This is a genomic window from Curtobacterium sp. UCD-KPL2560 (genome assembly GCF_001705035.1).
Classification (GTDB): Bacteria; Actinomycetota; Actinomycetes; order Actinomycetales; family Microbacteriaceae; genus Curtobacterium.
The window spans coordinates 1-43239 of the sequence record NZ_MCIG01000019.1 but is presented as its reverse complement, the minus strand read 5'-3'; the positions used below and the strand labels follow the sequence as shown (position 1 = coordinate 43239).

The 43239-nt window shown below is 72.5% G+C and carries 43 protein-coding genes, 3 tRNA genes and 1 pseudogene; 18 read left to right on the top strand and 29 right to left on the bottom strand.

The features are described 5' to 3' along the window. Positions 1 to 60: 60 nt before the first annotated feature. Together BEP24_RS07030 and BEP24_RS07025 are read right to left on the bottom strand one after the other, a co-directional pair. Positions 61 to 735, bottom strand: a complete 675-nt coding sequence (locus BEP24_RS07030) for a hypothetical protein (RefSeq protein ID WP_065961752.1) — start codon at positions 733 to 735, stop codon at positions 61 to 63. A gap of 63 nt (positions 736 to 798) precedes the next feature. After that, positions 799 to 1341: an amino-acid N-acetyltransferase gene (locus tag BEP24_RS07025; RefSeq protein ID WP_065961751.1), complete on the bottom strand. Its 543-nt coding sequence runs from the start codon at positions 1339 to 1341 to the stop codon at positions 799 to 801. A 172-nt stretch (positions 1342 to 1513) separates the two neighbouring features. Here BEP24_RS07025 and BEP24_RS07020 point away from each other — a divergent pair, with 172 nt between their 5' ends. Next, positions 1514 to 1966, top strand: a complete 453-nt coding sequence (locus BEP24_RS07020; protein ID WP_065961749.1) for an SRPBCC family protein — start codon at positions 1514 to 1516, stop codon at positions 1964 to 1966. Positions 1967 to 2104: 138 nt separating this feature from the next. Beyond that, on the top strand, positions 2105 to 2914 hold the full coding sequence (locus BEP24_RS16980) for a hypothetical protein (protein WP_139197400.1): 810 nt from the start codon (positions 2105 to 2107) through the stop codon (positions 2912 to 2914). Between the two features lie 390 nt (positions 2915 to 3304). Here BEP24_RS16980 and BEP24_RS07010 read toward each other — a convergent pair whose 3' ends face one another. Continuing rightward, positions 3305 to 5824 (bottom strand): ATP-dependent Clp protease ATP-binding subunit, encoded by a 2520-nt coding sequence (locus BEP24_RS07010; RefSeq protein ID WP_065961743.1) that lies wholly within the window; start codon positions 5822 to 5824, stop codon positions 3305 to 3307. Positions 5825 to 5979: 155 nt separating this feature from the next. On the opposite strand from BEP24_RS07010, the gene BEP24_RS07005 reads away from it, so the two are divergent. Then, complete coding sequence (locus BEP24_RS07005) at positions 5980 to 6912, top strand: NAD(+)/NADH kinase (protein WP_065961741.1); 933 nt, start codon at positions 5980 to 5982, stop codon at positions 6910 to 6912. Between the two features lie 211 nt (positions 6913 to 7123). Here the strand turns inward: BEP24_RS07005 and BEP24_RS07000 are convergent, their stop codons facing one another. The 15 genes from BEP24_RS07000 to tilS form a co-directional block, all read right to left on the bottom strand. Continuing rightward, the gene (locus BEP24_RS07000; RefSeq protein ID WP_065961736.1) at positions 7124 to 8194 is read right to left on the bottom strand and encodes a sigma-70 family RNA polymerase sigma factor; all 1071 of its coding nucleotides are present in this window, start codon (positions 8192 to 8194) and stop codon (positions 7124 to 7126) included. Positions 8195 to 8541: 347 nt separating this feature from the next. Continuing rightward, positions 8542 to 8673 (bottom strand): hypothetical protein, encoded by a 132-nt coding sequence (locus tag BEP24_RS18140; protein WP_290439177.1) that lies wholly within the window; start codon positions 8671 to 8673, stop codon positions 8542 to 8544. A 74-nt stretch (positions 8674 to 8747) separates the two neighbouring features. Continuing rightward, a complete protein-coding gene (locus BEP24_RS18135; RefSeq protein ID WP_290439176.1) occupies positions 8748 to 8879 on the bottom strand; it encodes a hypothetical protein in 132 nt (43 codons plus the stop codon). Between the two features lie 65 nt (positions 8880 to 8944). Then, complete coding sequence (locus BEP24_RS06995) at positions 8945 to 9148, bottom strand: hypothetical protein (RefSeq protein WP_065961734.1); 204 nt, start codon at positions 9146 to 9148, stop codon at positions 8945 to 8947. 136 nt (positions 9149 to 9284) lie between these two features. Further along, complete coding sequence (lysS, locus tag BEP24_RS06990) at positions 9285 to 10805, bottom strand: lysine--tRNA ligase (protein ID WP_065961732.1); 1521 nt, start codon at positions 10803 to 10805, stop codon at positions 9285 to 9287. 88 nt (positions 10806 to 10893) lie between these two features. Continuing rightward, positions 10894 to 11586: a Rossmann-like and DUF2520 domain-containing protein gene (locus BEP24_RS06985; RefSeq protein WP_253181619.1), complete on the bottom strand. Its 693-nt coding sequence runs from the start codon at positions 11584 to 11586 to the stop codon at positions 10894 to 10896. Next, complete coding sequence (locus tag BEP24_RS06980; protein ID WP_065961725.1) at positions 11583 to 13475, bottom strand: PH domain-containing protein; 1893 nt, start codon at positions 13473 to 13475, stop codon at positions 11583 to 11585. The genes BEP24_RS06985 and BEP24_RS06980 overlap by 4 nt, the downstream gene beginning before the upstream one ends. Before the next feature lie 9 nt (positions 13476 to 13484). After that, on the bottom strand, positions 13485 to 14006 hold the full coding sequence (locus BEP24_RS06975; RefSeq protein ID WP_065961724.1) for a PH domain-containing protein: 522 nt from the start codon (positions 14004 to 14006) through the stop codon (positions 13485 to 13487). A gap of 22 nt (positions 14007 to 14028) precedes the next feature. After that, the gene (locus BEP24_RS06970; RefSeq protein WP_065961722.1) at positions 14029 to 14517 is read right to left on the bottom strand and encodes a DUF3180 domain-containing protein; all 489 of its coding nucleotides are present in this window, start codon (positions 14515 to 14517) and stop codon (positions 14029 to 14031) included. After that, positions 14514 to 15212, bottom strand: a complete 699-nt coding sequence (gene folK / locus BEP24_RS06965; protein WP_083230166.1) for a 2-amino-4-hydroxy-6-hydroxymethyldihydropteridine diphosphokinase — start codon at positions 15210 to 15212, stop codon at positions 14514 to 14516. Before folK ends, BEP24_RS06970 begins: the two co-directional genes overlap by 4 nt. Beyond that, complete coding sequence (folB, locus tag BEP24_RS06960) at positions 15209 to 15598, bottom strand: dihydroneopterin aldolase (RefSeq protein WP_065961720.1); 390 nt, start codon at positions 15596 to 15598, stop codon at positions 15209 to 15211. Before folB ends, folK begins: the two co-directional genes overlap by 4 nt. After that, positions 15595 to 16593: a dihydropteroate synthase gene (folP, locus tag BEP24_RS06955; protein WP_253181618.1), complete on the bottom strand. Its 999-nt coding sequence runs from the start codon at positions 16591 to 16593 to the stop codon at positions 15595 to 15597. The genes folB and folP overlap by 4 nt, the downstream gene beginning before the upstream one ends. A 6-nt stretch (positions 16594 to 16599) precedes the next feature. After that, positions 16600 to 18588, bottom strand: a complete 1989-nt coding sequence (ftsH, locus tag BEP24_RS06950) for an ATP-dependent zinc metalloprotease FtsH (protein ID WP_065961719.1) — start codon at positions 18586 to 18588, stop codon at positions 16600 to 16602. 160 nt (positions 18589 to 18748) lie between these two features. Then, entirely contained in the window at positions 18749 to 19300 is a 552-nt protein-coding gene (gene hpt, locus BEP24_RS06945) for a hypoxanthine phosphoribosyltransferase (RefSeq protein WP_065961717.1), read from the bottom strand. Between the two features lie 16 nt (positions 19301 to 19316). Next, positions 19317 to 20339, bottom strand: a complete 1023-nt coding sequence (gene tilS / locus BEP24_RS06940; RefSeq protein WP_065961715.1) for a tRNA lysidine(34) synthetase TilS — start codon at positions 20337 to 20339, stop codon at positions 19317 to 19319. Between the two features lie 64 nt (positions 20340 to 20403). Here tilS and BEP24_RS06935 point away from each other — a divergent pair, with 64 nt between their 5' ends. Further along, on the top strand, positions 20404 to 20895 hold the full coding sequence (locus BEP24_RS06935) for an inorganic diphosphatase (RefSeq protein ID WP_065961713.1): 492 nt from the start codon (positions 20404 to 20406) through the stop codon (positions 20893 to 20895). Positions 20896 to 21001: 106 nt separating this feature from the next. Here BEP24_RS06935 and BEP24_RS06930 read toward each other — a convergent pair whose 3' ends face one another. Together BEP24_RS06930 and BEP24_RS06925 are read right to left on the bottom strand one after the other, a co-directional pair. Further along, complete coding sequence (locus BEP24_RS06930; RefSeq protein ID WP_065961711.1) at positions 21002 to 22489, bottom strand: NlpC/P60 family protein; 1488 nt, start codon at positions 22487 to 22489, stop codon at positions 21002 to 21004. 32 nt (positions 22490 to 22521) lie between these two features. Continuing rightward, positions 22522 to 23820, bottom strand: a complete 1299-nt coding sequence (locus BEP24_RS06925; protein ID WP_083230165.1) for a M23 family metallopeptidase — start codon at positions 23818 to 23820, stop codon at positions 22522 to 22524. Between the two features lie 287 nt (positions 23821 to 24107). Between BEP24_RS06925 and BEP24_RS06920 the strand changes: the two genes are divergently transcribed. The 3 genes from BEP24_RS06920 to BEP24_RS06910 all read left to right on the top strand — a co-directional run bounded on the left by BEP24_RS06920 (position 24108) and on the right by BEP24_RS06910 (position 24392). Continuing rightward, positions 24108 to 24180: transfer RNA gene (locus BEP24_RS06920), tRNA-Glu, on the top strand. Between the two features lie 61 nt (positions 24181 to 24241). Beyond that, positions 24242 to 24318 (top strand) — tRNA-Asp (locus tag BEP24_RS06915). A 1-nt stretch (position 24319) separates the two neighbouring features. Then, positions 24320 to 24392: transfer RNA gene (locus BEP24_RS06910), tRNA-Phe, on the top strand. Between the two features lie 249 nt (positions 24393 to 24641). On the opposite strand, the gene BEP24_RS06905 is transcribed toward BEP24_RS06910, so the two are convergent. Further along, on the bottom strand, positions 24642 to 25652 hold the full coding sequence (locus BEP24_RS06905; protein WP_065961709.1) for an aldo/keto reductase family protein: 1011 nt from the start codon (positions 25650 to 25652) through the stop codon (positions 24642 to 24644). Between the two features lie 113 nt (positions 25653 to 25765). Between BEP24_RS06905 and aroQ the strand changes: the two genes are divergently transcribed. Together aroQ and BEP24_RS06895 are read left to right on the top strand one after the other, a co-directional pair. Beyond that, positions 25766 to 26449 (top strand): gamma subclass chorismate mutase AroQ, encoded by a 684-nt coding sequence (aroQ, locus tag BEP24_RS06900; RefSeq protein ID WP_083230164.1) that lies wholly within the window; start codon positions 25766 to 25768, stop codon positions 26447 to 26449. A gap of 144 nt (positions 26450 to 26593) precedes the next feature. Next, positions 26594 to 27589 (top strand): SDR family oxidoreductase, encoded by a 996-nt coding sequence (locus tag BEP24_RS06895; RefSeq protein ID WP_065961707.1) that lies wholly within the window; start codon positions 26594 to 26596, stop codon positions 27587 to 27589. Between the two features lie 313 nt (positions 27590 to 27902). Here BEP24_RS06895 and rocD read toward each other — a convergent pair whose 3' ends face one another. Continuing rightward, a complete protein-coding gene (rocD, locus tag BEP24_RS06890) occupies positions 27903 to 29156 on the bottom strand; it encodes an ornithine--oxo-acid transaminase (RefSeq protein WP_065961757.1) in 1254 nt (417 codons plus the stop codon). Further along, positions 29156 to 30046, bottom strand: a complete 891-nt coding sequence (gene ddaH / locus BEP24_RS06885) for a dimethylargininase (protein WP_065961705.1) — start codon at positions 30044 to 30046, stop codon at positions 29156 to 29158. Before ddaH ends, rocD begins: the two co-directional genes overlap by 1 nt. 343 nt (positions 30047 to 30389) lie before the next feature. Between ddaH and BEP24_RS06880 the strand changes: the two genes are divergently transcribed. From BEP24_RS06880 to BEP24_RS06845, 8 genes are all read left to right on the top strand, one after another. After that, entirely contained in the window at positions 30390 to 30827 is a 438-nt protein-coding gene (locus BEP24_RS06880) for an Lrp/AsnC family transcriptional regulator (protein ID WP_065961704.1), read from the top strand. 40 nt (positions 30828 to 30867) lie between these two features. After that, positions 30868 to 31221, top strand: coding sequence for a hypothetical protein (locus tag BEP24_RS06875; RefSeq protein ID WP_065961702.1), 354 nt, complete (start codon positions 30868 to 30870; stop codon positions 31219 to 31221). A gap of 3 nt (positions 31222 to 31224) precedes the next feature. Then, positions 31225 to 32055: a nitroreductase family protein gene (locus BEP24_RS06870; RefSeq protein ID WP_065961700.1), complete on the top strand. Its 831-nt coding sequence runs from the start codon at positions 31225 to 31227 to the stop codon at positions 32053 to 32055. Beyond that, positions 32052 to 32834 carry a DUF2071 domain-containing protein gene (locus BEP24_RS06865; protein WP_065961698.1) on the top strand — a complete coding sequence of 261 codons (783 nt, stop codon included), beginning with the start codon at positions 32052 to 32054 and terminating at the stop codon, positions 32832 to 32834. Before BEP24_RS06870 ends, BEP24_RS06865 begins: the two co-directional genes overlap by 4 nt. 110 nt (positions 32835 to 32944) lie before the next feature. Then, complete coding sequence (locus tag BEP24_RS06860; RefSeq protein ID WP_065961696.1) at positions 32945 to 34240, top strand: phosphatidylserine decarboxylase family protein; 1296 nt, start codon at positions 32945 to 32947, stop codon at positions 34238 to 34240. Between the two features lie 31 nt (positions 34241 to 34271). Next, entirely contained in the window at positions 34272 to 35267 is a 996-nt protein-coding gene (locus BEP24_RS06855) for an SDR family oxidoreductase (RefSeq protein ID WP_065961693.1), read from the top strand. Then, positions 35264 to 35602, top strand: a complete 339-nt coding sequence (locus BEP24_RS06850) for a hypothetical protein (RefSeq protein WP_065961691.1) — start codon at positions 35264 to 35266, stop codon at positions 35600 to 35602. Before BEP24_RS06855 ends, BEP24_RS06850 begins: the two co-directional genes overlap by 4 nt. A 62-nt stretch (positions 35603 to 35664) precedes the next feature. Beyond that, entirely contained in the window at positions 35665 to 35871 is a 207-nt protein-coding gene (locus BEP24_RS06845) for a hypothetical protein (protein ID WP_065961690.1), read from the top strand. Positions 35872 to 35898: 27 nt separating this feature from the next. Here BEP24_RS06845 and BEP24_RS06840 read toward each other — a convergent pair whose 3' ends face one another. Together BEP24_RS06840 and BEP24_RS06835 are read right to left on the bottom strand one after the other, a co-directional pair. Further along, positions 35899 to 36660 (bottom strand): tyrosine-protein phosphatase, encoded by a 762-nt coding sequence (locus BEP24_RS06840; RefSeq protein WP_141693385.1) that lies wholly within the window; start codon positions 36658 to 36660, stop codon positions 35899 to 35901. Between the two features lies 1 nt (position 36661). Beyond that, the gene (locus tag BEP24_RS06835; RefSeq protein ID WP_065961688.1) at positions 36662 to 40201 is read right to left on the bottom strand and encodes a proline dehydrogenase family protein; all 3540 of its coding nucleotides are present in this window, start codon (positions 40199 to 40201) and stop codon (positions 36662 to 36664) included. Positions 40202 to 40320: 119 nt separating this feature from the next. On the opposite strand from BEP24_RS06835, the gene BEP24_RS06830 reads away from it, so the two are divergent. Then, entirely contained in the window at positions 40321 to 40794 is a 474-nt protein-coding gene (locus BEP24_RS06830; protein ID WP_065961754.1) for a MarR family winged helix-turn-helix transcriptional regulator, read from the top strand. Between the two features lie 109 nt (positions 40795 to 40903). On the opposite strand, the gene BEP24_RS06825 is transcribed toward BEP24_RS06830, so the two are convergent. From BEP24_RS06825 to BEP24_RS06810, 4 genes and pseudogenes are all read right to left on the bottom strand, one after another. After that, a complete protein-coding gene (locus BEP24_RS06825; protein WP_083230161.1) occupies positions 40904 to 41629 on the bottom strand; it encodes a zf-HC2 domain-containing protein in 726 nt (241 codons plus the stop codon). Further along, a complete protein-coding gene (locus BEP24_RS06820) occupies positions 41626 to 42135 on the bottom strand; it encodes a sigma-70 family RNA polymerase sigma factor (RefSeq protein WP_065961683.1) in 510 nt (169 codons plus the stop codon). The genes BEP24_RS06825 and BEP24_RS06820 overlap by 4 nt, the downstream gene beginning before the upstream one ends. Before the next feature lie 2 nt (positions 42136 to 42137). Further along, a complete protein-coding gene (locus BEP24_RS06815; protein ID WP_065961682.1) occupies positions 42138 to 42836 on the bottom strand; it encodes a YceI family protein in 699 nt (232 codons plus the stop codon). A 185-nt stretch (positions 42837 to 43021) separates the two neighbouring features. After that, positions 43022 to 43239: pseudogene (locus BEP24_RS06810) on the bottom strand (hypothetical protein); the annotation flags it as partial.

The following is a 43239-nucleotide window of genomic DNA, read 5'->3' as shown; positions in this document are numbered from 1 at the left end:
GCGTCGCTCCCCGGGGTGCGGTGTGTTCGCCCTACCCTGTGCGCATGTCCTCCCCGCGCCCTAGTTCAGGACGAACTGCGCCGCCTTCGCCGACTGCAGCTCCCCCACCGCCACGGTCAGGTGGTAGCTCGCCCCGCCACCGGTGACCGCCGGCCGCGAGCTGTCGCACGTGGTCGTCGACGAGCGCGTCCGGTCCCAGGTGATCGACGGCGTCGTGAGGGTCTGCCCCGCCTTGATCGTCACGTCCTGGCTGGTGCCGTTCGTCTGGCAGTCCTTCGACGACCAGTACTGCTCGTCGCCGGAGCTGATCGTGAGCACCTGCTGCGCCGACCCGAGGTCCATGTGGCACGTGGCCGAGCCGGTGTTCGTGATCGACATGGCGATCTTCGGGTCCTCGGTGGGGCCGTACGAGCTCTTGTCGAGGACCGGCTTCAGTGCGATGTCGTCCTTCGTGCAGGTGTCCCCGTCGCCGGCGGCCGCGGCCGATGCCGACGGGGACGGCGACGCTGCGTCAGCAGCGCCGGCTGCGTCGGACTTCGCCGATGACGCGGCCGGCGACGCGGATGCCGACGGTGACGCCGACGGACCGGTCGCCGACGTCGCTCCGCTCCCCCGGCCCACGACGATCAGCACGACCACCACGACCACGAGGAGCAGGACCCCGAGCACGAGCGCCCGGCGGCGCCAGTAGACACGGGAGGACTCGGGTCCGACGGGGTGGCGCAGGGAGGACATGCGCACAGGGTAGGGCGAACACACCGCACCCCGGGGAGCGACGCCGGGGCACCGCGGAAAGCGTCAGAGGATCTTCAGCATGCGGGTGTTGCCGAGGGTGTTCGGCTTGACCCGGGCGAGGTCGAGGAACTCCGCGACCCCCTCGTCGGACGACCGCACGAGCTCGGCGTAGACGTCGGGGTCGACGACCTGCTCGCCGATCTCGAGGTAGCCGTGCTTCGTGAAGAAGTCGACCTCGAAGGTCAGGCAGAAGATCCGGGCGACCCCGAGCTCGCGGGCGTCGTGCTCGAGCGCCTCGAGCATGCGGTGGCCGACGCGCTTGTGGATCCACGCCTCGTCGAGGGCGAGTGTGCGCACCTCGGCGATGTCGTCCCAGAACACCGCGAGCGCACCGCAGCCGATCGGGACGCCGTCGGGCCCCTCGGCGATCCGGAACTGCTGGATCGAGCCGTACAGGGCGACGTTCTCCTTGCCGAGCAGGATCCGCCGGTCGACGTACGGGGCGATGAGCCGCTGGATGTGCGGCACGTCCGACGCGAGTGCGGGTCGCACGCGGATGCCGTGTTCGTCCCGCTCGTCGAACGCGTGCTTCCCGTGTGCAGTCATCCTCCCGAGCATAGGACGGCGGAGCGTGCACCGCCGCGACGCGCCAGCACCCATGCTCCGCGCCGCCCGAGGGGGACACCGCCCTGGACCCCGTCCAGCCACACCCGCCTACCGTCCCAGGTGCAGGCAACACGCCACGAACACCCCAGTACGACGAAACGAAGGAGCGGCCGTGCCCCAGATCATCGAGACCGTCGACGTCAACGTCCCCGTCCGCCAGGCCTACGACCAGTGGACCCGGTTCGAGGAGTTCCCGCACTTCCTCGACGAGGTCGAGAAGATCGTCCAGGTCGACGACACCACCACCGACTGGACCGTGAAGGTGGCCGGCCAGGAGCGTCAGTTCCGTGCCGTCATCACCGAGCAGCACCCGGACGAGCGTGTCGCGTGGACCGTCAAGGACGGCGACACCGACCACGCGGGCGTCGTCACGTTCCACAAGCTCGCGGACGCCGAGACCCGCGTCACCGTGCAGATCGACTGGGAGCCCTCCGGCATCCTCGAGAAGCTCGGTTCCGCCGTCGGCGTCGGCGGCCACGCCGTCAAGAAGGACCTCCAGAACTACAAGGAGCGCGTCGAGAACGCCCCGACCGAGCCGGGTTGGCGCGGCGACGTCCAGGCCTGACGCCCGGGCGTCCTGAAGCAAGGACCCACAGACGGGAGGCGCGGTGCCAGCTGGCACCGCGCCTCCCGTCCGTCGTGTGGTCGCGGCAGACCGCCGACCGCACCGCCGCGCACATCGCACGCTGGCAGAGTGGCTGGCATGAAGCTCCTGCGCACCGCACTCACCGGCACCGCGATCGCCACCGCGGGGAGCGTCGCGCTCGGCGCCGCTGCCGCGCGACGCCTGCTCCACCCCGCGCCGTTCACGCCGCCGGAGTCCGAGCTCGTGTGGACGACGGCCGACGAGGTCCCGGGCACCGAACCGGACGGCATCGCCGAGACGCACGTCGTGCACGTCCACGGGCAGTCGATCGGGCCGCAGCAGGTCCTCCGCGGGCTGCGGGTGTGGCGGGAGCTCGGCGCCTCGAACCAGGTCGTGGACACGTCGGGGCTGCCGCTGCGGTCCCTCGACCCGACCGCGGTCGACCGGATCGCCGCCGCCGCACACGCTGCCCGGGCACGGGGCGCCCGCCGGGTCGTGCTGCAGGGCTGGTCCGCCGGGGCCCTCGCGGCGTCCGCAGCCGCCGCACGGACGCCCGTGGACGGCATCGTCGGTGTCGCGCCGTTGCTCGACGTCCGGTCGGCCCTCCGCGGCGCCGTGACCGCGTCCCGGTTCCCCGCGGCCGTCGGGACCGTGGCGGTGCGTGTGGCGACCACCTCGGGCCTGAGCCGGCTCGCCGGTGTGCCGTACCCGCTCAGCGTCACCCGGTGGCAGGACGAGGGCACACCGACCCTGCTGCTGCACTCGGCGGCCGACCCGCTCGTCGACCCGGACGACGTCGCCACCCGGCGTGCGCACGGGGCCGAGGTCGTGACGTTCGCCACGGCGCGGCACACGCTCGAGTGGAACGAGGACCCGGAGCGCTGGGAGCAGGCCGTCCGCACGTTCGCCGCTGCCCTGCCCGCCTGAGCCCGCCTGGACGGGACCGGGCCGGGCCGCTGGGCCGGGCCCGCGCACGGATGGAGCAGACAACGTCGCCCGGACCGGGCCGACCCGACGTCTGCTGCTCCATCCCGGAGCGTGCATGACGGCGGGGGACCCCCGAACGCGTAAGTGGCCCCGATCCGAAGGGACCGGGGCCACTGACGTCCAGCCAGTTGGGGGGAACAGCCGGACATCGTGCACGAGGCGTTGGGGGGAACCCCTCGCACAGGGACAACGGTACCCCCGGACGAGGGTCAGGTCCGGCTCCGACGCGAAGTCATCCCGTATCCGCACTCCGGACGGACGGAAGGCGCAGCACCCGGGGGTGCTGCGCCTTCCGTGCCGGACCCGGGGGTCGGCCTGGGCCGGAGGGGCCTAGGACTCGATCTCGCCCTGCGGGGTCTCGGGTGCCTTCTCGAGCGACGGGGCCCCGGCGAGGACCTCCTCGCGACCCGGCTGACGCCCGGTCTCGAACTGGAACGCACCGTCGGCGAAGTCGACCTTCACGTGGTCGCCGGCCGTGAGCTCACCCTGCAGGATGTGCTCGGACAGCTGGTCCTCGACCTCGTGCTGCATCGCGCGACGCAGCGGGCGTGCACCGAGTGCCGGGTCGAACCCGACCTTGATGAGCTGCTCCTTGGCCGGGAGCGTGAGCTCGACGGTCATGTCGCGGTCGAGCAGACGGTCGGCCAGACGCTTCACGAACAGGTCCACGATCTGCAGCAGCTCGGACTGCGACAGCTGCGGGAACACGATCGTGTCGTCGACGCGGTTCAGGAACTCGGGCTTGAAGTGCTTCTTGAGCTCCTCGTTCACCTTCGAGCGCATGCGGTCGTAGCCGACGGCCGAGTCGCCCTCGACCTGGAAGCCCACCGGGCCACCGGCGATGCCCTGCGAACCGAGGTTCGTGGTCATGATGATGACGGTGTTCTTGAAGTCGACCACGCGGCCCTGACCATCGGTCAGACGACCCTCTTCGAGGACCTGCAGCAGCGAGTTGAAGATGTCCGGGTGGGCCTTCTCGATCTCGTCGAACAGGACCACGGAGAACGGCTTGCGGCGCACCTTCTCGGTGAGCTGGCCGCCCTCCTCGAACCCGACGAACCCGGGAGGGGCACCGAACAGGCGCGAGACCGTGTGCTTCTCGCCGAACTCCGACATGTCGAGGGAGATCAGTGCGCCCTCGTCGTCGAACAGGAACTCGGCCAGGGCCTTGGCGAGCTCGGTCTTCCCGACGCCCGTGGGGCCGGCGAAGATGAACGAGCCGGAGGGACGGTTCGGGTCCTTCAGGCCGGCGCGGGTGCGGCGGATGGTCTTGGAGAGCGCCGAGATGGCTTCTTCTTGACCGATGACGCGCTCGTGCAGGGCCTTCTCCATGAAGACGAGACGCGAGGTCTCTTCTTCGGTGAGCTTGAAGACCGGGATGCCCGTGGCCTGCGCCAGGACCTCGGCGATGATGCCCTCGTCGACGGTGCCGGACGCGGCGACGTCACCCGCACGCCACTGCTTCTCGAGGCGGAGACGCTCGCCGAGGAGCTTCTTCTCCTCGTCGCGCAGGCTCGCGGCCTTCTCGAAGTCCTGCTCCTCGATGGCGGCTTCCTTGGACCCGCGGACCGTCGAGATCTTCTCGTCGAACTCGCGGAGCTCCGGCGGCGCCGACAGGATCGACAGGCGGAGACGTGCGCCGGCCTCGTCGATCAGGTCGATGGCCTTGTCCGGCAGGAAGCGGTCCTGCACGTAGCGGTCGGCCAGGTTCGCCGCGGCGACGATCGCGCCGTCGGTGATGGACACCTTGTGGAACGCCTCGTACTTGTCGCGGAGGCCCTTGAGGATGTTGATCGCGTGCGGCAGCGACGGCTCGTTGACCTGCACCGGCTGGAAGCGGCGCTCGAGTGCGGCGTCCTTCTCGAAGTGCTTGCGGTACTCGTCGAGCGTGGTGGCGCCGACGGTCTGCAGCTCACCGCGGGCGAGCAGCGGCTTGAGGATCGAGGCCGCGTCGATCGCGCCCTCGGCGGCACCGGCACCCACGAGGGTGTGGATCTCGTCGATGAAGACGATGATGTCGCCGCGGGTGCGGATCTCCTTCGTGACCTTCTTCAGGCGCTCCTCGAAGTCACCGCGGTAGCGGGAACCGGCGATGAGCGAACCGAGGTCGAGCGAGTAGAGCTGCTTGTCCTTGAGCGTCTCCGGGACGTCGCCCTTGACGATCGCCTGGGCGAGGCCCTCGACGACCGCGGTCTTGCCGACGCCGGGCTCACCGATCAGGACGGGGTTGTTCTTGGAACGACGGGAGAGGATCTGCATGACCCGCTCCATCTCCTTCTCGCGCCCGATGACCGGGTCGAGCTTGCCGTCACGCGCGGCCTGGGTGAGGTTCCGACCGAACTGGTCGAGGACCTGCGAACCCTGCTGGGCGTTCTGCTGCGTCTCGCCACCGACGGCGACCGCTTCCTTGCCCTGGTAGCCGGACAGGAGCTGGATGACCTGCTGGCGGACGCGGTTGAGGTCCGCACCGAGCTTGACGAGCACCTGTGCGGCGACGCCCTCGCCCTCGCGGATGAGGCCGAGCAGGATGTGCTCGGTCCCGATGTAGTTGTGGCCGAGCTGCAGCGCCTCGCGCAGGGACAGCTCGAGCACCTTCTTGGCGCGCGGCGTGAACGGGATGTGCCCGGTCGGCTGCTGCTGCCCCTGCCCGATGATGTCCTGGACCTGCTCGCGGACGGCATCGAGCGAGATGCCGAGCGACTCCAGCGCCTTGGCGGCGACGCCCTCGCCCTCGTGGATGAGGCCGAGGAGGATGTGCTCGGTGCCGATGTAGTTGTGGTTGAGCATCTTCGCTTCTTCTTGAGCGAGGACGACAACACGACGGGCTCGGTCGGTGAATCTCTCGAACATGTGCTCTCCCTTGCCGGACCGGTGGAGGCCCGGTGACGTACGTCGAGACTAACCAGCGCACCCCCGGAGGGCTGCCCCTGTTCGCCGTGGGCGTGACCTCGCTTCGCACCGTGCGCAGACCGGTCCTCCCGGCGGCCGCTGGGTACGCTCGGGGCATGGAGCAGCCCGTCGTCGGCCTCGTGGTCCACCCGACCAAGAACGTGCAGGAGTCCGTCCGGACACTGCAGCGCTGGAAGGGTTCCGGGCAGGGTCGGCTGATCGCCCGACGTGCGGACGCGCAGCGCATCGGCGGCGAGGTCGAGGTGCTCGACGACGACGACTTCACCGAGCGGGTCGACCTGGTCGTGGCACTCGGCGGCGACGGCACGATGCTCGGCGCCATGCGGCTCGTGGCGAAGCGCCCGGTGCCGGTGCTCGGCGTGAACTACGGCAACGTCGGGTTCCTCGTGGAGATCGAGCCGCCGGACCTCGAGGCCGCCCTCGACCGACTGTCCGCCGGCGACTACCAGCTCGAACCGCACCACGCGCTCGAGGCCCGACTGTCCTGGAGCGGGGCCCGCACCGACTACCTCGCGTTCAACGACCTGACCGTCGTGCGGCGTCCCGGCGCGGGTCAGGTCTCGGCGGACCTCAGCGTCGGCGGACTCGGCTACGGCTACTACCGCGCGGACGCCATCGTGGCCTCGACGCCGGCGGGCTCCACCGCGTACAACTACGCCGCGGGCGGACCGGTGCTCTCCCCCGCGCTCTCGGGCTCCGTCGTGACGCCGGTCGCCCCGATGGCCGGCATCGACCGCTCGGTGGTGCTCGCGGCGCGGGAGCGCTACCGGCTCGACATCGCCGAGGGCACCCGGAGCGCCGCGCTCGAGGTCGACGGGCTCGTCGTCGGCGAGGTCGCGACCGGGGCGCAGATCGACGTCCGGCTGCGCAAGGACGCCGGGAGCGTGGTGCGACTCGACGCCGAGCGGCACGGGCGCACCGGACGCGTGAAGCTCAGCCTGCTCGACCTGCCGGTCCGTCCGGACCAGCTCATCGAGCTCATCCCGCACGACCTGCGGCAGCGCCTGAACCGCGACGTCGAGGACTGACCGGAGCGGTCCGCCGACCGGGCCGACGAGACGACCGACCGGCACGGACCACCACCCGCGCAGGGGGGACCCGGACCCGGCCCCGGACAGACGAGTGGCCCGCCCAGGCAGTGCCTGGACGGGCCGTCCCATCACCCCACCGGACCGCCTTCCCACGGAACGGCCCGGTTCCCCGTGCCGACGCTCACACGTCGGCCGAAGCCTGCTGACCTCAGTCGGTCAGGTACAGCTGCATGTCCTGGCTCACGGCCTTCGCGAACAGGCGCAGCTTCGCACGCGACTCGACGCGGCTGACCGCCTGGCGCGTGGTGTGCACGATCTTCGAGATCTCGTCGAGCGTCATCGGCTTGTCGTCGTCGAGGCCGTAGCGCATGCGGATGACGTTGGCCTCGTCGCTCGGCAGCTCGGCGACGATGGAGCGGATGTCGCGGTGGAGCAGCGTCGTCTCGGTCAGCTCGTTCGGGCTGGCGGCGTCCTCGTCCTCGATGAAGTCGCCCAGCTCGCTGTCGTCGGAGTCACCGACGACGGTGTGGATGGACACGGGCTCGTGCGAACGGCCCTTGAGGTCGGTCAGCTCGTCGACGCTCATGCTGAGCTCCGCGGCGACCTCGTCGGGCATCGGCGCACGGCCGAGGTCGACGGTCAGGTCGCGCTCGGTGCGCGAGATCTTGTTGATCAGCTCGACGGTGTGCACCGGGATGCGGATCGTGCGTGCCTTGTCGGCGAGCCCACGCGAGATGGCCTGGCGGATCCACCAGGTCGCGTAGGTGGAGAACTTGTAGCCCTGCGTGAAGTCGAACTTCTCGACCGCGCGGACGAGCCCGAGGTTGCCCTCCTGGATGACGTCCATGAACGGCAGGCCACGCTGCGAGTAGCGCTTCGCGATGCTCACGACCAGGCGGAGGTTCGACGTGATCATGCGCTCCTTGGCGCGCTCACCGTCGCGGACGAGCCAGCGGAGTTCACGCTGCAGGGTCTTGTCGAGCCCGGCCTCGGTGTTCAGCTTCTCCTCGGCGAAGAGACCGACCTCGATGCGGCGGGCGATGTCGGCTTCTTCCTCGGCGGTGAGGAGGGACAGCCGACCGATGTGGCGGAGGTAGTCACCGACCTGGTCGACCGAGGCGCCACGGACACCCGCGAGCTGCTCGTCGGCTTCGACCTCGGTGTCGAGCGTGGTGGTCTCGACCGTCGGGTCGACGGTCTTGAGGGAGGCGGGCTTCTTGGTGCGGCGCGCGGTGGTGGCGCTGGTCGTCGTCTTCGGTGCTGCTGTGGTGATCGTCATGGTGACGCTCCCTGTGTTCGACGGTGATGGCCTCGTGAGGGGGGTGTTCATGAGTAAAGCGGTCACGATGCGTACCCCACAAACCCGCGGGATCGATTCCCAGGTGACTTCGTGCTTCACCCCTCCGGACGTCCCCCGTGGGGTACGTCCCGGTCGTCAGCATGGCCCGTCCCGACACCCGCACACAAGGGGATTGCGCCGAGTTTCCGGTGTTTCACGGGTGTTTCGAGTCGCCCGCCGAGGGTGTACCCCGGTCGACCGCGCTCCCTGGACACGAGAACGGGGTACGTCGATCCGGATCGTCGCGATCCGGTCGGCGTACCCCGTTGCGGGTGACGAGGTGGGTGTCACCAGGACGGTTCGAGCCAGCCCTCCCGGCGCTTGGAGGTCTCGAGGTCGGCGTCGCGGTCGAACTCGTCGTACTCGCTCTCGATGTCACCGACGAGGCTGCGGCCGGTGAAGAGGTTCGTGATGGACATGCGCACCACCCTCGCTCGGTCGCACGACGACACGACGACGGAACGGTGAACGGCGGGTGACCGTCGCCGGGCGCTCAGACGTCCTGGTCGTCCTCGTCGCCGTCCGTCCACACCGCGTCCCGGACGGGGTCGGGCAGCGCGGGGTGCCCGAAGGCGTCCTCGGGGTCGGTCTCCGCCGGATCGGGGTCGATCGGTCGCGCGTGCACGACGGCGAGTCCACCAGCCCGGGGTGAACGGACGGTGACGCGGGAGCCGCGACCTGCGGCGGTGGCTACTCCGCGGAGGTCGGCGCGGGGGCGGGTCGGCCGTGCTCGCGCTCGAAGCGCGCACGCTCCTCGGCCTCGACCTTCGCGTACGCCGAGCGCTCGGTCCGGTCGGCGCGCATGATCGCGCGCATCACGAACCAGAAGATCAGGCCGACGACGACCGTCGGCGTCACGGCGAAGACGATCCCGGTCACGACTCCATCAGGCACCGGAGCATCGTACCTCGCTCCGTCGGGACGCACGGTGCGAGACGGACGCACACCGTGCCTCCAGGCCGCCTGTCACGACGGGGGACGGACGGGAGGCGCGGTGCGGGTCGGACCCGCACCGCGCCTCCCGGGGTGGTCACTTGACCAGCGGGAACAGGATCGTCTCGCGGATGCCGAGACCGGTGATCGCCATGAGCAGGCGGTCGACGCCCATGCCCATGCCGCCCGACGGCGGCATGGCGTGCTCGAGGGCCCGCAGGAACTCCTCGTCGACCCGCATCGCCTCGGGGTCGCCGCCCGCGGCGAGCTTCGCCTGCTCGACGAAGCGCTCACGCTGCACGACCGGGTCGACGAGCTCCGAGTACGCCGTCGCGAGCTCGAAGCCGCGCACGTAGAGGTCCCACTTCTCGACCACACCGGGGCGGATGCGGTGCTGGCGCGTGAGCGGCGAGGTGTCCACCGGGAAGTTCATCACGAACGTCGGGGCGTGCAGCTCGTCCGAGTTGAAGTGCTCCCAGAGCTCCTCGACGTACTTGCCGTGCGTCGCGTGCGCGACCTCGACGCCCTCGGCGTCGGCGAGCGCCTGCAGCTCGGACAGCGGGGTCTCCGGCGTGATCTCGTGGCCGGACGCCTCGGACAGCGACTCGTACATGTCCATGCGCGCCCACTCGCCGCCGAGGTCGTAGTCGGTGCCGTCCGGCAGCGTGACCACGAGCGAGCCACCGGTCACGGCGCGCGTGGCGTTCTGCACGAGCTCCTGCGTCAGGTCGGCCATCTGCTCGTAGTCGCCGTACGCCTGGTAGGCCTCGACCATCGCGAACTCGGGCGAGTGCGACGAGTCGGCGCCCTCGTTCCGGAAGTTGCGGTTGATCTCGAACACGCGGTCGATGCCGCCGACGACCGCGCGCTTGAGGAAGAGCTCGGGCGCGATGCGGAGGTACAGCTCGGTGTCGAACGCGTTCGAGTGCGTCACGAAGGGACGGGCCGAGGCGCCGCCGTGCTGGGTCTGCAGCATCGGGGTCTCGACCTCGAGGTACTCGTGCCCGGTGAAGGTGCTGCGCAGCGAGGCCATCACGGCCGCGCGGGCACGGACGGTGGCGCGGGCCTGGTCACGGACGATGAGGTCGAGGTACCGCTGGCGGACCCGGGTCTCCTCGTTGAGCTCGTTGTGCAGGTTCGGCAGCGGCAGGATCGCCTTCGCCGCGATCGCCCAGTCGTCGACCATGATCGACAGCTCGCCGCGGCGCGAGGAGATCACGCGGCCGTGCACGAAGACGTGGTCGCCGAGGTCGACGAACTCCTTCCAGCGGGCGAGCGACTCGTCGCCCACCTCGGCCAGCGACACCATCGCCTGGATGCGGGAGCCGTCGCCGGACTGCAGCGAGGCGAAGCAGAGCTTGCCCGTGTTGCGCGAGAACACGATGCGGCCGGCGATGCCGACGACGTCCTGGGTCTCCTCGCCGGTCCCGAGGTGCTCGTACTGCGCGCGGACGGCGGGGATCGTCGTCGTGATCGGGAGCTCGGCGGGGTAGGCGTCGATCCCGGCCTCGAGGAGCTTCGCCCGCTTGTCGAGCCGGACCTGTCGCTGCTCGCTGGTCTCGGCGGCCTCGAGTTCGGCGGCGGAGGGCTCCGTGGCGGGTGCGGTCTCGTCGGTCATGCTGGTGCGGCTCCGATGGGGTCGTGGGGGATGCACCGATGGTACCGGCCGGGACGGCCCGCCCGACGACGTCCCGTGGCCGCGCCGACTACAGCGCCGCCTGCCCGTCCGCCGCCGCGAGCGCGTTGTCGACCGCCGAGCGCACGAGCGCACCGAGCACCCGCCCCGGCCGCTCGACCCCGATGCCGGCGAGGGTCCCCGCCGACTGGTCGACGATCGCGGTCGAGAACGACACCGCGGCCCGCACGGCGTCGGCGTACGCGGGGCGGTCCTCCTCGGCGACCACGAACGGCTCCGCGCCCATCTCGACGACGAGCGCCTGCGCGATCGGCAGCACCGGCGACGGCGCGGTCACGGCGCAGTAGGCGTCGCGCAGGCGTGTCAGGTCGACGCTGGTGCCGGTGAACGCCATCGCGGGGTGGATCGCGAGCGGGATGGCCCCGGCCGCGCGTGCGGGCGCGAGGACCTCGACGCCGTGGTCCGGGCTCGTGTGCACGACGAGCTGTCCGGGCTGCCAGATGCCCGCCTCCGCCAGACCCCGCACGAGTTCGGCGAGCTGGTCGTCGGGCACCGCGAGCAGCACGAGTTCACTCCGCTCGACGAGCTCCGGCGTCGTCAGCACGGGGGCTCCTGGCAGCATCGCGCCGGCTCGGTCGCGGCCGGCCTCGGACACGGCGGTCACCCCGACCACGGCGTGCTCCGCGTTGGCCAGCGCGGCGCCGAGCACGGGTCCGACCCGTCCGGCGCCGACGATGCCGACGCCGAGTCGTCCCGCCCTCACCGTGCAGCTCCGGGCGGCGGGACGTCGGACCACGGGGCGGTCGGGGGGACGTCGGGCCACCGGCCTGGAGGCGCGGCTCGCGTCCCCGCGTCGGCCTGCGCCGGTCCGCGGGTCGCGTCACCGAACGGGTCGGCCTGCGCCGGTCTGCCGGCCGCGTCACCGGACGGGCCCGCCTGCGCCGGTCCGCCGGTCTCGTCACCGAGCGGACCTGCCGGCGCCCACGGCGCCGTGGACCCGAGCGGCTGCGGCACCGCGGCCTGCGTGGCGGCGGCGTCCCGGGCCTCCCGTTCGCGCCACCGGTGGGACGTGTCCGCGGCGGCCGCCTCGACCGCCCGCCGGGCGGTCCCGGACCACAGGCGCTGCGCGTCCTGCGCGTCGAGCGCCCCGATGCGCGCCGAGACGGGACCGGACACGGTGTGCACGTGCACCGACGCCACCCGCAGCCAGCGCTCGACCGGACCCTGCTCGACCCGCACGCTCTGCACGCGGGGCAACGGGACGATGACGAGCGACCGCCAGACCGCGCCGAGGCGCAGCAGCACGGCCCCCTGCACGAAGCGGTACCCGTTGCGGCGGAACGACAGCGGGCGGAGCCACGCACCCCGACCCGGCGAGTGCACGAAGCCGCCGCGGTCACCCGTCGTGGTGAGGCTGTCGTCGACCACGTCGACCGCCTCGGACGACCCCTCGCGGAGCTCCTCGCGGGAGGCGTCCGGGCCGGCGACGGCCGAACCGACCAGGCCCGGCAGGATGATGTCGAGGACCTCGCGGACGTCGGCGGCCCGGCCGACCGGCAGCACGATCGACGACACCTGCTGGTTGCTCGAGGCCCCGTTGCCGGCGTTCGTCGCACGGTTGATCCGGACGTCCCACCAGCCGAACGGCCGCCACAGCAGCGGCTGCGCGACGCTCACCGCGTGGATGCGCCCGGGCGGGAGCGTCTCGTTCGAGGTGGACACGAGTCCGAAGCCGATCCGGATGCCGTCGCGGGTGTCGGCGATCGTGTACTGCAGCGAGCGCGAGAACTTGCGGACGTAGTAGCCGCCGGCACCGATCACGGCCGGGAACAGGCCGAACAGGATCCCGGACTCGCCGGTGAGCGCCACGCTGACCACCATCGCGGCGATGGCCAGCAGGATGAACACCGTCGTCCCGGACAGCAGCATCGAGGCGATGAGCCGCCCGGGGTGCACCTTGACGATCCGGGTCGCGTGCACCGCGGCGGGGTCGAGCTCGGGCGAGAACAGCTCGTCGACGCGGTCCTGCAGCACACCGTCGGACCGGCGCACGGCACGGGGGTCGTCGTCCTTCGCGCCGGACGCGAGCACGAGGATGCGCTGCCGCAGGTCGTCGGCGGCACGCGCCCCGAGGTACGCGAGCTGCACGTTCGCGTCGTTGCCGGCCTGCGCGATCTCGAGCTTCGCGGTACCGAGCACCCGGGCGACGAGGGGCCGCGAGATGTTGATGCCCTGGATGCGGTCGAGCCGCGCCCGGCGGTTGGTCCGGAAGAGCACGCCCGAGCGCACCTCGACGATCTCGCCGGTCACGCGGAACTCGTGCATCCGCCAGGACAGCCAGAACAGCCCGGTGAGCACGACGAGCAGCACGACCACGCCGAGCACCACCCAGCCGACCACGCCGTGCTCCCACACGTAGCGCACCGGGTCGCCGCTGTCCTGCGGGCCGGTGCCGGGGATGAAGAACTCGACGAGCTGGTCCCGCAGGTTGTTGAGCACGTACCCGAGCACCACGATGAGCACGATGCCGCCCTTGAGCAGCGGCGTGAGCGGGTGCAGACGGTGCCACTCGCCGTCGGTGAGCGGAGCGGCTGCGGCGGCGTCGCCCTTCGTGGGCGGGGCGGGCGGCGGTGGTCCGGGGCGGAACGTCACGCGGTCCCCCTAGAGCCCGGCGCGGCGGGACTCGGCGAGCTCGACGAGCCGGTCGCGCAGCACGTCGGCGTCCGCCGCGACGATCCCGGGGATGCGCACGTTGGTCGAGGCGGCGGCGGTCACGAACTTCAGCTCGCTGAGCCCGAGGACCCGGTCGAGCGGCCCGCGGTTCACGTCGACGAGCTGCATGCGGCCGTACGGCACCGCGGTGAACCGCTGCCACATCAGCCCGCGCCGCAGCACGAGGTCGTCGTCACGCAGGGCGTAGCCGATCGCCCGCACCCGACGCGGGGTGAGCACGGCCGTGACGATCGCGGCGACGGCCACCACGACGGACACGAGGACCCAGACGAGGCCGGCGGTGCTGCCCGTCCCGTCGTTCAGCACGGCGAAGAGCACGCACCCGGCGGTGATGACGAGGCCGACCACGACGGTCGTCACGAGCTCCGTCCAGACGAGCTTCGGCGACACCCGCGTCCACGTGGTCCCGGTCAGGCCGAGGCCCGGCTCGTCGAGTCGTTCCAGCGGCATCGCGGCCTCCTGCGGTCGTCGGTCAGGTCGCCGACGTGCCACCCCTCGGCAGGTCGTCATCGTCGTCGCCGGGCGGCGGGGCGATGCACATGCGCTCGGCGACGATCGCGCACACCACGAGCACGGCACCGCCCCCGAGCGCCACGGCGTTCGGCAGGACCGAGCCTAGCGGCGGCAGGGCGGATCGGGTCAGGAGGTACACGAGCAGGCCCCCACCGAACCCGCCGAACAGCGCTCCCGCGATGCTCGAGGCCTTCGCGAGCACCACCACGCGGGTCGCGTAGAGCGGGTCGACCGGGCGCTGCCGGGTCGCGCCGTCCCGCGCGTGCCGACGCACCGGACGGGCCATCGCGACGATCGCGACGCCGATCAGGGCCAGGGTCGCCCCGAGCGGCGTGGAGAGGAACAGCGTCGGCGCCTGGCGGGACGCCAGGACGGCGTCGAGGGCGAAGCCCGCCACCGCGGCGACGAACGCGACGCTGACCAGGGTGGAGGCGCGGGTCGGCTTCACGGGGTCGGCCCGGTCGTCGGGGTCGGGCCGCTCGTCGAGGTCGGCCCGGTCGTCGGGGTCGGGCCGCTCGTCGAGGTCGGGCCGCTCGTCGAGGTCGGCGTCCGGGTCGGCCCCGGGATCGTTCCGGTCGCCGGTGTCGGCTCGGTCGCCCGGGTGGGCTCCGGGTCCGGTCGGGAGGCGCGGGTCACCCCGTCGAACAGGCGCGGCTCCTCGACGCGCTCGGTGTCGTCGCCCAGCGCGGCCAGCAGGTCGGCCACCGGTCCGGCACCCGGCAGCACGGCGTCCGGGTCGGCATCGAGCCACGGCGCGAGCACGAACGCCCGCTCCCCCGCGCGCGGGTGCGGCACCGTCAGGGTCGCGGTGTCGAGCCGCAGGTCGTCGATCGCCACGACGTCGAGGTCGAGCGTCCGGTCGCCCCACCGCACCTCGCGGGTGCGGCCGTGGGCGTCCTCGATGCCGTGCAGCGCTTCGAGCAGCTCCTGCGGTGCCAGGTCGGTGTCCACGACGACGACACCGTTGCGGTAGCGCGGCTTCGTCTCGTCGAGCCCGTCCAGGGTCAGGGCGACCGACTCGACCTCGCGGCTCGACGCCACCGGGCGCACACCGGGGAGCGCGGCGATCGCGTGGGCCGCGGCGCGCAGGGTGCTCCCCCGGTCGCCGAGGTTCGCACCGAGGGCGACGACCGCCCGGCTCACTCTTCTTCCTCGTGCACCGCGGCGGCACCGCGGGTGCGACGGATCGTGATCGAGACGTCGGAGAACGGCACCGTGATCGGGGCCTGCGGCTTGTGCACGGTCACCTCGGTCGCACGGGCCGCACGGTGGGTCAGGACGGCCGCGGCGATGCGCTCGGCGACGGTCTCGATGAGGTCCACCGGGTCCCGCTCGATCTCGGCGACGACCTGCTCGGCCAGCACGCCGTAGTGCACGGTGTCGGCCAGGTCGTCGCTGCCGGAGGCGGTCCGGGCGTCGAGCTCGACCGCGACGTCGACGACGAAGTCCTGGCCGTCCTCGCGCTCCTGGTCGAACACGCCGTGGTGGCCCCGGGCACGGACCCCGGTCAGTCGGATGGTGTCGTTCATGTGCGCGCTGCCCTCCAGGCATCCCAGACGTCGAGCACGGCACGCGTCGGTGCCGGGTCGTGCACGCGGACGCCCCACGCGCCGCGCTCGGCGGCGAGGAGGCTGATCGCGGCGGTGGCGAGGTCGCGGTCGGCGGGCGGGGCGCCGGCTGCGCTGCCGACCCCGTCCAGGAACCGCTTGCGTGAGGCGGCGACGAGCACCGGCAGACCGAGCGAGGCGAAGCGCTCGTACCCGGCCAGGATCTCCCAGTTCTGGGCACCCTGCTTGGCGAAGCCCAGGCCCGGGTCGATGACGACCTGTTCCTGGCGGACCCCGAGCACGATGAGCTCGGCGACCCGCATCTCGACCTCACGGCGGACCTCGTCGACGGCGTGCGTGTACTCGGCGTTCCGGTACATCCGGTCGCTGTGCCCGCGCCAGTGCATGACGACGAAGCCGGCCCCGGTGTCCCGGACCACGCGGGCCATGTCCGGGTCGGCCAGGCCACCGGACACGTCGTTGACGATCACGGCACCGGCCTCGACCGCGCGCTCGGCGGTCTCGGCGTTCATGGTGTCGACGCTCACCGGGATGCCCTCGGCGACGAGGCTCCGGACCACGGGCAGCACGCGCTCCTGCTCGACCGCGAGCGGCACGCGGTCGGCGCCCGGCCGGGTGGACTCGCCACCGACGTCGACCAGGTCGGCGCCGGCCGCGACGAGCGCCCGGGCGTGCGCGACCGCGGCGTCGTGGGCCTGGTGCAGGCCGCCGTCGCTGAACGAGTCGGGCGTGACGTTGAGGATGCCCATCACGCGGGTCCGCTCGGTCGAGGCACCCTGGTCGGGCGAGCGGTCACGCCGGCGGCCGGTCACGATCTCCGGCACCGGTGCCGGTGCACGGAGGTCGATCGCGACCGTCGGCGGTTCCGCTGCGGCGGTGCGGGCCTCGGTCTCGGCGGCCCGGGCACGGTCGGCCTCGGCGAGCCGGCGTTCGCGCCTCGTCGGGAGGTCGGTCATGCCGGCCTAGGCGGGGGCGATACCGGGGTTGCCGAACGGACGACGACGGGGCTTCGACGACGACTCGGGGTCGCCCTGCTCCGCTGCGGTCGACGCGGCCTTGCCCGGGAACTCGATCGCCGGCAGGTTCGAGACCGGCCGCTTGTCGCTCGAGAGCCACTGCGGGCGCTCGGGCAGCTTGCGGACGTCCTTGAAGATCTCGACGAGCTCCGGGGCGTCCAGCGTCTCCTTCTCGAGGAGCTCGCCGGCCAGCCGGTCGAGGATGTCGCGGTTCGCGTTGAGGACCTGGTAGGCCTCGTCGTGCGCGGACTCGAGCAGGGCGCGGGTCTCGGCGTCGACCGTCTCGGCGATGTTCTCCGAGTAGTCGCGACCGGTGCCGCCGCTCATGTCACGGCCGACGAACGGCTCGCTCGAGCCCGACCCGAGCTTGACGGACCCGACCGCACGGCTCATGCCGTACTCGGTGACCATCTTGCGTGCGGTCGACGTGGCCTTCTCGATGTCGTTCGACGCACCCGTGGTCGGGTCGTGGAAGACGATCTCCTCGGCGACGCGGCCACCCATCGCGTAGGTGAGCTGGTCGAGCAGTTCGTTGCGCGTGACCGAGTACTTGTCCTCGAGCGGGAGCACCATCGTGTAGCCGAGGGCACGGCCGCGCGGCAGGATCGTGATCTTCGTGACCGGATCGGTGTGCCGCATCGCAGCAGCCGCAAGGGCGTGGCCGCCCTCGTGGTACGCGGTGATGAGCTTCTCCTGGTCGGACATGATCCGGGTCCGACGCTGCGGACCCGCCATCACGCGGTCGACGGCCTCGTCCAGGGCGCGGTTGTCGATGAGCTGCGCGTTCGAGCGGGCGGTGAGCAGTGCGGCCTCGTTGAGGACGTTCGCCAGGTCCGCGCCGGTGAAGCCCGGCGTCTTGCGGGCCAGCAGTTCGAGGTCGACGCTCGCGGCGAGCGGCTTGCCCTTCGCGTGCACCTCGAGGATCTGCTTGCGGCCCTGCAGGCCCGGGGCGTCGACGCCGATCTGGCGGTCGAAGCGGCCCGGACGCAGGAGCGCGGGGTCGAGCACGTCGGGACGGTTCGTCGCGGCGATGAGGATGACGTTCGTCTTGCCGTCGAAGCCGTCCATCTCGACGAGGAGCTGGTTCAGCGTCTGCTCGCGCTCGTCGTTGCCGCCACCGATGCCGGCGCCGCGGTGACGACCCACGGCGTCGATCTCGTCGATGAAGACGATCGCGGGGGCGTTCTGCTTGGCCTGCTCGAAGAGGTCGCGGACACGGCTCGCACCGACACCGACGAACATCTCGACGAAGTCCGAACCGGAGATCGAGTAGAACGGCACGCCGGCCTCACCGGCGACGGCGCGGGCGAGCAGGGTCTTGCCGGTGCCGGGAGGGCCGTACAGCAGCACGCCCTTCGGGATCTTCGCACCGACGGCCTGGAACTTCGCGGGCTCCTGCAGGAACTCCTTGATCTCGTGGAGCTCCTCGATCGCCTCGTCCGAGCCGGCGACGTCGGCGAAGGAGACCTGCGGGTTCTCCTTGTTGTTCATCTTCGCGCGCGACTTGCCGAACTGCATGACCTTCGAGCCGCCGCCCTGGGCGCTCGACATGAGGAACCAGAACAGGCCACCGATGATGAGGAACGGCAGGATGATGCTGAGCAGCGAGAGGAACCAGTTCCCCTGCTGGACGGTGTCGTTGTAGCCCTTCGGCAGGTTGGCGTCGTTGACGGCCTGCACGACCTCTTCACCGCGCGGCGTGGAGTAGTAGAACTGCTCCTTCGCGTTGCCGTCCTTGAGGGTGAGGTCGACGCGCTGCTCGGTCGAGTTCACCACGACCGACGAGACCTTGCCGTCGGCGAGCTGTTCGAGGCCCTTCTGGGTGTCGATCTGCTGCGTGCCCGACTGGCTGATCACGCTCCAGCCGATGAAGATGCCCGCCAGCGCGATCAGCACGTAGAGGTACGGGCCGCGGAAGATGCGCTTGAAGTTCATGTGATCCGGGCGCGATGGCCCGACACCTTTCTCTGCCGGAGTTGCGTGGGGTCAGCATACGGCTGGGACTCTGTGGCGAGAATGGGTGTCCTCTGCGGGCGAACTCCACCCGCGCCCGGAGACGACCGGGAGCCCCCGGCCGGTCGCCCCGGGGACTCCGTCAGGAGTAGACGTGCGGCGCCAGGACGCCGATGCCGCGCAGGTTGCGGTAGCGCTCGTCGAAGTCCAGGCCGTAGCCGACCACGAAGGCGTCCGGGATCTCGAAGCCGGCGTACTTGACGTCGACCTCGACCTTGGCGGCCTCGGGCTTGCGGAGCAGGGCGACGATCTCGACGCTCGCGGCACCGCGGGACTCGAGGTTCTGCTTGAGCCACGACAGCGTCAGCCCGGAGTCGATGATGTCCTCGACGATGATGACGTCACGCCCGTGCAGGTCGGTGTCGAGGTCCTTGAGTATCCGCACCACGCCCGACGACTTCGTGCCGGAGCCGTAGGACGACACCGCCATCCAGTCCATGCGCGCCTGCATCTTGAGGTGTCGCGAGAAGTCGGCCATCACCATGACGGCACCCTTCAGGACACCGACGAGCAGCGGGTCCCTGCCCGCGTAGTCGCGGTCGACCGCCGCGGCGAGGTCGGCGAGCTTCTCGTCGATCTGCTCGGGCGTGAAGAGCACTTCGGACAGGTCTGCCTGGACGTCGGAGAGTTCCACCGGTCCAGGGTAACCGTCACGACGCGGCGCTGAACGCCAGCCGGTCACCGTCCCGCGAGGCCGTCACGCCCGGCAGGTCGATCGGCCCCTGACCGTGCCAGTCGGTGACGAGCCGGCACACCTCGAGCGTCTGGGTGCGCGACAGCGTCACGCCGAACTCCCCCTCGACCGCGAGTCGGACGAGCCGCTGCCGGAGGGCCGCCGGGTTCGCCAGCAGTCCCGCGACCGACAGCGAGATGCCGGCCTCCGAGTGCTCGGCGAGGTCCTCGGCCAGCTCCTCGGCGAAGTGGTCGAGCGCCTCGGCGTCCTCCCGCAACTGCTCGGCGGTCCGGGCGAGCGCCTCGGGCACCCCCGCACCGAGCTCGCGCTCGAGCACGGGCAGCAGCGCGGTGCGCACCCGGACGCGGGCGAACGCCGGGTCGTCGTTCTGCGGGTCGTCCCACGGGGCGGTCCCGGCGGCGACGCACGCCTGCCGTGTGGTGTGCCGGCGGACGCCGAGCAGCGGCCGGCCGTAGGCCGGTCCCGACGACCGCCGCGTCAGCGGCGTCATGCCGGACAGCGCGTCCGGGCCGCTGCCCCGCAGCAGCCCGAGCAGGACCGTCTCGGCCTGGTCGTCCAGCGTGTGCCCGAACAGCACCAGGGGTGACCCGGTGGCGGCGGCGACCTCCGCGACGGCCGCGTGACGCGCCTCCCGTGCGGCCGCCTCCGGACCGCCGTCGGAGCCGACCGCGACCCGACGGACGGTCACCGGGTCGAGTCCCAGCGCGGACGCCTGCCGGGAGGCGCGGCCCGCCACCGCCTCGCTGCCCGCCTGGAGCGCGTGGTCGACGACCACCGCGCCGGCCCGCAGGTCCTGCTTCGGCGCCTCGAACGCAGTCGCCGCGGCGAGCGCGAGCGAGTCCGCGCCGCCGCTCAGCGCGACGGTGACCAGGTCCCCCGGTCGGAGGACAGCGTCGGCCAGGGCCTGCGCGAGCAGGCCGCGCACGGCGCGACGGGTCTCGGCGACAGCGGGGTCGAGCCGGGGGCGCGGAGCGTTCACCCGGTAACGTTAGCCGCGCTTTCGGAACCACCGACAGCCCGATCGACAAACCAGGAGTGCAGACATGGCCGCGTACGACGTCGTCGTCGAGATCCCCAAGGGCAGCCGCAACAAGTACGAGGTCGACCACGAGACCGGTCGCGTCTACCTCGACCGCGTGCTGTTCACGTCGTTCGTCTACCCGACCGACTACGGCTTCTTCGAGAAGACCCTGGCCGACGACGGTGACCCGGTGGACGCACTGCTCCTGCTCGAGTACCCGACCTTCCCGGGCGTGGGCGTCAAGGTCCGCCCGGTCGGCGTCTTCAAGATGAGCGACGAGGCCGGCAACGACGCGAAGGTGCTCGTCGTCCCGGCGAAGGACCCGCGCTGGGCCCGCGTCCAGGACATCTCGGACGTCGACGACCAGACGAAGGCCGAGATCGCGCACTTCTTCGAGCGCTACAAGGACCTCGAGCCGAACAAGTGGGTCAAGGCCGAGGGCTGGGGTGACGCCGCCGAGGCCGAGGCCATCGTGCAGGCCGGCCAGGCAGCGTACGTGCCCGCCGGTCACTGACCGACCGCACCGCACACGACGGCGCCCGCGCTCCCCGAGGGGAGGGCGGGCGCCGTTCTCGTGTGCGGTGCGACTCCGCTGCGCGTCGCGCCGCTCGCTCGCTCGGCTAGAGCGAGCCGCTCGGGCGGGCGACGTACGGCAGGAGTTCGCCCGGCGTCCAGACCGCACGCTCGAGCACGCCGCGCTGCGGGTTGGCCGCCTCGACCATGCGACCGCCGCCGGTGTAGATCGCGTCGTGGTACGCCCCGCTGGCCGTGCCGGTCTTCGAGTAGAACAGGATGTCGCCGGGCTGCCGCTGCGACATCGGGACGAGTCGGCCGATCGACTGGAAGTAGTTGTACTGCCAGACGACGTTGTGCCCGCCGGTCGCGATGCCCTGCGAGTTGTAGGCCATCATCACCAGGCCGGAGCAGTCCCACGTGTTCGGCCCGGCGCCGCCCATGACGTACGCGTCCCCGATCTGCGCGCGCGCGAAGGCGATGGCGCCGGCGGCCTTCGACGGGCTGCTCTGGACGGGAGCCGGGGCCGGTGCTGGTGCCGGTGCGGGAGCCGGCTTCGGGGCGGGCGCGGGAGCGGGTGCCGGAGCCGGAGCCGGGTTGGCTGCGGGCTGCGACGGGGTGCTCGTGGAGGGCTTCGACTGCGCGGGCGTCTGGTTCGAGCCGCCACCCGTGCTCGGTGCGGTGCCGCCCTGGTTGCCGCCGGAGCTGTTCTGGTTGGCGGGTGCCTGGTTGCCGGATGCCTGGTTGCCGGATGCCTGGTTGCCGGATGCCTTGTTGCCGCCGGAGGAGGCTGCCGGCGTGCTGCCGCCGCGGCTCGACTGGGCGGCGAGCTGCTGCTCGGCACGCTTGGCCTGCTGGTCGTTCCAGTAGGCGGTCTCGGTCGCGACGCTCGTGTCCTTGAGGAACGCCAGCTGCTCGAGCACCTCGGCCTGCTTCGCCTGCTCGCGGTCGACGCGGTCGCGGGCAGCGGCGGTGACGTCGTTCGCCTGCTCGAGGGCACGCTCGGACTTCGCGGTGGCCTCGGCGAGGGCCTTGGTCGCGGCGGACTGCTGCGCGGCGAGGGAGTCGACCGTGTTCTGGTCGGCCTGGGCCGTGGCGAGGACCGTCGCGGAACGGGAGGACAGGTGCGACATGGTGCCGACCCGGTAGAGCAGGTCCTTCGAGTCCGACGCGTCGACGAGCATCGAGGTCGACAGGTCGCCGCCGCCCGTGCGCGACAGCTCGACCACGAGGCCGGCGACCTGCGCCGCGGACTCGTCGGCGCGCTGCTGTGCCCGCTTCGCCTGCGCCGTGAGGTCGTCGAGCGTGCTCTTCGCCTCCTGCTGCAGCGACGCGGCCATCGCGTAGTCCTGGCCCGCCTCGAGCTCGGCCACCTGGGCGGAGTCGGCGGCGTCCTGCAGCGTCTGCATGCGCGTCGAGAGCTCGTCGACGGTCTGCTGCACGTCGGCGGCGTCGGACTTCGCCTGACGTACCTCGTCCCACGTGGGGGCGGACGGGGCTGCCTGTGCGGGTCCGGCGAGCATGACGGACAGGCCGACGCCGAGGACGGCGACCATCGCGGTGCAGCCGGACAGCTTCCGGGTGGAGGGCTTCATGGTTCCTCGGTGTCTCTCGACGGCGCGCTCGTTCACACCGAGATCCCCCGCGCTGCCATGAAGGGGACCGGGTCGACGGCGGAGCCGTTCACCCGGGTCTCGAAGTGGAGGTGGCAGCCCGTCGACCAGCCGGTGGACCCGACCATCGCGATCTGCTGCCCGGCCTGGACCTGCTGGCCGACCGACACGAGGATGCCCCCGTTGACGATGTGGCCGTACGCGGTCGAGATACCGCCGCCGTTGTCGAGGATCACCTCGTTGCCGTAGCCGCCGCCGTTCGCCGCGAAGGTCACCCGACCCGCGTGGGCTGCGTAGATCGGCGCGGAGCACGCGGGAGCCAGGTCGACACCCGCGTGGAGTGCCTCCCGGTGCGTGTAGGGGTCGACACGCATGCCGAACGGGCTCGTCTGGTACCCGCCGGCGGGGCGGACCCACCCGGAGCTGCTCGGGGCACCGCCACCGCTGCCGCCGCTCCCGTTGCCGCCGCCCTGGTTCCCGGCGGCCTGCGCTGCCTCCTGCGCCGCCTTCGCCGCGGCCGCGGCGGCCGCTGCCTGGCGGGCCTTCTCGGCGGCGACGCCCTTCTCGTAGTCGGCCTCGACGCCCTGCTCGTTCGTGGTGAGCAGCACGAGCTGCGCCTGGAGGCGGGCCTCGTTGTCGTTCTGTGCCTGGACGGCGGACTGCGCGTCGTCGGCTGCGCGCTGCGCGGCCTGCATCGACGACTGCGCCTGCTGGGCGAGCGCGCCGAGCGCCTGCTTCGCCGACTGCGCCTTGTCCGCCAGGCCCTGGGCGACCCCGCGGTCCTGCGAGGCGTCGGCGTAGATGCCGTCCGCCTGCTCGGTGAGCTTCGACATCGCGCCGAGCTCGTAGAGCAGGTCGCCCGAGCCCGACGGGTGGGTGAGGATGTCGGTCGTCACGTCCTGCGAGCTCGCGCGGCCGAGCTGCGCAGCGAGGGCGCCAGCCTGGGCCTCGGAGCGCTTCGCCGTCTTCTCGGCTTCGTCCGCCTGCGCCTGCAGCGTCTGCTGGGCGAGGGTCGCCTCGTCGTACTTCGTCTGTGCCGTCTGGTAGGCCGCACCCGCTGCGTCGGCCTGCTGCTGGGCCGCGGACGCCTTCGTGCCGAGGTCGGCGATCAGGCCCTTGATCTCGGTCACCTTCGCCTGCTGCGCGGCCTGCGAGGCCTTGGCCTGCTGCACGTCGGACCAGCTCGGGTAGCTCTCCGCCGAGGCGCTCGTCGCCGGCGCGAGGGCCGCGAGGGTCCCGCCCGCGAGGGCGACGGCGACCGCCGCGGCGAGGGTGCGACGGCGGTGGAGGGCGAACCGGAGGGTGTGGGGCAAAGTGTCTCGATCTCGTAACAGCGTGGCGAGGCTCACGCGAGTAACACTGACAACAGGTGCAACAGTAACAACACGCCGAACACTCGGGACACCCCCGAGTGAGGGGTCGGGGCCCGGCGCACGCTCGAATGCGGGGGTTCGTGGGTGCGGAAGGCGTTCGTCGCTGGCGCTGTCTCGCGTTCCCGCCGGGTGCGACACGCCGGGAGATCCGCGGATCGGGCGCTCGATTTGCAGGACCGCCCACCCGTCCGTATGCTTGTCAACCGGTAGCGCACGGCGCAGCTTGCGGCCCTATCGTTTAGTGGCCTAGGACACCGCCCTTTCACGGCGGCAGCACGGGTTCGAATCCCGTTGGGGTCACTCCACGTGAGTGAGCAAGCAAGCCGAGCACCACCGAAACAGCACAACCACAACAACACATGGCCCTGTAGCGCAGTTGGTTAGCGTGCCGCCCTGTCACGGCGGAGGTCGCGGGTTCAAGTCCCGTCAGGGTCGCCACGGCTGGATAGCTCAGTTGGTAGAGCGTTCGACTGAAAATCGAAAGGTCCACGGATCGATGCCGTGTCCAGCCACGGTGAAGAGCCCCTCACGAGAGTGAGGGGCTCTTTTGCGTTGCCGGGGGCGGTCGCCGTTCCCGGGGCGTGTGGCAGGTGCTGCCTGCTCCGGGCGCTTCCGTGGTGTGACGTGTCCCCGCACAACGGGAAGCACCTCGCGCCACAAGGTTGCGTGGCGCGAGGTGCTTCCCGTTGTGCGAACCGCGGTCGTCGGGGACGACGGGTCGTCGCCGCGGACGATCAGCCCGCGGCCGTCCCGACGGGGGCCTAGGCCTCGCGGGTCTTCGGGCTGCTGTCGTTCGTCTTCGCCGGGTCACGCTCGACGACCGACCCGAGGGCGTCGTCGATGCGGGACATCAGCTCGGCGGGGATCGTCACCCCCGCAGCGCCGGCGTTGTCGTGCACCTGCTCCGGTCGCGACGCACCGATGATCGCCGAGGCGACGTTCGGGTTCTGCAGCACCCACGCCACGGCGAGCTGCGCCATGGACAGGTCGAGCTCCTTCGCGATCGGCTCGAGCTCCTGCACGGCGGACAACACCTCGTCGCGCATGAACCGCTTGATCATGTCCGCGCCGCCCTTGTCGTCGGTCGCACGCGACCCCTCGGGCAGCGGCTGGCCCGGCTTGTACTTGCCGGTCAGCACCCCCTGGGCGATCGGCGACCAGACGATCTGCGAGATGCCGAGTTCCTGCGACGTCGGCACGACCTCGCCCTCGATCACCCGCCAGAGCGCCGAGTACTGCGGCTGGTTCGAGATGAGCTGGAAGCCGAGGTCCTTCGCGAGCGCGTGACCGGCGCGGAGCTGGTCGGCCGTCCACTCCGAGACACCGACGTACAGGACCTTGCCCTGACGCACCACGTCGGCGAACGCCTGCATGGTCTCCTCGAGGGGCGTCTCGTGGTCGTAGCGGTGTGCCTGGTACAGGTCGACGTAGTCGGTCTGCAGCCGCTCGAGCGAGCCGTCGATCGACTCGAGGATGTGCTTCCGGGACAGCCCGGTGTCGTTGTGGCCCTTCGGACCGGTCGGGCCGAAGACCTTCGTCGCGATCTCGAGCGACTGCCGACGCTCCCCCTTGAGGGCTTCGCCGAGGACGGTCTCGGCGCCGGTGTTCGCGTAGACGTCGGCGGTGTCGAACGTCGAGATGCCGACGTCGAGCGCTGCCCGGACGCAGGCGATCGCCGCGTCGTTCTCGACCTGGGAGGCGTGGGTCAGCCAGTTGCCGTAGGTGATCTCGGAGACCTTGAGGCCCGAGTCGCCGAGGTAGCGGTACTCCATGTGCGTGTCACTCCTGTCGTGGAGCGCGGCGGTGCGCTCCGAGCGGGACGGTAGTCCACAGGTTCTCGGGACGGGCCGATCCAGTGGTGGTACGTGGTGTATCAGTAGGGGGTATGAGCGCTCAGACACCGAACCGATCCCGCCCGTTGTCCGTCGTCGTCGCGTGCTGCGCACTGCTCCTGTCGCTCACCGCGTGCTCGGGCCCCGGCAACTCCGCGCACACGTCCGCCTCGGCCACCGCGGCCACCACCGCCCCGTCGGCCCCGAGTGGGACCGCGCGCTCCGCGGCCATCCGGTCGGTCGTCGCCCTGGTCGTCGAGCGACTGGGCACCGCTCCGCAGGTCGCCGCGGCGAAGTTCCACTCCGGCCAGGCGGTCGACGATCCCGCACGCGAGCGGGTCGTCCTCGACGCCGCACGGTCGGCCGCCGAGCAGGCCGGGGTCGACCCGGACTGGGTCGAGGCCGTCTTCGCCGACCAGGTCGCCGCGAACAAGGTCGCGCAGTACACGCTGCTCGCGTCGTGGACGCGGGACCCCGACCGGGCGCCGGCGACGGCTCCCGACCTGGGTGCCACGGTCCGCCCGGTGCTCGACCGCATCACCCCCGAGCTGGTGTCGGGACTGGCGTCGGCCCGGGCGGCACGGTCGAGTCCGCGGTGCGGCGCGGACGTGCGCGCAGCCGTGGCCGGATCGGACGTCGACGAGTCGGCGGTGCGCGACGCCCTCTCCACGGCGGTGGCGCACCTGTGCGGAGCCGGTCGGGCCTCGGGAACCGACGGCGAGGGTGGCCGGGGATGACCGCCCCGCCCGGACGCGGGCGCTCGGGGATGACCGCCCCGACCCGGGTGCAGGCTGCGCGCACTGTCGACGGCCCCAGCCCGTGCGGGGCAGGATCGCAGGGGCGCGGTGCACGGGAGCACCGCCGGGAGCGAAGGAGCATCCATGTCGGGATCGAGCGTGCTGTTCATCGGCGGCAGCGGCATCATCAGCGCCGCGTGCGTCCGCGAAGCCGTCGAGCAGGGGTTCGACGTGACCGTGCTCAACCGGGGCGAGACGGACAAGCGGCCGATCCCGGAGGCCGTGACGCGCCTCCAGGCCGACGTGTCGGACCGGACCGCGCTGGAAGGCGCGCTCGGGGACGGACGCTGGGACGTCGTCGTCGACTTCGTGGCGTTCACACCCGACCAGGTGCAGCGCGACGTCGAGGTGTTCACCGGACGGACGCGGCAGTACGTCTTCATCTCGTCGGCCTCGGCGTACCAGACACCCGCGACCCACCTGCCGATCACCGAGTCGACGCCGTTGAAGAACCCGTTCTGGCAGTACTCGCGGGACAAGATCGCGTGCGAGGACCTGCTCGTGCGGGCCTACCGGGAGGACGACTTCCCGATGACGATCATCCGGCCCTCGCACACGTACGACGAGACCCTGGTGCCGTTCTCCGGCGGGTGGACCGTGCTCGGGCGGATGCGCGCTGGCAAGCCGGTCGTGGTGTGCGGCGACGGCAGCTCGCTGTGGACGATCACGCACGCGCGGGACTTCGCGGTCGGGTTCGTCGGACTGCTCGACCGTGCCGAGGCGATCGGCGAGGCGTTCCACATCACGGGCGACGAGGCGCCGACCTGGGACCGGATCGCGCACGAGCTCGCCACGGCCGCCGGGGTCGAGGACCTCGAGATCGTGCACGTGCCGAGCGACGCGATCGACGCCCTCGACGCGGAGTGGGGCGCGAGCCTGCTCGGGGACAAGGCGAACACGTCGGTGTTCGACAACACGAAGGTGCAGACCCTCGTGCCGGAGTTCGCGCAGACCACGTCGATCCGGCAGGGCGCGCGGGAGATCGTCGCGTGGTTCGACGCCGACCCGTCGCGGCAGGTCGTGGACGAGCGGCTCGACGGGCTGATGGACCAGCTCGTCGAGCGGTGGCGCGTGCGCTGACGCAGCGCAGGGGCACCGCGCGGAGGTGCGGTCGCGCTGGCGGGGCGCCGGGCGCCGGCGCGCGCCGGCACGAGTGCTCGCGCCGGCGCGACGCGCTCGCGCACAACCGGAGGCACGTCGCACCACGGAATCACGTGGTGCGACGTGCCTCCCCTTGTGCGGGACGCACGACGAAGCGGGCGAAGCAAGGCGGGCGACCCGGGCAGCGCGACGCGACGCGACGCTACGCGATGCGACGCCCGCCACACGCAGCGACGGCCGGGAGGCGCGGTGCGGGTCSGACCCGCACCGCGCCTCCCGGCCGTGGTCGCGACTACCGCGCGGCGAGCACCTCGCCGAGGGTCTCGATCGCCAGGCGCACCTCGTCGTCGGTGACGACGAGCGGCGGCGCGAAGCGGATCGTCGACCCGTGCGTGTCCTTCACGAGCACGCCCCGGTCGGCCAGGTCGTGCGCGATCTCCTTGCCGGTGCCGAGCGCGGGGTCGATGTCGATCCCCGCCCAGAGCCCGGCCACGCGGTGCGCGACGACCCCGCGACCGACGAGGCCGTCGAGCAGCCCGCGCAGCAGTGGCTCCCCGGCGAGGGAGCGCTCCTGGAAGGTCCCCTCGGCGAGCATCGCCACGACCTCGGACCCGACGGCCGCCGCGAGCGGGTTGCCGCCGAACGTGGAGCCGTGCTCCCCCGGGCGCAGGACGCCGAGCACGTCCGCACGACCGACGACGGCCGACACGGGGACGATCCCGCCGCCGAGCGCCTTGCCGAGCGTGACGAGGTCCGGCGTCACGCCGACCCGCTGCACCGCCAGGGTGTGGCCGGTGCGGCCGAGCCCGGACTGGATCTCGTCGGCGACGAACAGCGCGCCGAACTCGTCGCAGACCGCGCGGACCGCCGGCAGGTAGTCGGCGGGCGGGATGACCACGCCGCCCTCGCCCTGGATCGGCTCGAGCAGCACGGCCACGACGGTGTCGTCCATCGCGGCGCGCAGGGCCTCGGCGTCGCCGTACGGCACCGTGCGGAAGCCCGGCGTGTACGGCCCGAAGTCCTCGCGGGCGGAGGGGTCGTCGGAGAACGACACGATCGTCGTGGTGCGGCCGTGGAAGTTCCCGGACGCGACGACGATCGTGGCACGGCCGGCCGGGACGCCCTTCACGCGGTAGCCCCAGGCACGGGAGACCTTGATCGCGGACTCGACGGCCTCGGCACCGGTGTTCATCGGGAGCACGAGGTCGGTGTCCGTCAGGGACGCGAGCGCCGCGGCGAACGGGCCGAGCCGGTCGTTGACGAACGCGCGGCTCGTCAGGGTCACCCGGTCGAGCTGGGCACGCGCGGCGTCGAGCAGGCGGGGGTTGCCGTGGCCGAAGTTCACCGCGGAGTACGCGGCGAGCCCGTCGAGGTAGCGCTTGCCCTCGACGTCGGTCACCCAGGCACCGTCCCCGGACGCGATGACGACCGGGAGCGGGCTGTAGTTGTGGGCGAGGGAACGGTCCTCGACGGCGAGCGCGGCGGCGGTGGCGTCGCCGGACGCGCCGGTTCCCGTGTGGGCACCGGCTCCGGTCGCGGTGGTCATCAGGACCGCGCGACCGAGGTGCCGGTGCCGACGGGGTGCAGGTCGAGCGTGCAGCACTTCACGCCGCCGCCGCCGAGCAGGAGCTCGGACAGGTCGACGCCGATCGGGTTGTAGCCCTTCTCGCGCAGCTGCTCGGCGAACCGGACGGCGCGGGACGCGATCACGACGTTGTAGCCGTCGGAGTAGGAGTTCAGGCCGAGGATCGCGGCGTCCTCCTCGGTGGCGATGATCGCGTCCGGGAAGCGCTCGCGCAGGATCGTCAGCGACGCCTCGTCGAAGGCGCTCTCGAGGTATGCGATGTTCGAGGTGCCGTCGGCCGCGGGCTCCGGGTCGAGCACGGCGATCGCGGTGTCGAGGTGGTAGAAGCTCGGGTTGATGAGCTTGAGGGTGACGACCTCGCGGCCGGTGATGCGCGCGAGCTCCTCGTGCGAGGTGCTGTCGGAGCGGAAGCCGGTCCCGGCGAAGATGGTGTCGCCGACGAGCAGGAAGTCGCCCTCGCCCTCGTTGGTCTCCTCCGGCTCGGCGACGGTCAGGCCGGCCTGGCGGAACCAGTCCATGTACGCGGGACCCTCGGGCTGGCGCTCGGGGTACTGGAACTTCGCGCCGTACGCGACACCGTCGAGCACGAACCCGCCGTTCGCCGCGTAGACCATGTCCGGCAGGCCCTCGATCGGCTCGATGTACGCGATGTCGAAGCCGAGCTGCTCGTAGACGTCGACGAGCGACTGCCACTGCTCGACCGCCTTCGAGGTGTCGGTCGGCTCCTCCGGGTGCATCCACGGGTTGATCCGGTAGCTCACCGTGTAGTACGTCGGCTTGCACATCAGGATCGAGCGCTTGGTGGCGACACGCGCCGGTGCTGCGGTCGGTTCGGTTGCGGTGTTCGACATCAGTCCTCCTGGGACCGGGGCCCGAGCCTGCCAGGAACCACCACGGGTGAAGCACTCCGGCGAGACGCAGGCTCACTCACCGCAGCGGACCAGGTCGACGCCGGCTCGATCCTCGCACGAACCGTCCGCCCCGTGCAGCAACCGCGCAGCAACGGTTCGGTCACGGGCGCCCCGCAGCGGAACAGCACCACCACGAGCTCCGACGCCGGTCCCGACCGGAACCGTCCGTCCCGTGCAGCAACGGTTCGGTCACGAGCCTCGCCCTGCCACCCGTTCTGGGCACGCAGGAATCGTGCGTGGGACCCACCGGACTCGCACGGAACCGCGCGTACGATGGTCGTACATGGACACGCTCGACCACCGCATCCTGGACCAACTCCGGGAGAACGCCCGCGCCGGGTACGGCGACATCGGGTCGGTGGTCGGACTCTCGGCCTCGGCGGTCAAGCGCCGGGTCGACCGACTCGTCGCCGACGGGGTCATCCAGGGGTTCACGATCAAGGTCGACCCCGCCGTCGAGGACCGCGGCACCGAGGCCTGGGTCGAGCTCTACTGCCGCGGCACCGTCTCGCCCGACGAGCTCCGCGCGCTGCTCGACACCGTCCCCGAGGTGGTCGACGCCGGCACCGTCACGGGCAGCGCCGACGCGGTCGTGCACATGCGGTCGCGGGACCTGCCCGCCCTCGAGCTCGCGCTCGACCGGGTGCGGCTCGCTCCCCAGGTCGACCACACCCGCAGTGCGATCGTGCTGTCGAAGCTCGTCTCGCGCGAATCCGCGTAGGGTCGCGTCCGTGGGACGCAGGACGACAGCCGGGAGGCGCGTGGAGCCTCCCGTCCGGCCGCTCGCGGCCCGCCGTCTGGTCACCGCAGCGGCCGTCGCCTACCTGGCCAACTGCCTCTGGGGCACCGCCGTGGCGGTGCGGCTCATCCGGACGAAGAAGCTCCGGGTCGTGCACCACGGGCTGTTCGTCGTGACCGCGACGCTGACCGGCGTCGCGGCGACGACCCCGGTGTGGTCGCGCGACCGGTCCGCCCTGTTCCTGCTCCCCGCGCTCGTGCCGCTCGCGGTCGCACCGCGCACGAACCCGCGGTCGCGAGCACACTGGAGAGTCGCGGTCGCCGCGGCACCGTCCTACCTGGGGGCGCTGCTCGCACGCGGGCGACCAGGAGGGTGATCCGTGGAGCTGTTCGAGGCGATCCGACGCCGACGCACGACGAACGGGGCGTTCCTGCCCGACCCGGTCTCCGAGGAGCACCAGCGGTTGCTCGTCGAACTGGCCGGTCGCGCGCCCTCGCAGCTGAACAGCCAGCCGTGGCGGTTCGTGCTCGTCGAGGAGCGGGACACGATCGACCGGGTCGCCGAGATCAGCGGCCGGTCGATGACGCGGACGATGGCCGAGGGCACGTTCTTCCAGCGGTACAAGCCGTACTTCCGGTTCTCGCAGGCCGAGATGGACGAGCGGCGCGACGGGATGCTGTTCGACAAGCTCCCCGGGCCGCTCAAGCCCTTCACGAAGCAGGTGTTCACGAAGCGCGGCCAACTGCTCATGAACACGCTCCGGGTGCCGCAGACCCTCGGTGAGGAGAACCGGAAGCTCGTCGCCGGGTCGCCGCTGCTGCTCGGCGTGATGCTCGACCGGCACGAGTACCGCAAGGAGGAGCTGTCCGGCTTCTACTCGGTGTTCAGCATGGGTGCGGCGATGGAGAACGTCTGGCTCGCGACCACCGAGCTCGGGCTCGGCATCCAGTTCGTGTCGTTCCCGATGGAGACCCCGGGCGCGTGGGCCGAGATCGAGGGGCTGCTCCGGGTGCCGGAGGACCTCGAGCTGATGGCCGTGTACCGGATCGGGTACCTGCCGCCCGAGCGCCGCCGACCCGCGATCGACTGGACGTCGAGCGAGCGGAAGCGCCCGTCGCAGTACGTGTTCCGCGGGACCTGCGACACCCCGCAGCAGGGGTGGGACGACGCACCGGCGGCGACCCACCTCGACGACGGGAGCGCGTCGTGACCGCCGACCGGTCCGCCGGGGCCGGGCCGGGCCTCCCGCCCGTCGCCGCCGTGGCGCCGCCGCTGCGGGGGCGACCGTGGATCTCGCAGGACTGGCTCGACGTCGTGTTCGTGCACTGGCGGGTCGACGTGTCGGCGGTCGCGCCGCTGCTGCCGGCCGGTGCGCGACCGGACACCATGGCCCCGGACGGCACCGACGACGGCGTGACGACGTGGGTCGGGCTGATCGGCTTCCGGTTCACCGACACCCGGTTCCCGCCGCTCGGTCCGCTCGGCCGGGCCGGCAGCGTCGGCGACTTCGTCGAGGTGAACGTGCGGGTCTACACGCGTGACGACCAAGGTCGACGCGGGGTCGCCTTCCTGTCGCTCGACGCGGGCAAGCTCCTGCCGACCATCGGCGCCCGGGTGGCGACCGCGCTGCCCTACTGGTGGGCGCACGCCGACGTGCGCACGGGCGGCGGCCGTGTCGGGTACGCGATGCGGCGGCACGGGACGCACCTGCGGTCGACGTTCGAGGTGGAGGTCGGCGCGGCCGTCGACGAGCCGAGCGCCCTCGAGACCTTCCTGACGGCGCGCTGGGGCATGCACGTGCGTCGGGCCGGGGCGACCCGGTACTGGCCGAACGAGCACGAGGCGTGGCCGCTGCACCGGGCGACGCTCCGGACGCTGCGGGACGACCTCGTGGCCGCGGCGGGCCTGCCGTTCGGGCTCGCGGGGCTGGAGCCGGACTCGGTGCTGTACTCACCCGGGGTGACGACGCGGTTCGGGCGGGGGCGGTGACGCGGGCGCCGGGCGCACGGCACGCACGGCGCGCACGGCGCGAGCATTCGCGATCGCGCTCGCGCTCGCGCTGAGCGGCGTGCCCGGCGGGCGTGAGTAGCGTCCGACCGGTGAACGACAGCACGCACCAGCAGGACGTCCGACGCCGTGCGGGATGGCTCCCGCAGGACCAGTCCGGGCTCGAGGGGTGGCTCCGCGGCCGCCGCGAGCGCCTCGACGAGCGCGACCCGGACCGGGTCCTGCACCCCGCCGTGGCAGCGCTCCGCGACCTGGTCGAGGGCGATCCCCTGCTGCGGATGCAGGCCGCCGAGATGATCGCGCAGGTGCCGCAGGGCCGGGCGTACGAGGAACGGCACCTGCGGAGCTTCGACGAGCTGCTCATGCTCGTCGACGACGTCGTCACGACCGCCCCCGAGTACAGCGACGAGCAGATGGTGATGACCCCGCTCGACGGCGTGCTCGACTGGACGAAGGCCACGCCGGCCGGGTTCGCCTTCTACCGCGACCCCCGGGTCAACGAGGCGATCCGAGGCATCCTGCAGGGCTGGTGCACGTTCCTCGACAGCGAGAACTCCCTCATGGTCCTGGTCGACGAGCCCTCGGGCTGGTTGAGCGACGGCGCACGTCGGGCCGTCGGCATGGACCAGTTCGTGCACGACCCGGACGCCGAGCACTGGGGCTTCACGTCGTGGAACGCGTTCTTCACCCGGGAGTTCCGCGACGGCGAGCGCCCCGTGGCGTCGCCGGACGACGACGCCGTGGTCGTCAGCCCGTGCGAGGCGACCCCGTACCGGATCGCCAGCGGCGTGCACCGCCGCGACGACTTCTGGATCAAGGCCGAGCCGTACTCGGTCGAGGACCTGCTCGCCGGTGACGAGTCGGTCGACCTGTTCGTCGACGGCACGGTGTGGCAGGCGTTCCTCAGCGCGCTCGAGTACCACCGCTGGCACAGCCCGGTCGCGGGGACGGTCGTGCGCGCCTGGGTCGAACCGGGCACCTACTACTCCGAGGCGGACTCGCAGGGCACCGACGCCGCGGAACCGCAGCTGTCGCAGGGCTACCTCGCGCACGTGGCGACGCGGGCGATCGTGCTGATCGACGCCGACGACCCGGCGATCGGCACCGTGGCGGTCGTGTTCGTCGGGATGTCCGACGTGTCGTCGTGCGTGATCGGCGACGGCGTCGAGGCCGGTGCCCGGATCGGCAAGGGCGACGAGCTCGGGTGGTTCCAGTTCGGTGGGTCGAGCGTCTGCGTGCTGTTCGGTCCCGGCGTCGTCGAGTCGTTCTCCCTCGGGGCGATCCCGCAGGCACCTGACGAGCAGCCGTCGCTCCTGCGCGTCCGGTCGCACCTCGCGACCGCGACCCGCGCCACGGCACCCGGGGGCCGGGGTACGGCCGCTGGGTGACCGCACGCCGCGCGGTGCGTACAAGGGGAGCATGACGCGCGTGGCTGTGGTGACCGGTGGATCGGCTGGACTGGGACGGGCGACCGTCCGCGAGCTGGCGGCGCGGGGGTGGGACGTCGCGGTCCTCGCCCGCGGCCGGGACGGCGTCGAGGCCGCGGTCGCCGAGGTCGAGGCCGCCGGACGCCGGGGCCTCGCGCTCGTCGCCGACGTGGCCGACCGCCAGGCCGTCGAGGACGCGGCGACCCGGGTCGAGGCCGAGCTCGGCCCGATCGACCTGTGGGTGAACGGCGTCATGGTCGGCGTGTTCGGCACGTTCATGGAGACCGCCCCCGAGGACTTCGAACGGGCCCTCGACGTCACCTACCTCGGCGTCGTGAACGGCACGCGCGCTGCCCTGTCCCGCATGGTCCCGCGCGACTCCGGGCACGTGATCCAGGTGGGTTCGGCCCTCGGCTTCCGCGGCATCCCGCTGCAGGCCGCCTACTGCGGCGCGAAGCACGCGATCGTCGGGTTCACCGAGTCAGTGGTGTCCGAGCTGCTCGAACAGGGCAGCAGGGTGCGGGTCTCCCGCGTCGACATGCCGGCGCTCAACACGATCCAGTTCCAGTGGGTGCAGTCGACGCTCCCGCACATGGCGCAGCCCGTCGCCCCGATCTACCAGCCGGAGGTCGGCGCCCGGGCGATCGCGGCCACCGCGGAGCGCCCCCGACGCCGCACCTGGGTCGGCGAGTCCACGGTGTACACGATCCTCGGCAACCGGATCAGCGGACGCTTCGCCGACTGGTACGCCGCGAAGACCCTCGTCTCCGGCCAGCAGGCCCCGCAGAAGGACGGCGAACAGCTCGGCGTCAACCTGTACGAACCGGTCCCGGGCGACCACGGCGCGCACGGCGTCTTCGACGACTCGGCGCACTCGTGGTCCCCGCAGACATGGTGGGTCGAGCACCGTCGGCTCGGGAACGGCATCATCGGCGCGGTCCTCGGCGCTGCCGGTGCCGTCGCGATCGCCGCGGGACGACGCCGGTGAGCCGCTCGGCAGCCCCCAGGGTCCGCCGCGGGGTCGAGGCCGTCCGGGTCGCCGTCGGCCTCGTGCACCTCGTGCTGGCCGGGCGACGCGGCGCCGTCCACCGCGGACTGCACGGCGTCCTCGCGGTCCGGCAGCTCGGCCAGGCGACGGTCGTGGCGCGGGTCGGCTCGCCCGAGGCCCACACCGCCAGCGCGGTCGTCGACGTGCTGCACGGCGCGACGATGGTCCCGCTCGCGATCGCTCCCGGGTACCGCCGCTTCGCGGTCGGCCAGGCCGTGCTCGCCGTGGTGCTCGCGGTCGCCGAGGTGGCGGCGGTGGGTCGCGGGCGTCGCTGACCCGACCGCGCAGACCGCACAGGCACCGTCCGCTCCCACGCCCGCCGCGTAGCGTCCGTGCCATGAGCAACGACGACGAGAACGTCCAGACCGGCCCCGTCATGGACGGTGCCGACGAGGCGACGAACCACGAGAAGCTGCGCGGACTCATCGAGCAGGTCGACCACGACCACCGCGGCGAGGGCGCCGCGGCGATGGCCGACCACCTCCGCGACCGCATGGACGAGACCGGGGTCGAGGACGAGGACGGCGCGGCCACCGAGGACTGACGCCGGTCGCCGGACGGGAGGCGCGACTCACGTCACCGGCGCACGGAACGTGCGCAGGGCCTCCAGTCCGGCGTCGTCCACGCCGCAGCGTGCGGTGAACGCAGGCAGGTCGAAGCCGTCGAGGGCGGCGCGGAACGCGCCCTCGACCGTGGTCCCGTGGGCCGCGCAGAGCGCCTCGATGCGCCCCTCCGGGTCGGGGACGCCGACGCTGGCCCACAGGGCCGGCGCGTTCGCGACGGTGGCGAGGTGGTCGGCGACGATCGCCTCCGGCTCGACGTCGGCGAGGGACAGCAGCACGAGCGCGACGATGCCCGTGCGGTCGCGACCACCGGCGCAGTGGAAGAGCACGCCGCCCGGTGGTGCCTCGACGATCGCCCGGAGCACGGCGCCGGTCCGCTCGGGCAACTGCGCCAGGTGCTGCCCGTAGTACAGCGGGGTGCCCACGATCCCGGACTCCCAGAACGGCTCCCAGAAACCGGGCTCGTCGTCGAGGCCGTCGTGGTCGACCGTCACGGTCGTGAGCCAGGACGGGCGGGCACCGCTGTCCTTCGCGGTCTCGGACGGCGCGCGCAGGTCGACCACGGTCCGGATGCCGAGGTCGTGCACCGCCCGCCATCCGTTCGACGTGACCCGGTCGACGCTCTCCGAGCGGAACAGGCGGCCCGAGGGCGTCGTGGACCCGTCGCGGCGGGGCAGCCCGCCGAGGTCGCGGGCGTTGACCAGGCCCTCGACGGCGACGTCCCGCGTCAGGTCGGACGACGGGCCGGGGCCGGGCAGGTCGTGGTCCACGTCAGACCCGCAGCGCCGCGACGTCCGGGTCGAGGTCGCCGAAGCGGTGCGCCGTGATCGACACCGTCTGCTCGCGAAGGTACGGCAGCATCTCGACGAAGCCCGACTCCACCACGGGTCCGTCGTGCACGGTGACGTCGACGCTCGCGCCGAGGGCTTCCTCGAGCGGGAGCGGGTCACCGCCGACGAGCCGGATCCGCGCGCCCGGGCCACCGAACGCCGACGAGGACGGGCGGTCCTGCCCCGACGCGAGCACGAGGTCGATCGCGTCCTGCGGTGCCTCGTCGCCGTCCCAGTCGCGCTGGAACACGGCACCGGACGCGGCGCGGCGCAGGAACTCGTCGTCGGACTCGACGAGGTGGTCCACGACGTCGAGCGGTGAGCGCGCCGAGGCGAGCAGCTGCGTCAGGGGACCCGGCAGCGGCCGTGCGGTGCTCAGCAGGACGTGGGCGTGCGCGGCGGTCGCGGCCACGAGCGTGCGGACCAGGTCACCGGTCGGCGACCCCTCGGCGTGCCGGACGACCACCGACTGCGGGCGCCACCGGATCACGTTGCGCTCCACCACCAGCCCGGCGGTGTCGCGGGAGGTCCCGAAGACGGCCTCGCGGGCGCGCACGTCGCTGCGGGCGCCGGCGCGGACGCGGTCGAACTCCTCGAAGGACAGGCCGCTCCGGGAGGCCTCGACGACGGCCGTCACGCGCGAGGACAGCCCGGTGAGCTGGATGCTCTTGTGCACCGTGCGGGGCGTCGGCTCCCACCGGCCGAGGGCGGCGAGGGCGAGGGGGCCGTCGGGCGGCGTGCCCGGGCCGACCGCCGAGGCCTTCCACCCGCCGAGCGGCTGCCGACGCACCTTGGCGCCGGTGGTCGGTCGGTTGACGAACAGCGCGCCGGCCTGGACGTTCGCGGTCCACTCGGCGATCTCGTCCGGGTCGAGGGCCTGCAGCCCGGCGGCGAGCCCGTGGTCGGTGCCGTTCTGCACCGCGATCGCCTGGGCGAGGGTCTCGGTGCGCACGATGCCGAGCACGGGGACCGGGGCCGCGGTCTGGTGCAGGTCGCTGCCCGGGCGGACGCCGTCGCGGATGCCGGGCGACCAGAGCCTCCCGGTGTCGTCGAGCGGGGCGGGCTGGACGAGCCAGGACTCCCCCGGGCCGAGCTCGGTGAGGTGCCGACGGGCCGCTCCGTCGGGTTCGGCCACGAGCGGACCGACCTGGGCGGACGGGTCCGTCGGCCAGGCCACGCGGAGCGTGCGGGTCGCGTCGACGAGCTGACGACGGAAGCGCTCGCTGTCGCCGACCGAGCCGACGAGGACGACGAGCGACGCCGACGTCCGGCGCTGCCCGGCACGACCGAAGGCCGACGTGACGACGTCCTGCACGGCCTGGTCGAGGTCGGCCGTCGGTGTGACGACGATGCTGCTCGTCGCCGTGGTCTCGGCGCTCAGCGGCAGGCCGGCCCGCCACCAGCGGAAGGAGCGCGCGGTGTCGGTGGTGCCGGTGAGGAGCACACGGTCGACCGCGGGGTGCGCGACGAGGTCCCGTCCGAGCTGGTCCTCGTCGATGGCGACGAGCTGGAGCAGCGAGTGCGGGACGCCCGCGTCCCACAGCACGTCGGCGAGCACCGCGCCCGTCCGACCCGCGCGCGGTGCCGGCTTGAGGACGACGCCGCTGCCCGCGGCGATCGCCGCGAGGACGCCGCCGGCGGGCGACGAGACGGGCGACTCCCACGACGGCAGGACCACGGTCAGCCGGGGCGGGACGAACCGTCCGCCGTGGCCGTCGAGCTCCGCGAGCCGTCGGGCACCGTCGGCGTGGTGGTGTGCGAGGTCGACCGCGCGGCTGACGTCGGCGTCGGCCTCGGCCAGGGTGGCCGCGGTCTCGGCCACGGCGACCTCGACGAGCGCAGTGCGCCGGGACTCGAGCGCGTGGGCGATGAGGTCGAGCAGCTCGGCGCGGTCGGACGGGTCCTGCCGACCCCAGTTCGCACCGGCCAGCGCGGTGCGGGCGACGATCCGCTCGAGCTTCGACCGGTCGGCGGTGCGGGCCGCGCGGAGCGTCTGGACGCCGAGCGACGACCGCGGCACCCGGGCGAGCAGGTCGGCCGCCCACGCACGGTTGCCCGCGGTCGACGGATCGGTGTCGGGGACGTTCGCGAAGGTCGCCTGCCACCGGGGTGCCCCGGGGTCGGCACGGCGGTCCTGCGTCCGGTGGCTCGCGGGGACGGTCGCGGCCGCGGCGGCGACGAGGTCCCGGAGCCGGTCGGCATCGGAACCGGCGTCGGCGTCGCCGTGACCGTCGGGTGCCGTCGCGAGGTCGCGCAGGCGTCGGGCGAGGGTCGGGACCGCGGCGTCGAACCGCTCGGGGTCGACCACGGGGACGCAGACGACCACGTCCCCGACGTCGGCCCGGACGGCGGGGCCCGGGGTGCCGAGGAGGGTCGACACGTGCACCCCGTCGGTCACCCCGCGGCGCTGGGCCAGGACCCACGCGGCGGCGGTCAGCAGCGGGTCGTCGGCACCGAGACCGATCCGGACGGCGTCGACCCGCTCGGGGTCGAGCGCCGCGTCGACCAGGCGGAGCCACGCCGCGTCGGTGTCGCGCGCGCTGCTCCAGGTCGCCTGCGGCTGGTCGTGGAGGACGGCGTCGACGTGCTCCCGCGGGCCGTCCGCGCCCCGGACGATCCGCACGGTGACGGGCGCACCCCCGCGAGCACGACGCCCCTGGGCCCAGGCGGTGACCGCGTCGAGCGCGCCCGCCGAGTCGGGCAGCGAGGTCGGCAGCACGAGGGTCCCGCCGAGCCCGGCGAACTCGTCACGGTCGAGCACGGCGCGGAAGACCGCGACGGTGAGGGCGAGGTCGCGGTGTTCGCCGACCTCGAGCGTCACGCCGGACCCCGGGCGGCCGGACGAGGTGGTGGACACGGCGGTGCGGTACAGCGGCACGAGGCGGTCGACGGCGCGGGCCACGGTCTCGTCGAACGCCCACGCCGACAGCTGCGGCACGACGACGCGGACGGCCGTGGTGACCTGGTCGACGTCGTCGCGGGCGAGCAGCTCCGACAGCGCCTGGAGCCGTCGGTCGCTCTCCGCGGTGCCGAGCACGGCGTCGCCGAGCGGTGTGACGTCGAGTCGCGCACCGGGCCCGGCTGCCTTCGCGAGCACGCCCCCGAGCTTGGCGGGAGCCGCGTCCACGACGAGGTGTCCCGCGAGACGCCGGAGGATGCGTCGCGCGGTCGGCACCACGGCCCACGGCGCCATCGTCGCGAAGCCGCCGCCGAGCGTCACCGCACCGCGCAGGTACCAGGCGAGCGGCTCCGGGACGTCCTGGCTGAGCTGCTCGAGCGTCCGGGCGGCGACCCGGGGGTCCTCCGGTCGGACGACGCGGTCGAGGAACGCCCGCGTGAAGTGGAGCCCACGCTCGTCACGCAGGACCTCGGCCAGGCGCAGGGCACGCGGGTCGGTCTTGCGAGCAGCGGACGCCGCAGTCCACCGTCGCGCGAGGGCGACGGCGTCGTCGGTGCAGTCCTGCAGTCGCGCGCTCGGCATGCCCCTGATCGTATGCCGCCCCTCCGACCCCACCTCGGAGGCTCCTGGACGAGCCGTCCGGGTCGTCCGAGCGGATGATCCTGGTGAGCACCGCTCGGCTGGTGGATACGCTGATCGGCATGTCGACGGAGGGCAGCGGCGGCCACGACTGGGCCACCTGGGACGCGTACCACGATGCTTGGCGACGACTCGACCGGGCGCTCGACCACGCCGTGCAGGAGGGCGCCGGGATCTCGGTCCCGGAGTTCGAGATCCTGATCGGCCTGCACCGCGCACCCGACCACAAGCTGCGGGTGCGCGACATCTCGAGCGGGATCGGCTGGGAGAAGTCGCGCGTGAGCCACCAGGTCACGCGCATGGTCGCGCGCGGCCTCGTCGTCCGGGCCGACTGCCCGCACGACGGTCGCGGCAGCTGGGTGGAGATGACCCCGGACGGCCGGCGCGCGGTGCTCGCCGGTATCCGCGCGCACACCGAGGCGCTCGAGGAGCTGTTCTGGAGGCCCGTGGGGACGGACGCGGACACGCTGCGGTCCGTCAGTGCGCGCCTCGAGGACGCGATCGGCCCGGACGAGCACGAGGCCGTCGCGGGCTGACCAGCCGACGGGTCCGCGCGCGGGTCCGGTCCGCCTGCGGGTCCGGTCCGCCTGCGGGTCCGGTCCGCCCGCGGGTCCGGTCCGCCCGCGGGTCCGGTCCGCGCGCGGGTCAGAGGGAGACGCCGGCGAGGGCGCCCTGCTCCCCGCGCAGCCGGACCTGGACGCTCCTGATGTCGTCGCGCGGGATGTCGGTCGACGCGGACAGCCCGCGTGCCTCGGCGCCGGCGGCGGACCACGTCGCCACGGTCTGCGTCGTCCCGTCGGACCGCACGACCACGAGGTCGTACATGACCGAGCCGTCCGCCGACCACTCCTTGCCGCCGTACGAGCACCCCCAGTCGAAGCGCGTTCCCCACTGCTCCCCGCTCACCGCGAGGTCGACGTCGAGCCCCTGCGAACCGGTCATCGTGTAGCGGTCCCCCGGTCCGGTCGCGGTGGGCGACGCGGCCGCACGCACCGTGCCGGTGCGGTCCCCGGCGGTGCCGACGGCGAGGCCGCCGAGCACGGCGGCGACGACCGCGAGCCCCGCGGTCGCGGCGACCCAGACCCGGCGACGCCGCCGACGGTGGCGGACGCGGTGCGCGACGGCGGCGAGGCTGCTCTCGGGGAGCGGGTCGGGCCTCCCGTCCGGCTCCGCGATCTCGACCGCCTGGTCGGCGGGGAGCTTGGCGAGGAGGCCGGGCAGGCCGACCAACTCGGCGACGGCGGCGGTGCAGCGCACGCACGTCTCGAGGTGCCGCTCGTACTCCAGCCGCTCGTCGGCTGGCAGCGAGCCGAGCACGTAGGCGGCGTCCCACTCGGCGTAGCGGTCGTGCGCGGTCGGGTCCACGCTCATCGGGTCACTCCTCGTTCCTGCAGTGCGAGCCGGAGTGCTCGCAGCCCGTAGTGCAGCCGCGACTTCGCGGTGCCCTCGGGGATGTCGTGCCGTCGTGCGATCTCGGGGACGGTGTGTCCCAGCCAGTAGGCGTCGACCACCACGCGACGGTGGTCCGGGGTCAGCGAGGCGAGGGCGTCCGCGACCACGATCCGGTCGAGCACGGCGTCCGTCCGGTCGGCCTCGGCGCGGTCGACCGGGTGCTCGGTGCCGTGCTCGCGGCGGTTCCGGGCGGACCGGGCGTCGTCGACGACGAGGTTCCTCGCGACCGTGAACAGCCAGGCGCGGGCGCTGTCGGGGGCCCGTTCGAGCACCGCCGGCCGCTGCCACGCTCGGACCATCGTCTCCTGGACGACGTCCTCGACGATCGAGCCGTCCCGCGTCAGGTGCCGGACGTACCGGGTGAGCGCGTCGCCGTGCTCCCGGTACAGGGTCGCCAGCAGCTCGTCCGCGGAACGGCTCGTCATCGTCACTTCGCCAGGTCGAGGGAGAACTCGACGGAGCCCTTCCCGTCCACGGTCACGAACCCGAGCGACGGGGCCTGGACGCCGTAGTCGGCGAAGGTGATCGGCACGGAACCGACGACCTGGACCGTCCCGCCCTTCGCGACGGCGACCTTCGCGTCGGCCGTGACGGGCTGCTGGACGCCGTGCAGGTCCATCGTCCCGGTCAGGGTGACGTCCTGCGCGGTGCCGTCGAGCGCCTTCGAGACGTCGACGGGCTTCGTCAGCGTGAACGTGGCGGTGGGGAACTTGCTCGTCTCGAGCGCCTTGTCGCGGAAGTACGCGTCGCGGGCCGCCTCGGGCGTGCTGATCTCGCCGACCTGCACCGTGACGGTCGCCTTGGTCAGCGAACCACCGGCGACCTCCGCCGTGCCCTCGACGTCCTTCGTGCGACCGACCACGTTCACATCATTCCCCTGCAGGACCTCGTGCACCCGGTAGCCGGCGTACGACGAGCCCTGGCTCTTCCAGGTGCCGTCCGCCTGGTCGGACGCGAGGGAGCCGGCCGACCCGGAGGCGGCGGCGCTGAGCGTGGGCGCGGCCGCGGCCTGCCCGTTGACGGTGTTCGCGTAGATGACCGGGCCGGCGATGGCGGCGGCGGCGCCGATGACGACGACACCGGAGGCGATGCCGATGATGACCTTCGTGCGTGTGCGGAGTCCCATACCCAGACGACGAGACGGGTGGGCGGATCGTTCACCGTCGTCCCGACGAGCGGGTGCGCGAGCGTGTCGCGACCAGGGTGGGCGCCGTTCCGTGGCCGCATCGCGTGGACGTGGAACGGCGCCGCTCCCTGATCGGGGGCGGCGCCGTTCGCGTGTCGTGCTGGTGGTGCTGGTGGTGCTGGGTGTTACTTGATCTGGGCGGTGATCGTGGCGGTCCCGACGAGCAGGCCACCCTTGACGGCGTCGGTCTTGAAGGTGCTGTTGAGCAGCTTCGCGGCGTCGTCGGAGACGTGGACCGTGGTGCCGGTCAGGATCGCGTTGTCACCCTCGAGCTGGAGCGGCTTCAGGGTGCCACCGTGCAGCGAGAACAGGTACGCGTTCGACACGGCGACCTGACCGTTGA

What these genes read in the sequence shown, in the direction of transcription:
- BEP24_RS06930 (WP_065961711.1), bottom strand. Translation starts at nt 22,489, where the DNA reads ATGAAGCCCTCCACCCGGAAGCTGTCCGGCTGCACCGCGATGGTCGCC.
- BEP24_RS06830 (WP_065961754.1), top strand. Translation starts at nt 40,321, where the DNA reads ATGTCGACGGAGGGCAGCGGCGGCCACGACTGGGCCACCTGGGACGCG.
- rocD (WP_065961757.1), bottom strand. Translation starts at nt 29,156, where the DNA reads ATGACCACCGCGACCGGAGCCGGTGCCCACACGGGAACCGGCGCGTCC.
- BEP24_RS06855 (WP_065961693.1), top strand. Translation starts at nt 34,272, where the DNA reads ATGACGCGCGTGGCTGTGGTGACCGGTGGATCGGCTGGACTGGGACGG.
- BEP24_RS07005 (WP_065961741.1), top strand. Translation starts at nt 5,980, where the DNA reads ATGGAGCAGCCCGTCGTCGGCCTCGTGGTCCACCCGACCAAGAACGTG.
- BEP24_RS06820 (WP_065961683.1), bottom strand. Translation starts at nt 42,135, where the DNA reads ATGACGAGCCGTTCCGCGGACGAGCTGCTGGCGACCCTGTACCGGGAG.
- BEP24_RS18140 (WP_290439177.1), bottom strand. Translation starts at nt 8,673, where the DNA reads ATGTCCATCACGAACCTCTTCACCGGCCGCAGCCTCGTCGGTGACATC.
- lysS (WP_065961732.1), bottom strand. Translation starts at nt 10,805, where the DNA reads ATGACCGACGAGACCGCACCCGCCACGGAGCCCTCCGCCGCCGAACTC.
- BEP24_RS06845 (WP_065961690.1), top strand. Translation starts at nt 35,665, where the DNA reads ATGAGCAACGACGACGAGAACGTCCAGACCGGCCCCGTCATGGACGGT.
- BEP24_RS07000 (WP_065961736.1), bottom strand. Translation starts at nt 8,194, where the DNA reads ATGACGATCACCACAGCAGCACCGAAGACGACGACCAGCGCCACCACC.
- BEP24_RS06905 (WP_065961709.1), bottom strand. Translation starts at nt 25,652, where the DNA reads ATGGAGTACCGCTACCTCGGCGACTCGGGCCTCAAGGTCTCCGAGATC.
- BEP24_RS07025 (WP_065961751.1), bottom strand. Translation starts at nt 1,341, where the DNA reads ATGACTGCACACGGGAAGCACGCGTTCGACGAGCGGGACGAACACGGC.
- ddaH (WP_065961705.1), bottom strand. Translation starts at nt 30,046, where the DNA reads ATGTCGAACACCGCAACCGAACCGACCGCAGCACCGGCGCGTGTCGCC.
- BEP24_RS16980 (WP_139197400.1), top strand. Translation starts at nt 2,105, where the DNA reads ATGAAGCTCCTGCGCACCGCACTCACCGGCACCGCGATCGCCACCGCG.
- folP (WP_253181618.1), bottom strand. Translation starts at nt 16,593, where the DNA reads ATGACCGACCTCCCGACGAGGCGCGAACGCCGGCTCGCCGAGGCCGAC.
- folB (WP_065961720.1), bottom strand. Translation starts at nt 15,598, where the DNA reads ATGAACGACACCATCCGACTGACCGGGGTCCGTGCCCGGGGCCACCAC.
- BEP24_RS06880 (WP_065961704.1), top strand. Translation starts at nt 30,390, where the DNA reads ATGGACACGCTCGACCACCGCATCCTGGACCAACTCCGGGAGAACGCC.
- BEP24_RS07030 (WP_065961752.1), bottom strand. Translation starts at nt 735, where the DNA reads ATGTCCTCCCTGCGCCACCCCGTCGGACCCGAGTCCTCCCGTGTCTAC.
- BEP24_RS06815 (WP_065961682.1), bottom strand. Translation starts at nt 42,836, where the DNA reads ATGGGACTCCGCACACGCACGAAGGTCATCATCGGCATCGCCTCCGGT.
- ftsH (WP_065961719.1), bottom strand. Translation starts at nt 18,588, where the DNA reads ATGAACTTCAAGCGCATCTTCCGCGGCCCGTACCTCTACGTGCTGATC.
- BEP24_RS06835 (WP_065961688.1), bottom strand. Translation starts at nt 40,201, where the DNA reads ATGCCGAGCGCGCGACTGCAGGACTGCACCGACGACGCCGTCGCCCTC.
- BEP24_RS06825 (WP_083230161.1), bottom strand. Translation starts at nt 41,629, where the DNA reads ATGAGCGTGGACCCGACCGCGCACGACCGCTACGCCGAGTGGGACGCC.
- BEP24_RS06935 (WP_065961713.1), top strand. Translation starts at nt 20,404, where the DNA reads ATGGCCGCGTACGACGTCGTCGTCGAGATCCCCAAGGGCAGCCGCAAC.
- BEP24_RS07010 (WP_065961743.1), bottom strand. Translation starts at nt 5,824, where the DNA reads ATGTTCGAGAGATTCACCGACCGAGCCCGTCGTGTTGTCGTCCTCGCT.
- aroQ (WP_083230164.1), top strand. Translation starts at nt 25,766, where the DNA reads ATGAGCGCTCAGACACCGAACCGATCCCGCCCGTTGTCCGTCGTCGTC.
- BEP24_RS06895 (WP_065961707.1), top strand. Translation starts at nt 26,594, where the DNA reads ATGTCGGGATCGAGCGTGCTGTTCATCGGCGGCAGCGGCATCATCAGC.
- BEP24_RS06975 (WP_065961724.1), bottom strand. Translation starts at nt 14,006, where the DNA reads ATGCCGCTGGAACGACTCGACGAGCCGGGCCTCGGCCTGACCGGGACC.